The following is a 57671-nucleotide window of genomic DNA, read 5'->3' on the forward strand; positions in this document are numbered from 1 at the left end:
TGTACTAAAAAAGCAAAGTTCATTTGTAGATCTTACACAAAAGTTATTTCCAATCTTATTCGTATCGCTTTTACTACTAGCCATTTTACTCATTGGATTATTAAGTTACCTCGTTTCAAGAAGTGTAATAAAACCAATTTTTGTATTGAAAGGCGCAACGGAGAAAATTAAAGAAGGAAATTTAGATTTTCAAATACCAATTACATCACACGACGAAATAGGGCAATTAAATCAAGGGTTTGAGGAAATGAGGAAGAGATTAAAAGAATCGATAGAGATGCAAACACAGTATGAAGAAAATCGAAAAGAGCTTATTTCAAACATCTCTCATGACTTAAAAACACCGATTACATCAATTATAGGATATGTAGAAGGAATAAAGGACGGGGTAGCAAATACGCCAGAAAAAATGGATAAGTATTTAACAACTATCCATACGAAGGCAAAACATATGGACACACTCATTGATGAACTATTTTTATTTTCGAAGCTCGATTTGAATCGAGTTCCATTCCAGTTTGAAACAGTTGAATTAAATACGTTTATGCAAGAATTAATAGAAGAGATGCAAATGGATTTAAGTAAAGAAGGTATAGAAGTTAACTTACAATTACATGCATCAACACTATATGTAACGGCCGATTGTGAAAAGATAAATAGAGTGATATCAAATTTAATTCATAATAGTGTGAAATACATGGATAAAGAAGAGAAGAAAATTACTGTAACAGTATCGAGTGATAATAATAAAATTATTGTGAAAGTGATGGACAACGGATCAGGTATAGAAGCTGATACATTGCCGTATATCTTTGAACGTTTTTATCGTGCAGAGCAATCGCGGAATTCTAGCACAGGTGGAAGTGGACTTGGTTTAGCAATAGCGAAGCAAATTGTTGAAGAACATGGCGGGGAAATTTGGGCGGAAAGCGAGCTTGGTAAAGGCACAAGCATTTTCTTCTCATTGGAAAAAGTAGAGGAATGTGGTGAGTAAATTGAAAAGAATTTTATTAATAGAAGATGAAGTAAGTATTGCAGAATTACAGCGAGATTATTTAGAAATTAATGATTTCCAAGTTGATGTAGAGCATTCAGGAGAAATAGGTTTACAAACAGCTCTGCAAGAAGACTATGATTTAATTATTTTAGATATTATGCTTCCGAAAATGAACGGATTCGAAATTTGTAAACAAATACGTGCTGTAAAAGATATTCCGATTCTACTTGTTTCAGCAAAAAAAGAAGATATAGATAAAATTCGCGGACTCGGATTAGGAGCGGATGATTATATAACGAAACCGTTTAGTCCAAGCGAATTAGTCGCAAGAGTAAAAGCGCATATTGCTCGTTATGAAAGATTATTAGGAAATGTAAATAAGCAACGTGATACGCTATACATTCACGGAATTTCTATCGATCAACGAGCGAGGAAAGTTTTTATAAACAATGAAGAAGTGGCATTTACAACGAAGGAATTTGATTTATTAACATTCTTTGTCACACATCCAAACCAAGTATTAAATAAAGAACAGTTATTTGAACGCATTTGGGGATTAGATTCCGCTGGTGATTTAGCCACTGTTGTCGTTCATGTTAGAAAGTTACGTGAAAAAATCGAAAGAGACCCTGCCCACCCGCAATATATTGAAACAGTGTGGGGAGCTGGTTATCGTTTTAATGTGTAGGGAACCTGCCGAGTTATTGGTAGGTTTTTTATATGTTATTTGAACGAAAGGAGAGAATAGGAAATTTATGTTAAAATGTAAAGAGAGATAAAACATAGGAGAGTGTGAGAGGGCGTGCTACATTTTGGGGGATACATTAAAAGATAATAAATCAAACAAGGTTTTAAAGATTGGAACTAATATGGTACTTATCTTATTAATTATTGGTGCAATACAAATGTTTTATGATGAAGATTCTACGAATGATCATTTCGGTTGGTTATTTATGATGGTCTTTTTTGCAATTAAAATAATTTCTAGTTTTATGATAAGTTTAAAAGAAGGAGATAAAAAGTCAGTATTTATTGATTTAGGTTTAGTGATTTTTTCTGTTCTTCTTTTGGTTGTTACTAGTGTGAAATATTTCTTTTGAAAAAGCTCATAGTCTTATAGAGGCTGTGAGCTTTTTGTTGGAAAATTAGCTTGCGACCTTAACATACTATTTTAGAGTTCCTTGTTGCAATGATTTATAAAATGTTTGAGTAGTAGAAGTAAACAGAGTCGTTTCTTCTAAAAAAGGATAATGGTTGCTGTTTTCGAATGGAATGAAGATAGAATTACGTATCCCATCATGTATCTCGATAGAATATTGAATTGGACACTGTACATCATATCTTCCGCATATAATAAGTGTCTTTGTTTGGATGGAAGGTAAATACTCTCTTAAATCAAATGACGGATATTCATTGGCGAAAGCGTTCATCCGGCTAGCGGACATAGTTTTTTGGATTGGTTTACAAAAATAAGAGTTGTAGTTTTCTGGTTTATGCAGTGATAATTTTGTTCTCTCAGTAGATAGTTCTTTTCGTTCTTCACTTGTAAGGTGAGGGCTTTTTAAGTTTTCGATGAGTTTTTGCATATAATGAAACTGTGGATGTGCTGGGTGATAAATGCAGAATGGTATTTCGGTATAGTTACTTGCTGCAGCTCCAACGATGACTAATGATTGTAAGGAATTTGGATATGTAATCGCATATAAAAGTCCAAGCATACCACCTGTCGAATGACCAGCGAAATGCCATGTTGGGAGTTGTAAAGCTTCCCGTATTGCTTCTAAATCGTGAACCGTTTCAATCATACTTAATTCGTTTTCTGACTGGGCGGTTACAGAGCTACCAGCATCTCGTAAATTAATGAGAAATACACGCTGCGTAGCAGTGAAAACATCTGCAAAGTAATCACCAGTTTCATTAAATTGTGAATAGTGATGTGTAATACAAAGCGGTTCGCCATTTCCTTTTGTAAAGAGTTCAAATGTGCCGCGTTTTGTGGGGATCATTTGTTGTGTCCACATAATATCACGTCCTTTTTTCATAAAAGTTGGACCAGACTGTTATAAAATGAAAATATATCAGCGATTATTAGAATATATCGGCGCAACTCGGAATATATCAGCGATTATCAAAATATATCGGCGTAACTCGGAATATATCAGCGATTATTAAAATATATCGACTTGCCGACAGAAAACGACAATAATAGTAAGCTTTAAATAAAAGGAGGCTATTCAAAAACGAGCCTCCTTTTCCTTTAGTATAAAGATTTTGTCATATTATTCCGAATAATTTCAAGGGATTTCGCTACAGTTAATGCATTTTTTTCTTCAATTTCTGGTTTACGGGGGATAGGTTTATACATGTTGTCTGGATCTTCCCATGTGAGGGGAAGTTCTGTTTCTGCTTGTCCTTTCCAAGCTTCAATCCATTCTGGAGGGAGATAACCTGAGATGTTTTGGATGTTGTTCATTTCGAGCCAAATGAGTGCCCAAGCTCTTGGAACGACGCGCCAGTGATCATAGCCACCGCCGCCGACAGCGATCCAGCGACCGTCGCAATATTCATTAGCAATTTCACGAGCGAGCTTCGGTATTTCGCGGTAAATATTCATTGTCGCACAAAGATGTGTAAGTGGGTCATAATAATGTGCGTCAGCACCATTTTGCGTTAAAATAATATCCGGTTTAAAGTACGCTGCAACTTCTTTTACAACAGTTCGATATGCTTCTAAGAACGATTCATCTTCTGTAAAAGCATCGAGTGGAACGTTAAAAGAATAACTATAACCATTACCTTGTCCACGTTCGTTTACAGCGCCAGTTCCAGGGAATAAATAGCGACCAGTTTCATGCAGTGAAATGGTGCATACGTTAGGGTCATCATAAAACGACCACTGTACGCCATCACCGTGATGAGCATCTGTATCAATATATAAGACGCGTAAACCGTATTTCTTCTGAATATACTTCATTGCTATGGAGCTATCGTTATAAATACAAAAGCCAGATGCCTTGCCACGGAAGCCATGATGTAAGCCGCCTCCTAAGTTAAGCGCGTGTTTTACTTTTCCGGAAAGAACAGCATCGACAGCTGTTAACGTACCGCCAACGAGCAATGCGCTTGCTTCGTGCATATTTGGGAACATCGGTGTATCTTCTGTTCCTAGTCCATATGTCATCGCAATTGATTTTTCTAACTTTCCTTCTCCAGCACGTTTTACCGCATTTATGTACTCCTCTGTATGAACGTAGGCAATCTCTTCATCTGTAGCCATCCGTGGTGAGATGATTTGAGAGGGAGAGATGAAACCGCCCTTTTGTAATAAATCATACGTAAGTGTGACGCGCAGTTGGTTAAAAGGATGATCAGGGCTAAATGAATAGCCCCGAAAGTCATCCGAATAAATAAACGCGCTACTCATGATTGCATCCCCATGATGTTCGGCCATAATACGCGGTAGCCTTCTGCTTCAAGTGCATCAATCACTTTTAGAGGATTCATCGTTTGAATGCGGAAAACGAGTACTTTATCATTCTCATCTTTTGCTGGGTAGACGAGAACGCTCACGATATTTATTTGTAAGTCACTAAAAATAGCAACGACTTTTCCAAGAATACCAGGTTCGTTTTTTACTTGAATTTCAATTTGTGAACTTGGTTGATGTGCCCCTGTTAATTTCACTAACGTGTGCAGTACTGTAGATTCAGAAATGATTCCAACTAACTTTCCAGCCTTTGTAACAGGAAGACAGCCAATTTTATTTTCAAAAAATAAAGTAGCAATTTCCTCAACGAAATCGAGAGGATGGCAAGTCATAACAGGATGTTTCATAATAAGTTCAAGCGGTTGCTGTAGCATATCAAGTGAAACTTGTTCATCTAGAATAGACGGACTTGCATCTCTTACATCCCGATCAGAAATAATGCCTACGACGTGATTATTTTGATCGACAATTGGAATGTGCCGAATGCCTTTCGTGCGAATCGTTCGGATTGCTGTTTCGATTGTATCGTTTGGATGTAGTGTAACTACATTTTGATTCATAATTTCTTCTACAATCATTCCAGTTGCCCCCTTTATTAATACATAAAACGATTGTGAAAACGTAGACGATCAAAAGCTTGAATAGAATCCGTATCAACGCGTTTACCGATGCGGACCATTAAACAGTTGGCGGGATGTGAACAAATTTCAGGATCGTCTGTAGCCATCCATTGTAACCCGCCGGCATTCATCATCTTTTCCATTACTTTTCGGTATTCCCACACATTCAATCCTGTTTGTTTCAAATCCCAGTGCCAATAATATTCAGTCGTCAATATAATGTAATCTTCCATATAATCGTCCATCATAGAAACCTCTAGTAAGTTCTTTCCGACAGAACTCCCGCGGAAGGCTGGGACTACTTCAATTGCCCCAAGCTCAATTAAGTTTTCCATTTTTCCTTCTGACCATCGTTCAAGTGGATCAGGATACAAGTATGTAACATATCCAACAATTGTTTGGTCATGTCTAGCAATAATGAGACGAGCTTCTGGTAATTTAGAAATTTCGACAATTGCTTTATATTGCTGTTCTGCAGGACGAAATGCAACTAAATCTGGATGAAATTCATACATTTCAAGATTATGTGTAGAGACAGGACCTTCAATAATTAAAGTGCCTTTCGCTGTTTTTAAGTTTCTAGCATTGTATATTTTTTTATGAATCAATGTATTGCTCACCACCTTGAGGGTTTGTGAATCTATTAATATCGTACTTTATAATATATGCGATGTGAATCGAATTTTGTCATTAAAAATTTGTCTAAAAATCAACAAATATACTGAAAATTTTAAATAATATCATTATAATAGATAATAGAATACATAGGAGGGGGATGTAAAGTATGAAAGTAGAAACGCTTCCTGTCATTAAAGGAGAAAATAATTTGCCGAATTATGATGAGGCATACGCGAATTTTAACTGGGAAGAGGTTAATAAAAATTTTACTTGGAATGAAACAGGCCGAGTAAATATGGCGTATGAGGCAATTGATAAGCATGCGAAATCCGATCGAAAGAATAAAGTAGCCCTTTATTATCAAGATGGATCGCGAAAAGAGAAATATACATTTAAGGAAATGAAGGATTTTTCTAATAAAGCAGGAAATGTCCTGAAAAACTATGGCGATGTAGAAAAAGGCGATCGCGTTTTTATTTTTATGCCACGTTCTCCAGAGTTATATTTCGCACTTTTAGGTGCAGTGAAATTAGGAGCAATTGTTGGACCGCTATTTGAAGCATTTATGGAAGGCGCAGTTCGCGATCGTTTAGAAGATAGCGAAGCAAAGGTGTTAATTACAACGCCTGAATTGTTAGAGCGCGTACCATTAAATGATTTACCAGCTTTAAAAACAGTTTTCCTTGTTGGAGATAATGTAGAAGAAGGCGGTAAAACGGTAGCGTTCAATCCTTTATTTGAACAAGCTTCAAAAGAATTACATATTGAATGGTTAGGCCGTGAAGACGGTTTAATTCTTCACTATACGTCTGGTTCTACTGGTAAGCCAAAGGGTGTGCTTCATGCGCAAAATGCAATGGTTCAGCACTATCAAACGGCGAAATGGGTATTAGATTTAAAAGAAGATGACGTATATTGGTGCACAGCTGACCCGGGCTGGGTAACGGGAACTGCTTACGGCATTTTCGCACCGTGGTTAGTCGGAGCATCAAATGTTATTTTAGGTGGACGATTTAGTCCAGAAGCGTGGTATGAAGCACTGCAAGATTACGGTGTAACAGTTTGGTATAGTGCACCAACAGCGTTCCGTATGTTAATGGGAGCTGGACAAGACGCAATTAAAAAATATGACTTATCACAAGTTCGTCACGTACTAAGCGTTGGTGAGCCGTTAAATCCAGAAGTAATTCGCTGGGGTATGAATGCATTTGGACTCCGTATTCATGATACGTGGTGGATGACAGAAACAGGTGGACAAGTTATTTGTAACTATCCTTGTATGGAAATTCGTCCAGGTTCAATGGGTAAACCAATTCCAGGTGTGAAAGCAGCGATTGTTGATAATGAAGGAAATGAAGTGCCTCCATACACAATGGGCAACTTAGCAATTGGTAAAGGTTGGCCAGCTATGATGCGTGGAATCTGGAATAACCCGCAAAAATATGAATCTTATTTCATGCCGGGAGATTGGTACGTATCAGGTGACTCTGCCTATATGGATGAAGATGGATACTTCTGGTTCCAAGGACGTATTGACGATGTAATTATGACGTCAGGTGAGCGCGTTGGTCCGTTTGAAGTAGAAAGTAAATTAATCGAGCATGCTGCTGTTGCAGAAGCAGGTGTAATTGGTATTCCTGATCCAGTGCGCGGCGAAATTATTAAAGCATTTATCGCACTTCGAGCAGGATACGAACCATCTGATGAATTAAAAGAAGAAATTCGTCAATTTGTAAAGAAAGGCCTAGCAGCTCATGCAGCGCCACGACAAATTGAATTTAGAGATAAATTACCGAAAACGAGAAGTGGTAAAATTATGCGCCGCGTATTAAAAGCGTGGGAGTTAAACTTACCAACAGGTGACTTATCAACGATGGAAGATTAAGAGAGAAAGGTCTGAACGAAAAATGTTCAGGCCTTTCTTTTTTATGATATCATGAACTTGTATATATAAGTTAAAGGGGATAGTATGATGAAAACAGAAAAGGAAAAGATGATACTAGGAGAAATGTACATACCGGCTGATCCAGTTTTAGTACAAGAAAGAGAGCAAGCTCGTATATTAACGAGAAAATTAAATGAAACGCCAGAAGTACAATTAAAAGAGCGTAGCGAAATCGTAAAAGAACTATTCGGAACGACTGGAGATAACATTCATCTTGAATCTTCTTTTAGATGTGATTATGGCTATAACATTCACGTTGGCGAAAATTTTTACGCGAACTTTGACTGTACCATTTTAGACGTATGCCCGGTGACAATCGGAGTGAACTGTATGTTAGCTCCAGGAGTTCACATTTATACAGCAACGCACCCACTCAATCCAATTGAGCGTATAAGCGGATCAGAATACGGAAAACCAGTTACAATTGGCGATAACGTATGGATTGGCGGAAGAGCAATTATTAATCCAGGTGTAACAATTGGAGACAATGCGGTGATCGCATCTGGTGCTGTCGTAACGAAAGATGTGCCTAATAATGTAGTAGTTGGCGGGAATCCTGCAAAGATTATAAAAAAACTAAAATAATATGTGAACGAAGCGCCTTCCTCGTCTGTATACATTTATGAAAGAATAGATGAGGGAGGCTTTTTTATGTCTAATAAATTACTTCTTGCGACGTTGTAAAGGATTGACAAGAAGAGAAACCGGACCTCTATTTGACACGCCTATATAAATGATGGTATAAAGAAAAGTATATGAATAATTGAGCGTGGAAAGGGAGAAGTAGTGATCATTTCCCTGTTTTAGAGAGCTGATGGCCGGTGAAAATCAGCACATAGATGATCGCGAATTACGCCCCTAGAGCATCTTTTTTCGATTGAATTGTATTCAAAAGGGAAAAGACGGTGCTAAGCCGTTATGTAAATAAGGTGGTAGGCTTTTTTGCCTGCAACTAGGGTGGTAACGCGATAATCAAAATCGTCCCTTATTTGAAGGGGCGATTTTTTTATGTTTTCAACCTTCACGCCAGTAATGAACTTAAAGGAGAGTATGTAGGATATGGGTATTTTACAAGATCTTGAATTTCGCGGTCTAATTAATCAGCAAACAGATGCTGAGGGCCTTGAGCAATTATTAGAAAAAGAAAGCGTTAAATTATACTGTGGTTTCGATCCGACAGCAGATAGCTTACACATCGGTCATATGTTACCAGTATTAATGTTACGTCGTTTCCAATTAGCTGGTCACCAACCAATCGCACTTGTTGGCGGTGGTACTGGTATGATCGGTGACCCAAGTGGTAAAAAAGCAGAGCGTACATTAAATACGAAAGATACAGTTGCTTACTACACAGAAAGCATTAAAAACCAACTTTCAAACTTCTTAGAGTTCGAAAACGTGGACAACCCAGCAACGATGGCTAACAACTATGACTGGCTTGGTAACTTAGATGTAATTTCATTCTTACGCGATATCGGTAAAAACTTCGGTTTAAACTATATGTTAGCAAAAGATACAGTAGCATCTCGTTTAGAAACTGGTATTTCATTCACTGAGTTCAGTTACATGATTTTACAATCATACGACTTCTTAAACTTATACCAACACCATAATTGCCGTCTGCAAATCGGTGGTAGTGACCAATGGGGTAACATTACAGCTGGTCTTGAATTAATTCGTAAATCAGAGGAAGATGCGAAAGCATTCGGTTTAACAATTCCACTTGTTACAAAATCTGACGGTACGAAGTTTGGTAAAACAGAAGGCGGCGCAATTTGGTTAGACCCAGAGAAAACAACTCCTTACGAGTTCTACCAATTCTGGATTAACACAGATGACCGCGACGTTGTTAAATACTTAAAATACTTCACATTCTTATCTCATGAAGAAATTCTTGAGCTTGAAAAGCAAGTAGCTGAAGCACCAGAAAAACGTGCAGCACAAAAAGCATTAGGTTCTGAAATGACAAAACTTGTTCACGGCGAAGAAGCATTAGAGCAAGCGATTAAAATTTCAGCTGCACTATTCAGCGGTTCTGTAGCAGAACTAACTGCAAGTGAAATCGAGCAAGGATTCAAAGACGTACCATCTGTAGAACGTACTGCAGAAGATACAGTATTAATCGACTTACTTGTCGAAAGCAAAATCTCTCCATCAAAACGTCAAGCACGTGAAGATGTAACGAACGGCGCAATCTACGTGAACGGTGAGCGTACACAAGCATTAGACTACGTTGTAACAGAAAACGACCGCATCGAAGGTAAATTCACAATCATTCGCCGCGGTAAGAAGAAATATTTCTTAATTCGTTACTAATAAATAAAAAGCTTTGAGGAATTTCCTCAAAGCTTTTTTGTTTTAATCTCCTTTTCGAGTTCATACGGAAATCACATGTAAGCGGTATGATAAACGTATAACAATTAGAAAGGAGTGGTAAAACGAAATGTCACTAGAAGCGTTGATTATTTTTTCTTTGCTAAACGCGGGTCAACTTGCAGAGAATTCGAAGGTTGATATACATAAAGAGCAGAAAGATGCTTATGTATATGTTCAAAAAGAGGAAAATAAATAACTTTAATATATATATAAATAAAAGCTACTCGAAGTAACTGTTTTGGTTTCTTCGGTAGCTTTTTTGTATGCATAGGATTCAAATTTAGTAAGTGAGCTATTTAATAGAGGGTTTGTAGAAGAAAAAAATATAATTAATGTGAACTGATAAATTGATAAAAATAAACCGTTATAAACAGGAGGATTTGTATGGAACATAGTGAGGCATCTCAAAGATTGTTACTTTCAGATTGCATGGATTCTATAATTACTATCCAAAAGTTAGGGATAGATGAACAGTTTACCCCGATAGGTTATGATAATCTATTTAGTCATAAAACAAGTAGTGACTCCTAAAGGGAACGTTTAGATAATTTAGTGTATAAAATCAAAGAAAGGTTTATCATGATATTAATATTTTCCTTTATTAAAAACAGCCGTTTCAAGTATTGACTTGAGAAGGCTGTTTTTTTGATTTAATCTTTTAAGTCCCCCTGTCAAAAAATAAAATTTGTCCTCTGGGGAGGATAGGTAGCGTAGGGGCACATCAATAGTTGCACTATTTTTAAAAAAATGAAAGGGTGGTGAAATGTCTACGAAACTCTGTAAGTATTACATAATAAAAGCCACAACTCATGAAAAGACCTTCTAATATATTGTTAGTTTATTTGATTAATATTCTTTGTCCACTTTTCGTAACTCTGACTGTGTAAGTCCATATGTCTATGTTGTACAACCTGCTAACAACATAACAGGAATAGCTAAGGCTAATAGTTTACGTTTCATTGACACATATACCCCTTTGTGTTATTTCTTTTTACTTAGTTCTTTTGTTGCTTTGTCTACTAACTCAGAAGCTTCGTCTAAATCCTGTTTAGCGAATTCAATTGTATCTTTATCATCCTTTTCTAAACCTGCCTGTATGTTTTCTACCCCTGATTTCGAGAATAACATTGCTTTACTTATGTTTATCGGTGCTTTATTGTCTTCAGCTAACTTATAATCTAATTTATCAATCTTATCAATTAATTCGAAATAAGGTTTCGATAACTCTTTTAACTTTTCAGCCTTCTTCTTATTAGATTTTCTGCTATCTATAAGGTCTTTTATTTCTTCCGTTTGTTCAGTGTAATCTTTAAGTAAGTATGTTGCATTCTTACTATAGTCTTCTTTCTTGTTTTCTTTAACAGAAGCTTCCATTACTTCGTCTTTCTTTTTATCGTTTGACTCACAACCTACCCCTGTTATTAACAACATTGGAATCGCTAAAGTTAATAGTTTACGTTTCATTTTTTCATACCCCTTTAGTATTTATTATTCTGCTTCACTTACACTTTGTATTTCCGCAAGACCTTGTGCGATACTCGCAGCTAGTTAAAGTGCTGTACTATAGTTATCACTAGATGTTTGATTAAATTCATATAGGTGTTCTAACTTTTCTTTCAGTTTTACCTCTCATGACTGCAAAAAGATTTGCCATAGCGTCCAGACCTGAGATTGGCATAGCTTGATCGATTGTTTCCGTACTTGCTATCATTCGATCGATTTCTCGAATTTGTTCTAATATCTCCTGTTCGATAACATCTGTAGAAGCTACCTGTGATTGAAAGCCTCTTGGAAAAGCATCATTTTGAAGGATTAATTCTTCGCATAAGTAAATGCTTCTTTGTGCTAACGGACGAAAGGTTTGTAAGAAATATGCTTTTGCACTGCTATATGTTTGTCCTTGTAGAACAGTATCCAATGCAAAAGCGTCAATAGAATGAATAATTTGTTCCATACCTTGAATAGTAGCGATACATAAAGAGTTCATACTTTCTGTTTGAGCTTGTACTTCACCGAGATGCATATTTAAAGACACGAACTTTCCCTCCCCTTACAAGAAAATAATACCAATTTAAGGGAGGGGTTGTAAACGGAATATTCTAATGATTTAACGATTAAAGAGGTACTCGTTTATTAAGTTTTTTAATCTCATTCGGATGCTCGAGTGATGAAGAGGTTTTTAAGGTTTAATGTAAATAGAAAAGGGAAGATATAGATTATGTGCAAATAAATACGTTGTAAAAATAATGTTAACAAAAGGAGAGTACAGCAAAGAAAAATGAGTTATGGGATAGAATGTAGTGTTTTTAAGTGTTAGAAGAAGGGAGAGGTTTTTATTAATGTGGATAAAAAACGAATGAAATTCTAGAGAGAGGGTTAAGTTTTATTAACTATAGACTTGCAGTTCTTTTTTATTTTGTTACATTGGTCTGTTTCTATACATATAATCGGGTTATATTCAATAAAAAAAGCCCAGGCCCCTTGATAAACAAGGTTCCTAAGGCTTTTAATACTACTCTTTTCAGAGTACCGAGATTAACGAGAGTAGAACTCTTTAGTATTAAAAAGCCTTATTATATCAGTATTCATAGCATATTTATTATTAACTAGCCCCAAATTTAGCCCCGCTTTCTGCTAAACTCTGGCTAAATAACTCTACTGACATGGACTCCATTTCTTTTAATACATGTCCATAAATTTCATAAATCATTTGTGGAGTATTCCCTAAACGTTCGGCAATTACTTTCACATTTAAGCCTTGATTTAATAATATGGTGCAATGTGTATGGCGTAACCCATGTATTGTTATCGAAGGAAGGTTTGTTTTATTTAATACTCTTCTAAATGCATAGAGGATACTGCTATCTGTTATAGGTTTCCCAGTTTGATATGATGTAAATACAAAGGACTCATCCTGCAGTTTGTATCCAAAAGATAGCATTGTTTCCATGCACCATTTCCGGTATATACTTAATTGATTTACTAATACATCATCTATTAAAATTGTTCTATAGCTATTTTTTGTTTTTGGTGATCGTACACCTTTATTATCCCTGGTACGTTCAATAGTAATTGTTTTTTTATCAAGATCGATGTTTTTCCATTGCAAACCACAAGTTTCGCCTCTACGAATTCCTGTGTATGCAACGGTTAATAAAAATGTGTAGTTTGTAGTGTTTTCTTCTTGTTTCGCTACTTTTAAAAATTCAACTAATTGCTCAGGCGTGAAATAATTGTTTTTTTCTTCTTGAACAGTTTCCTGGTTTGAAAGTTTAATTTTTGTGAAGCGATTACGAGACAATATTTCATCTTCTACAGCTGCGTTAATAGCGATCTTGAATAGGGTGTGAAATAAATGAACTGTACTTGGCTTGTATTTCTTTTCAAGTACATTCAAAAATTCTCTTTTATATGTGGTTCTATCTAATGTTTGCAACTTGTAACGGCCAAGCAATGGTTTCATTTGTAAGCGAATGGCCATTTCACGTTGCGCCCTAGATGTTGGTTTCCAACTGTTTTTATGAGTGTTATACCAAATATCCAACCATTCTCCAATAGTCATTTGATCATGTTCGACTTGTTTAGACTCACCACGTATTGTAGCAGCTTTTACTTCTAAAAGAGATTTGAGAGCTGCTTTTTCTGATGTAAATCCACTTTTTTTCTTCTCTTTTCTTTTTCCTATATTGTCATAATACTTATGACGATACATCCACAGTTTTTCATTTTTTGAATTGAAATAATAGTATATTTCGGGCTCTTTTGCTGATTTGTGCAACTTCACTATTACCATTCCTTTCATTGCTTTGGCTGGCGTATGCATAGGAATGGGTAAGTGTTGAATTGGTGTTATTTATCTTTGTCACGATCAGATGAATCTTGGTTTGAAAATGTAAACTTAAAATTCTTCATATGGTCATATTCCTTTTCAATGTCCTCATCTGAAGGGCAATTTACTTCAAGTTTTTCAAATAAAACTTCTAATATTTTTGTAGCTGTTTCCCTCTGTTCATAATTTAGTGATTTGCCACCAAAAAATACATTGCCCCCATTTAAAAGTATTTTTAAATCAGGATAGTGTAGTCTGCGATATTCCCACAGGAGATCATCTTTACCTTGTTTTTCTATATATGCTTCTTCTTCTTCTGGTGTCATGGAATTATAAAATGCTTCTATTTCTCTTCTTTGTTGTATTTCAGCATCTGTGTATAATCCGGCTCTCCATGCTAATTCATAAAAGTCAATCTCGAGAGCTTCAGACAATTTTTTAATAATGTCGTATGAGGGCTTTCTTTGGCCCCTTTCAATTTGTGACAAGTATGGTTGAGAAACGTTAGATGTTTCGGAAAGTTTAGAGATAGTCATTTTCTTCTGCATTCTTAATTCTTTGATATACGTACCAATATTTTTTTCGTTCATATTACATCACTCCTTTAAAACAAATAATAATTGTTTATTATTGCAATTGCAATGGAATATAAAAAATATAATAAATTATTGCAAGTTATTGCAAAAGCAATAAAATGGTGTTATATTTATTGCAACAGCAATAACGGAGGGGAGACATGCAGAAAATAACATTGACTGTCAAAGAGGTTGCAGAATTATTAGATGTTTCTTTAACAACCGTGTATTCGATGACTCGTATGAATGAAATTCCTTATGCGAGAATCAGGGGAAAAATACTTTTTCACCGTCCAACAATTGAAACATGGTTAATGAATGGAGCTATGCAAAACTATGAAAAATTAGAAGTGTAGTTAATTAATAGAGTGAAAGAGGTGATAGTGGTGATTCCTACAAATGTGCAAGTTAATATTGATGAAAAAGCCATTAAGGAATACATACTGCAGCAAATAGATCAACAACTTCACGAAACCTTATTGATGGTTGATCTTGAAAAGTTAGTAGTAATTACATCAATGAGTAAGAGATTCCTAGAAGATGAGATTTTATCTGATCCAAGGATGCGCGTTATTGAGCGACGTCGTAATAGAAAGCGCTGGTGGTTTTATAAGCAAGCGCTTGTAGTAATAGAAGAAATTGTGAACGATTGGTAGACGATAACGCTTTGGCTGGCATATGCATGGGAAACTAGGTTCATAAAAGAATAGGTGGATAATGATTATTAATTCAAATTGATTGATATCTGGTAGCAATATCGATTTGGAAGCAATTGAGGTGAATAGGTTAATGACAACTGCTGAAATACGTGAAGACAAGTTACATATGATTTTAGAAAAAGCGGAAAACGGTGATCCAAAAGCGATCAAAGTTTTAAAAGAAATTAATCGAATATTAAAGCAAGTATGACATTTGATTTTAAAAACATTATGAAGAGAAAAGGAGGTGCTCATTTTTGAAAGTTACCATGCCGCACTATATAACAAGAATTGATGAAATGTTACCTGGAGCAAAAATTATCAAGCTTACTGGATATGCAAATGGAAATCAAGGGTATCAAAAAGCGAAAACGCCAGTTTGTAAGTGGAAAGATAGCCAGGGATTAGATGATTTAGAAATAAATAAATGGATAAACCAAGGCGGATGGATTGGAGCAGTTATTCCCCAGGAGCGGATTATCATAGATGTGGATGACCGGGTTCAAGGAGAACTTGTGAAAGATTTGCTTGAAGGAGAAAACAGGCATCACCATTCGATTAAAACACCAAACGGGTGGCAGTTTGTTTTTGCAGCTAAAGAGAAAAGGACACAAGACATTAAACAGATTACGAAATTTTTCTCTCAAATAGGTGTGGTTATTGATACCCGTACAGCTGGAGCAGGGTATATTGTTTTTCCTACAAACAATACAGAAGGACGCTACATAGCAACTAATAGCATAGATCAGCTGGACGAATTACCACACTATTTAATACCTGTTAGAAATACAGATAAATCTAAAGATTATATGTTTCCAGTACCTATAGAAAGCTCAGGGAGCAGAAATGACACAATGTATAAGTTTGCTACACATTTAAAAGCGTGGAATGTTCCTAACGAGGAAATAATGCAGGCAATGGAGCTTATATATGAGTATTTTCTTTTAGATAAAACTGATTTTCATTATAACGAATTAAAGACCCTTACGCAGTCAGCTATTCAATGGAAACCAGACCAGTCAAAAAGACAGCATATATCTGACAATAATTTTGAAACGCATGCCGAAGGTAAAGACGAAAATAAAATCATTCCTAAGCCTTTTAAAGTAGGAAATAAAGGTACACTTTTTGAGACGAGAGAGGATAAGGATGGAAATGAGATAACAAAACTCATATCTCGCAAAACACCATATATTACAAAGGAATTCCATAACATAGAACGTTCACAGGTTCTGTATGAAATTGAATGGAAGGAAAGCAATAGAACTGTAAGTGAAGTTGTACCAGCTTCTACTATTGCTGTTAGAAAAGAATTACTAGAACTAAGTGATAAAGGTTTTTCTGTTAATGATAATAATGTTAAGAAAATCATTGCTTATTTTGATCAATATCTATTGGCTAATAATATAGAACAACATTATGCGGTAGAACGTTTAGGACATATAAAGGATACTTTTATCCATCCTTTAGTTACTAAAGATGTTGAGATTATGGCGATAGATCATGGTGAGAAACAACTACTTGAAGCCTTTGAAGTGAGAGGAACAAGTGATACTTGGAAAACAGAAGTGTTTGAACGAATTAAACAGCATCCCAAGGCAGTATTTTTTGTTCTTTCTAGTTTTGCGAGTGTTATTATAAAGGATTTACGTTTACAACCTTTCATTGTTGATTTAAGTGGAACAACCTCACAGGGCAAGACTACTACATTAAAAGTGGCTGCAAGTGTTTGGGGTAATGAAAGCTTAATGAGTGAGTGGAATGCTACAAAAGTATCTATTGAGAGAAAATCAGCATATTTAAACAGTTTTCCTTTATTAATGGATGATACACGGAAAGCCGATGAACGTATTTTAAAAGATGTTATTTATTCTTTCAGTGGAGGACGTTCAAAAGGAAGAGGAAGTTTAAAAGGAAGTCAGAAGGAGTTTACTTGGCATAATATTTTACTAAGTACAGGTGAAGTAACTTTAAACGAATATGCAAAAAATCAAGGTGGAGCTGCTGCTAGAATTATTCCGCTAGTTGACCAGCCATTAAAGAAAGATCATAGCAATATTATGGCACTACATGTCGCATTAGAAAACAACTACGGAGCGATAGGAATAGATTTCTTAAAAGTTTGGTTAAAACATAAAAAGGAGCTTATTCCAGAGTATCACAAGTTTAGACAACACTATGTAGATAAATCCAAAGATAATGAAGTATTAAGCCGATTAGCTGGATATTATGCTGCAGTCCATTTTACAGGAAGTATACTAAAGAGCAAATTGGATTTCGATATTGATCTAAAAGCTATTTCCTCATTATTTGATGATATAGCAGAAGAAAATAAAGCAATAGACAAGCCTATGCAGTTTTTAGAAGAAATACTTTCTGATTTGGATAGTAGTAGACAGGATATATTTTATGATTATATGCCTAAAATTATTAAAGCGATTTATAAGGATAAACAAAGGCAATTGTTTTTGACACCAGCTTATGTAAAGGACTTTTTAGGATTAGAAGAAAAGCCAACACGTAGAGAATGGCTAAAACGAGGCATCACTTCTTCAATAGAAGATAAGGATAAAATTGTTGACTATAAACAAGTAAAACACAAGGGTAAGAATGTCAGAGTGATATTTTTAAATATGGATATTGTCAATGAATTAGGATTTAACTTTCATGAGGAAACAAATGTGCATTAAAAAATGCAGTAGCAAAAGTAACAAAAATGATGATGGATTCTATCTTTTTGTTACCTCATTAAACCCTAGAGCCACAAGGGATTGATAGTTAAAGGTAACAAAAGTAACAAAGGTAACAAGAAAATATAGGTTATGTCTTTTTACTAGAAAACTATAAAAAAACTAAAAAGCTAATATACAGTACATGTTCAAAAAAAGTGTTACTCTTGTTACCTTTTCAAAAAATAAGGTTAAAACCGTTGGGAGAGTAAGGTTTAATAGGGTAACGAAAACTTGGAGAAATACGTTACCATCGGTGTTACCTTGTTACCAAAACATAAATAAACAAGGATGTGTAGAAATGACTTCAAAAAAAACTCCAATCGTATTAGCAATTGAACGTGATGAAAAAGGAAATCTTAGTACATGGTGTCAGTACTGTAGAAAGTTTCATCATCATGGAACAGGTGAAGGACATAGGGATGCACATTGTTTTGAGGAAGATAGTCCTTATATTCGTACAGGTTATGTCCTTAAGAAGATGAAACTATCGGGTAGAGAGGTTGTTACAAAGAGTGAACCTAAGTAGGTGATACGTAATTGGTTTGCCTTAAAGATTATCAAATGTTAGAAACAGAGATCATTTATTTGGAATACAAGTTAAATAGAATACATGCTGAATTAAAACGTCAGAGCAAATGGGGTAAAGATATATTATCAATTAATACAGGCAATGAAGAAACGGAAAAGATACTGGATCAACTTAAGGATGAGCTCACATCTAAGAAAGAACAATTGCAACAGCTCGTTGAATTGGTGAGTAATTACAAAAACTTAGAACAACAGATACTTAAGCTGAAATATATTAATGGAATGACGTTAGAAGGCATAGGAGCCAAATTAAATTACAGTACGCATTATATTAAAGTGAAACATGCTGAGATTATGAGAAGAATCAAGTTTGCAGAGAGATTAAAGGCAGGAGGATAAAGAACTGTGGAAGGAAAATAAAATGTTTTAAAAGCTATTTAATTAATTAAACAAGAATTGAATTGTTCATTTGTAAACAAAAATTAAAAATAAATTTTTCTATAACACCCCCGGGTAAAATATAGAAACAATTTTGCTGGGGGACCGAGCAACGCGGGGGGGAGATTTGTCTTTTTATTTTTTGCTTTTCGCGCGCGGAACGGAGAAAAATGCATGTTATTTCGATATCTAAATTAATTAATGAAAGTGTGGTGATACCGTGACAATCAAGAAAAAAAACTATGAATTGGCTTTTGAAGACTATAAAAATGGCATGCCATACGCTGATATTGCTACAAAATATGGCGTTGCTGAAACTACTGTCCGAGATACCTGGCGTAAGCGACATTGGAAAGAAATATTAAAAGAACATACTAACTTACGAGATAAGATCCGTGACGATTTACTAGGTCAAATGAGGTCAAACGGTGTCATTCACGGACATTTTCTTGATTTAGTTGAAGATTACATGGCAATGTGGGATATTAAAAACAATTTGATTGCTGATATTGAAGAACGTGGCGTATCTGTATTAGTTGCTAACGGGATCAGTCAAAAAGAATGATTCTATTACGGAATTAATAAAAGTTATTACGTCAATGTCAAAGTTACTGGAGTTTTTAGGTATAGACATTGAAGAGACCGAAGAAGATGAAGAACTTTATATATATAAAATAATATAACAGGAGGTCATGAAAACATGGCACATTTAGAAAATAGTTTAAAATTGAAAGAATTATTTTATCAACGAATCGAAACAGAAGAAAGAAGCCTTCCGGTCCTAGAAAAGCTAAAATTAGCAGAAGAGTGTCAAAGAAACGTTACGTCACGTGATGAATATGACCATATTACAAAGATCGTTGAAGAACTAAAAAAGAGTATGCAGCCGAAAGTAAATTCGGTTACACGCCAACGGTTATTTTTAGCGAAGAAGACAAAGTCCAGGCGGCGAAAGTGATTAAGAAAGATATCAAAGAAATGGACAAACGGTATATCGAGTTACGCAAACGAAAAAATGACTTAGAAACGTCTATTGCTGATGAAGTTGCCGCTATTAATGTAGAACTAAATGAAATGCATGAAGCTCACAGAAAGTTAATGCATTGTAACGAGACTTACGGAGGGTATTACTGTGAACTATATGAAATGGTTACATCTACGAAATCGGAGGTATTACGATAATGATTACATTATATGAAAAGATTCTATCAGCACGCGAAAGAAAACATGCTTATCATACTTATGATATTGAACTAACGCCGCTAACAGATGCAGGGAAATTATTATTCGGTCGTATGGATTTATTAAAGGAAGAAAGGGACGAACAACTTAAAAACTGGTTAAAGAATGCTTTATCACGTAACAAAAGCAACTTCAGACCTAATGACAAATATATTTTTTACTATGATGATCCGAACGAATCAGAAGATCAGCGAGTAAATGAAGTGTTACGTTATGTAGAAAACAAGATTTATAGAAAATGGGAAATGAGTACAAAATGGGGTAATTTAAAATCTCCTATATTTGGAGTCGACTATTCAGTGAAGATTGAAAAGAGAGTTGATGTCCTGGACCCGTCGAAAAAGAGTGGTAAACAAAAAGGCCTTAAAAATCCAGCGATTGATGTAGAAGGAAAAGAAGTAAACGATACATTAGTTACTGAAGGTTAACGTTTGAAAAAAATTCAGATGGATTGGAAATTGAAATTATGAGGGAAATGTATACGAATGTTAATGAAGTAGGATTGAAATTATACAATCTTCTTGATGGGAAGTTAATCTATTCAGAGGTAGAACCCACTGTGTATCGTTTGGAGATTAAATAATTAATTATGAAAAGCAACTTGTCGTAAAAAATGGCATGTTGCTTTTTATTTATGTAGAAGTAAGAAGATTAAATGATTTATAAAAAAGTATTTGTGGATTGTTTGATGAAAGGACATTTGATTAGCTAAATATGATATTATAAATGTACTAGAAAATTTTAGGAGGAGTAAGATGCATCGTATTAGAGATATTATTGTATTAAGTGATATTATGAAGCTTCCTAAACCTGAATTAGTAGATATATGTACTGATCTTGGCTTAGATAATGGTGGAGCATCTTTTGATTTAGCTAAGCGAATTTGGGATGAAATAAGAGTTAGACAAGATAGTGAATCCTTGCAGCGAGTTGAGGATAAATTATTAGCAGGTAAAACTTCTGTAACATGGTTTGAACTTGAAAATAAGGAAGCTTTAAAAGGGATTAAGAATGTTATTATTGAACGATCTAATTTTAATCCTTTTGAAAATATTAGACAATATACGCCTGATGCTTTGACAAGTGATCCTATATTATTTTGTGCAGCTGGAGGAAGAACGGAGTCGGAATATTACTTAAGGTACGTTTATAATAGTGGAACAAGAAGAGATGTTGCATTAAATGATATACGTATAGTTCCAAAGCCTAGTGTTATTAATGTTTATATTAATGAAGATGAGGGAATTATTGAAGTAAGAGCTGATTCGAGAAGTGCATCTAAGGTAGCATCTAGTTTAGCACAGCTTATAAATAGACAGGTTACTTTAGAACCCATTAACATTTTAGCAGCGTTTGGAAATAATGTTGAAAGATTTGCGGATAGATTAGAAGGAGAATTAATTGATACTACATCTACACCAGCTTTAGAGGATCTACTGGATGATTTTACAGGAGATCACAACAGGTCAATTCTTACTATACTTAATTCTTTGAATGAATTTTTTGATCAGGATGATGAAGAAAAATTAATTAGGGACTTAAGAGAAGCAGGTGAAGTATTTGAGGATCATTTTTTAACGCTTCCTTTCACAGCTTTAATACTATGCGGAATGGAAAAGGTTGGGCTTAGAGTGAATCAAGGAGATTTAAGAAGTTTCCCGCTATATGATTATTTAAGACCACATCTTCTACATCAAGGTGGCTTTGTTAAATTTACACGTCCAATTGCTGGAGTGGAGAAATCATTTACAGTTCGTGTGGGTATTACAACTAATAGTGTATACTTTACAACCCCATCTAATGAGGAAGTTATTCAATATGTTAGAAATAAAATGCTGCGTTAATAAGAAGGAAGGCGTTTTAAAATAACGAATATTATATGGTAATGTTCCATATGATATAATATAATTATAAAAGTTTAAAATGACGATAAGGAGGTAGGGTAGAATGACAGTTGATTGGAGAACGAAGAGACAAGTTAATAAGTTTGTTGAGACGTTAGCGATTTCTCCTGTGAAGAGTTTCTACCCAACTTCAGTGGCTAAATATGATGATACTCTTTCTATGGAGTTGATTTTTGAACATTTATTATCGTTATGTGAATCTGGAGAATTAGAGTTATTATGGGAAGTTAAGTGTCCTGGTTATGAATCGCCTATGTGTTTCCGACGTATTAAGTTAGTTACGGATTACAGTGAAATAATTGACAAAGAATTGCTATGTGATATATGTGGCGAATACGTTAAAGTAGAGAAGTCTAATATATTTCCGGTATTCCAAATCAATAAAGAATATCGAGAAGCAATGAGAGAAGAATTCAAAAAAAAAAAGTCAGAAAAAAAGTCGTGTGTTAGTGAGTATAGGAAACAATCACAAGAAATAGTTGAGTTAGTTTCTTCTGATAAGCCGATACTGTCTCTTGGTGATTTACCACCACACATTGAGTTGAATATCCAACAATTAGTCATATGTAAGGATGTGGGGAATTTGAGTAATGAAGGTCGTTCAATAAATCGAAGTTTTAATGGGACAAGCTTTGGTGAGAAATCAAATATTAATATCCAAGCGGATAGTAATACAAATACAATAAATATCGGTGAATTATTACCTAAAGAGAAAGATATTTTTGCTGATTTAAGACAAGAAATTGAAGAAATGGTTAAAGATGAGATGGACAGAGAACAAGCAATGGAATTTGCTAATCAATTAGAAGACGCAGTTCAACAGAATGATGCAGACAAATCTAACAAATACATCAAATGGTTGGAACGTTTTTTACAAAATTCGTCCGCTTTAGTTACTATAGCTACTGCTATTCAACCGTTAATTTCATAAAATAAAAGACCATTAAGAGTAGCCTTTTATTTTAGTAGTTTAGAATATAAATTCAAAGAAAAATCACCTTTATATTGATGTTTTTCTTTATTATAAACAGCTTTTTCAAGTACGGACTTGAGAGGCTGTTTTTCTTTTTGAAAAAGAGTGCCCCCCTTATCAACTTTTTTGAAAAGGGGTCTGGGGAGGATAGGTAGCGTAGGGGGCATCTCTATCGTTAGACAATATTTTAAAAAAATAAAGGGGGGTGTGAAATGTCTACCAAAATCTATAAATTATTACATAATAAAAGCCACAACTCATAAGAGTGTGACTTAAATGTTTTTATTCAGCTTCGAAGCGTAAAGTGATTAAAACTCCTAGTGTGAGTTCAGTAATTATAACTACGTCTTTGTCTTTTTCATCATCATAATCAACTGATTTTGTTTTTCCGCCTACAAAATTAGCTGAAATACTTGTTATTGATTCTGAGTCTAGTAATTTACCAATCTCAACATTTTGCTTCTTAGGTACATGGCCTATGTGAAATTCTTTATTGTCTAAATTAACAATTACCTTAATAGCATTTTTATCGAATTCGTTATCAGGATCTTTTACAAATGAGATATAATCACCAAATTCAACATCTTCAAATTCAGATGCTTCTACCCACATTTCTAGTAATTCTTTATTAGTATATCCACCGTATGATTCAATATTATATTCTTTGGCAATTGCACGCGCAATTCGTTTTAGAAGTGACTGTATATCTTTACCTTTGTCATTATCAAAAGTAACCCCTGCGACATTAAAAGTAAGGGAGTTACTGGTATCTAATTCAATTGGTAAAGGGGCTGGAATTGGTTCCGATTCTTGTTCTAAAGTCTGTTGTTCGGGTATGATTTCTTCAGTTTCTGTTCTAGACTCTTCCACATATGTATTTATTACTTCCACCACTTCTTCCTTGATATTTTCTACTTTAGATTCATGATGAGTGTGGATGTTCGTGTTAACATGGTCTATTTCGACTGTATTAGTTTCTAAATCGGATATTCTTCTGATTTCTTTTTCCTTTGCTTTAAAATCCTTTTTATATTGCTTAAAATCCTGTTTATCAACTCTAAATTTCTCGCCAGTAGCTACATTCTTGACTACGTATGTTTTAACTATGTATGAATAATAGATAATAAATAAAATATAAGATATCACAAGAGTTGGGATAGCCAAGATAATTGCTGTAATAAACAATATAAAATCTAAGGGAGTAGGTATTCGTTGTAAGATTATTCTCTTTCCGGCAGCAGCTTCAGATTGCTGTAACTGTTGTATACGTTGTATCGATGCAATTGAATCATAACTCATAAAAAAACCTCCTTAAAATGATACCTAAATCATACCAATTTTATGCAACAACTGTAAATATTACGTTTTGAGGAATTGTTTAAAGGCATTAATCTACCTCAAAGCAAACTTATCTAAATTCAAAAAAGCTTACTGATTATGTGATTCAGTAAGCTTTTTATTGGTCAGAGCAGCTGGAGAATAGAGTGCTTAAATGTTCATTAACCTACATGCTGGCTGATTTTTAATTTTATCAAAGTTCTTCGTCTTCTTTAAATATAACTAACTGATTTTTATGATATAATGACGCGCGAATGTTGAAGTATTTATTTATAATTTTTCCGTTGTTGTCTTTCTGTTCACCTTCATTCGCTGTGCATAATGCGCATACAACGATATGTTGACCAGGTTCAAAAGTTTCAGAAGGGATATCATTTTGACTAATCAAGATAGAAGCTGCAGGAATTTGTTCTATGTTTTTATCTTTTTTACCAAAACGTAGATTTACAGCGTAACGATCACCTTGCTTAAAGGAGATGACTTTGTTTACTATCCCTTCGATACAGATAGGGTGTCTTTTGAATTCGGGAGATTTTAAATAGTTATAAGCATCTAGGTATTTTTCTTGATTATAATAAAAATTTGGCCATTTAATTTTCTTTCCGTACATTTGAATTTCTATAGATGATTCTAATTCATTTGAATCATCATCTTCTACGGCTTTACGTAGCTCAAGAATTTTTTGCATTGTTGCTAAATAGGAACTTAGCTTTCCTTTAGAAACATAGCTTTTATTTTTTGGGGGATTCGTATTTCCGCTCTTATTTGTGGAAGGGGTACTTTGTTTCCCTAAATCTTTCAGTGGTTCATGAATCATAGTTAACCTAAAGGTAAATTTATTTTTCTTAACACTTTCTAAAATGTTATCATCAGATTTTTTTGCTAGTACTGTAACTTGCCCTATTGTATTATATTTGCACCATTCTTCATGATTTACACCTGGTTTTCTCGTGAAGTGGGTAGGAATCCATGCTTCCGCTCTAAAATGCCCATTTTTATGAGATACATCCTTTCTACATTTGTGGCATTCTAATCCTTCTTTTAATTGTGGGTGTTCTTCTACATATTTAGCTGTTACATCTTGGTTTTTCATTTTTGAGTAAGCTGTTTTCATTTTTACCGCCATTTTTTCTCCTCCTACCAAATAAAATATATTTATATAGGATATTTTACCATTATTAACATTTAGGGTGGATAAGTTTGGGAACTGGTATTTTACATGGAAGAACAAAAAGTAATTAATATTTGAAGATACATTATTTAGAAGTGTACGGAGAATTTCCTTGGCTGTGAGTAGGTTCTTTTTTATTTGATTTAAAAAGGTATTGATGTAACAAAGGTAAGTATAGATGGTTATGATTTTCTAATCCCAGAAGGCCTTTCTGAGTTCTTACTTAGAGCTGGATATTGGAGGTATGGTGAAGGAGAAGAAGAATCGTCAAATGATGTCGAAATCCTAGTGTATTATGTTAGAAAAACTATTTTGAAAGATGGAGTTTTGTCTACTACATTCACTTATAAGGGAGATCAAAAGAAAAAATGAAAAAATCTTCAAGGTAAAACTTATCCGTATCGAAAATGAAAGAGCACCTCTAATGGATGCTCCTTTTGGTTGGTTACATTTTGGTTGAAGAGATTTTTCTTATTTTCATTTTTGAATACTTTAGATAAACCTTGGATGAAAAATCACATACGTAAAAAATATCATCTTCCTCTTTGTATCTTTCGTGGAAAACACTTCTTTTATCATCGATAATAAAATTATGTATCAGTTGCAACTTGGCTATTTCTTCTTCACTTATGATTTTCATAAGGTATTGTGGTTGAGAAGTTTTATTGAATCGTCTGCTTAAATATAGATAAAAGAAGCTCATAAATAAAGGAATAACGATAGCAATTAGTATAAAATTGTATTTATTACTTTGAGGAATATTTACATGGAAAAAGCACCAATAAGAAAACATAAAACTAAACATGTGGATCATAGCAATCAATCTTATAATTCGATTAAACCAACTGGCTTTATTTAGTTTAACTTGAGGTAGAAGTGCCATCGGTAAAAGTATAAAAAATAGCCAAAAAAATAATAAAAAGCTTAGATTATACAGTGGTTCTAATATAAAGGTGTAGTTGGGAATAAGATTGGGCATGAAAAATTTCACATAACATGCAGGAGTAATGAATATGGATATTGCAAAGGTAAGAATATCTTGGCAATATGTAAAAATATTTATTTGTTTTCGTGTACTTTTATCTTTAAATAATTGATCGAATTCTTTGGTAGTGGAAGATTCTATGTAGAATGAACCAATCCCTTTTAAAATCCCCCAAATTCCTATGACTGCAAGAATAATTTTAGATATATTTGTCATTTCGTTAAGTGACATAAGATTAAATAACCTCGCTTATTTTCATTTAAGTAACATGTATAATTATTATATCATAATGTTTATATGTTAATGATTTTGATATGTAAAATAAAAGGGAGAGTTTTTATTGTGGAATGGAAGAAGTACAAATTTAATATTTGAAAATCTGAATTTTGTTATAATTAATTATAAGATGTGGAGGTTAGGCTATGTGGTATAGTATATTTTTTGACAAAAGTGGTGTTTTTCAGTGGGCAGGTGTAGCTGCGATTGTGTCATTTTTAGCATTTGTTTCAACTGTGATTTCTCTTGTAGTTACATGGATACAAGGAAAGAAAACTAGAAAATCTACTACTCTAGTAAATTTAAGAATTCAAGAATTAAAAGAAATAAGAGAAGAAGGAGCTGCTTTAATATCGACGATAAGAGTTTTTTTGAATGAAAGAAATGTGAGGATAAATCCAGAGAATAAGGTTATTTTAGAAACGGATCCAATAGTTAATAAATTGGATGCGCATTTTAATAAATTGTATTCCAAATTATATAGACAGACATTGCATGGTGGTGATTTATCAATTCAAATAAGTGCAAATCAAATTCTATTATATATGTTAAAAGAAACCGATCAGTTAGTGGAAATACAGATAAATGTTTCTCTGGCTCTTGATACATATTCAAGAGTTGAATATATGGAGATAGAAAACTCGATTTAAGGAGGGTTAAAATAAACATGTTTTTTTATAACTTAGAATTGGCGTCTAAATAATTGAAAGTAGAAAAGACCTAAGTTATAAGATAATTCACCAGGTAAAAGGTGAACGACTACAAAAATATTCGTTCACTTTTTATCCTATTTTTTACGTTAAATGTAGTTCATAATCTCCGTTAATACTGTTTGGTTTTCCAAACATTTCTTCGTACAGACTAACATGTTTTGAAAATCCATTTTTTAATGCAAAGTGGTAACCTTCTTTAGTTACGACTTGCTGTAATACTAATCGTTCGAAGCCTTGTTCTTTAGCGAATGTCTTAAACCATTCAATAACAATACTCCCCTTACCTTGATTGCTTGGGGTAATACTTATAGCGGTGATCGCCAAGTATGAATTGGTGGAAAATTCACTTCTAAGGTTAATGGTGACCTTATGTTCTTTAGAAGAAATATTTAAAGCATACTTAGAAACCCCTTCTATGAACATTATTTCATCTTGTACCAATTCATCTAATAACATTTTTAATTTTTGAAAGTCTTGTACATGAAGAGGGATCTCGGTGAATTTTTCTTTCAAAACAATTAACTCCTTTTATCATTTGTTTTTGCACTTATCCATTTCTATACACACGCCAGCCTTTTATATTTTTGGTCCCAAACTAGCCCCACTTAGCCCCAGTTTTATTCTTTTTTATGCTTTATTTTGCATTATCAATAACAAATAAAAAAAGCCCTGGCTCCTTGATAAACAAGGTTCCTAAGGCTTTTAATACTACTCTTTGCAGAGTACCGAGATTAACGAGAGTAGAACTCTACGATTAATGCTTCGTTGATTTCAGCTGGTAACTCAGCACGCTCAGCGTGACGAGTGTAAGTAGCTTCTAATTTGTCAGCATCGAAAGTTAAGTATTCTGGTACGAAGTTGTTAACTTCGATCGCTTCTTTAACAACAACAAGGCTGTTAGATTTTTCGCGAACGCTGATAGTTTGGTTAGGTTTTACACGGTAAGATGGGATATCTACGCGAGCGCCATCAACCATGATGTGACCGTGGTTTACTAATTGGCGAGCTGCACGACGAGTGCGAGCTAAGCCCATACGGTAAACTAAGTTGTCAAGACGAGCTTCAAGAAGGATCATGAAGTTTTCGCCGTGCTTACCAGGCATTTTACCTGCTTGGTCAAATGTGCGACGGAATTGACGCTCAGTCATGCCGTACATGTGACGAAGTTTTTGTTTCTCTTGTAATTGTAAACCGTATTCTGAAAGTTTCTTACGTTGGTTAGGACCGTGAGGACCTGGTGCGTAAGGGCGTTTTTCTAATTCTTTTCCTGTGCCGCTTAGAGAGATTCCAAGACGACGAGACAGTTTCCAAGCTGGACCTGTATAACGAGCCATAGTTGACTCCTCCTTTAAAAATGTTTTTATTTACGTAAAATAAAAACAGACGTAATCGATATTTACGGGCATTTTGTTTTCATGTACCTTCGCTCCAGCAGCAGGGAGTTACGAGATACACCTCCGTAGAGGAACAAAATACAAACGATAAACTCACATTACAAGGCTGCCTTTTTATTTTACACAAACGCTATTATATCTTTTACCCAGAGTTTCGTCAAGCGAGTACGTTTTTGTTTTATGCATATAAATTTTGGAAATTAATATAAGAAGGAATTTAAAACAATATAAAAGAAGAGATAGAAACACAAATAAAACGCTTACATAAAATGTAGTAAAAACGTTCATCAGTTTTTTACTGGTGAATATGCGGTAATAAAAACATAAAGGGGATGTTTTTATGAAAAAGAAGCATATGGAGACAGCGTTAATTCATCACGGTTATACACCTGAGGAACATAAAGGAAGTTTAACACCACCTTTATTTCAAACCTCTACGTTTACATTTGAGACTGCGCAGCAAGGAGAGGCGAGTTTCGCAGGAGTGGATCCATCTTATATTTACTCACGGCTTGGAAATCCAACTGTGAAATTATTTGAAGAACGTATGGCGGTGTTAGAAGGAGGAGAAGAGGCACTTGCCTTCGGATCTGGTATGGCAGCTATTTCAGCGACTTTAATCGGTTTTTTAAAGGCTGGAGATCATATTATTTGTTCAAATGGATTATACGGATGCACGTACGGTTTTTTAGAAGTGTTAGAAGAAAAATTTATGATTACGCATTCGTTTTGTGATATGGAGACAGAGGCTGATATTGAAAATAAAATTCGCCCAAATACAAAGCTTATTTTCGTTGAAACACCAATTAATCCGACAATGAAATTAATTGATTTAAAACAAGTGATTCGGGTTGCGAAGCGAAAAGGCTTACTTGTTATTGTTGATAATACATTTTGTTCACCTTATTTACAAAGACCGCTTGAGCTTGGCTGTGACGCTGTTGTGCATAGTGCGACAAAATATATTGGAGGCCATGGTGACGTTGTAGCGGGCGTAACAATTTGTAAAACGAAAGCATTAGCTGAAAAGATTCGCCCGATGCGAAAGGATATCGGCGGTATTATGGCGCCGTTTGATGCGTGGTTATTATTACGTGGGTTAAAGACGTTAGCAGTAAGAATGGATCGTCATTGTGATAATGCAGAAAAAATTGTATCGTTCCTAAGAAAACATGATGCGGTAGAAGGGGTTTGGTATCCAGAAGGGGAGTTAGCATCTCGTCAAATGAAACGCGGGGGCGGTGTTATTTCTTTTTCAGTAAAAGGCGGAAAAGAAGAGACGCAAGCGTTTATTAATGATCTTCACTTTATTACAATTGCGGTGAGTTTAGGAGATACAGAAACGTTAATTCAGCATCCAGCAACGATGACGCACGCTGCGATTCCGGCTGAACTAAGAAAAGAAATGGGCATTTTCGATAATTTAATACGCTTATCGGTCGGTCTAGAATCGTGGGAGGATATCGTTTCTGATTTAGAGCAGGCATTAAAGAAAATATCTACTGTTAATCAATAAAAAAAGAGTGAGCTATCGGTTTTGTACAGGACGTACTAAGTCGATAACTCGCTCTTTTCTTTTTACATATGTTTTAGGAGTGTCTCCACAAACTTTTCTAAATAGCGCTGATCTACTTCATCAAAACGATTTTTTTCAGGACTATCAATGTCAAGTACACCAATGACAGCTCCTTCTTTCACAATCGGTACAACGATTTCCGAATTAGAAGCACTATCGCAAGCGATGTGACCTGGGAATTGGTGAACGTCCGCTACAAGCTGAGTTGTTTTCGTTTCAGCTGCTACGCCGCAAACGCCTCGTCCAAATGGAATGCGTACGCAAGCAGGCATTCCTTGGAACGGTCCAAGGACAAGCTGATCTCCTTCTGTTACATAAAAGCCAACCCAATTAACGCGATCTAAAAATTGGTTTAATAATGCGGACGCATTTGATAAGTTTGCGACTACGTTTGATTCGCCAGTTAATAACGCATCCAGTTGTTTAATTACTGTCTCATATTGCTGCACGCGAGATCCTGCATAACTTTCTTTAGTAAACATGGAAACAGCTCCTTTTTTATCGAGATGTGTAAAATATTAGCAAAATACGATGTATTTCACATGACTTTGTCGATAGAAAATTAAAGGAATTTGTCTTAAAAGTCAAGAAATTTAAACTATAGCTGTTCATTGAGAGGAAGTGAGCGCATGAAGCAGACGAAACAAAAAGTAATTGATGCGGCAATATCGTTGTTTAATACAAAAGGTTATGATGGAACGTCGGTGCGAGACATTGCAAAGCGAGCGGATGTGAATGTAGCGAATATTTCATATTATTTTGCTGGGAAGCAAGGTTTATTAGAACAGCTTATTACTGATTTTTTAGAAGGGTATATTCATGTGATTGAAATTTCGTTTGAACAGAGAGAGTATTTGTCGGCTAAAGATGTGATGGTGCAAATGGTGCGTGGGATGTTACGATATCAATTTGAAAATAGAGAACTAACACGTTTCTTCTACCGAGAGCTTTCGCTTGATACGACATTAATTCGTGAAGTGATGACCGTTTATTTTTCTAAAGAAAGATATTATATAGAGCAAATTATTAGGCAAGGACAAATAAAACAAGAATTTCAGAAAGTATCATTTACAATGTTTATGACGCAATTAAAAGGCATGATAAATATGCCGTTTTTATATCCACAATATATATCAGAAGTACTGCATTCTTTCCCGTCTGAGACATTTTTCATAGAAATGTACACGAAAGAGATTGAGCAATGGATGGAACAAGCATTATGTAAAGCGAATATGTACCATGAATGGCCAAGAGCTGTTCATATGTGAAGAATCCCCACCTAACGAACTGAGGTGGGGAGTTTTATGTTTATTTTTCTTTGCCATAAATTGTTACATAATAGCGCGATAATTGTTAACGTTGCTCCAGCGATTTCAATTTTATCGACTGTATAACCTCGAAAGATAGAACCGATCAGTGCAAGAATAGGAACTAAATTCATAAATAATATGCCGTTAATAGATGAAATATAGCGATTTCCCATATTCCAGCAAAATACAGCGATAACTCCTGCGATAATCGACATATAAAAGAGCTCAAAACGAACGCTCACAACTTTACGCAGTGACGGCATAGTAACTATATTTGTGTACGTTAAGAAAGTAACAATAACGATGAGTGAAATGGAGCCAAATAAACAAGTTAATGTCGTGTACCTAAGTGGTGACCAGGATTGAAAACGAGCACCTCCGTTTGTATAAATGACCCAGCAAGTAACGCCGCATAGCATTAATATATTTGTCGATAAGTTACTTGCAGCTCCAAATAATAAGTGAATGCTTCCTTTTGAAATGACAAGCATAACACCGAATAATGCAACGAACATACAAAGAAACGTGTAGTTTTGTGGGCGACGATTTTTCGTTACCCATTGCAGTGATAAGGCGATCAGTGGCATAAGAGACTGAATCATAGCTGCATGAATTGCTCCGGAAGGTCCAGCAAGTTGTTGTCCGTAGAAAACGAGAAAACCATATCCTGCGAAACCGACTGTCCCGTAAAAGAACAGAGAAAGTGTTCTTTTTTCTAAGCGGAGTGAAGTCTTCCCTTCAGTAATTAATAGCAAAATAAGAAAAATAATAGCTGCTGATCCATAGCGAATCGTTGTGAAGAAGAACGGATCGATAAATTGCAGGGCATTTGCCATTACAGGAAACATAAATCCCCAGGCAGTTACGGCGAGTAAGCATAGAAAGGATCCGAGTAGCATTTGTTTTTTGTTCAAGAGTATCTTTCCCCTTTACATTTCGTTATAGTAAGTTGATGAAATAAGTATAAAGAGTAATTGTTTATAGGAGGAAATATCGATTTCTTATAACGGTTATAACTTTTTGTTAGAGGTGTGTACGATGGATTTGGAGGCAGTACGATCGTTTATCGAAGTGAAGCATACGCGAAGTTTATCAAAGGCAAGTAAGATTTTACATATATCTCAACCAGCGCTTAGTAAGCAAATTCAAAAGTTAGAAGCGGATTTAGAGGTTACTTTACTTAAGCGTTCTGCGCAAGGAGTGGAGTTAACGGAGGCAGGAGAGTTATTTATAAAAAGAATGCTACCGATTTTGGAACAAATAAATGAAGTGAAAACAGAAATGAGGGGGTATCAAGAGAACCGAAAGTTTTCAATTGGTATACTACCGAGTTTAGCAGAGCATTACATATTAAAATGTAAAGATGTATTAGGTGATGAGTTCGAAGTAGAGTGGCAAATTGGACATACGGAAGTATTAAGAGATTTATTTAAAGCGCGGGAGATTGACGCGATGTTCATTGATTCAGTAGTAGAAGGTGCTACGTATATAAAAGAAGTGCAACAAGAGAAAATTGTTTGTGCCGTTTCAAATAATCATCCGTATAAAGAGAAGAAAGTCATTCAAATAGAAGAGCTGCAAAATGAAAAATTAATTGTATATCCAGAAATATGCGATGTAAGGAAAATGATTATGAACATGTTTCATGAGATAGGTGTAAAGCCAACTATAGCTGTGGAAACATCTTACGCAGAACCGATGCTTACAATGGTAAAAGCTGGACTTGGTATCACGTTACTTCCAGAAAGGGCAGTAGAGCAGTCTGTAAGGCAGGGAAATGTACATGTAATTTCTGTTGAACCACCACTCATGCGGAAAATTTATTTCGTATCTCATACGAAAGATTGTTTGTTATTACAATCATTTGAGGATAGGTATTGAGGTAGGCGGAATATTGAGAAAGATTACAATCGCATTGAAAGAAACATGAAATTTTAAAAAAAACTAGGTCAAAAACAAGCCATTACATGGTATGATTAGTACATTGTTAGTTGTTAAATATAGGGGAATTCCCTTTTTATACATAATGCCTTCCATTTCATAAACGGAACGGACAAAAAAAGAGATATAACTAGGAGGCTTTTTTGCATGGATTCTATCCTGACGATCGTTATCATTGTAGTAAGCTCTATTCTAGTGCTGCTCATGATAGAGCTTGTGATAAGAAATCGTTCATATAAAGATATTGAAGCACTGGAGCAGTGGAAACAAGAGATAAAAGATAAACCTGTGGCAGATGAACTAAAACGGGTAAAAGATTTAAACATGACGGGTCAAACAGAAGAACTGTTTGGTAAATGGCGTGAAGAATGGGATGAAATTGTATCAACAACCCTTCCGAAAGCGGACAAAGATTTAGCGCAAGCGCGAAAATTCGCCTCGCAATTCTCCTTCCGAAAAGCAAAGCATGCGATGAACGAATCCATAAGTGGTTTAGATGACGCTGATAATCGTATTACAGGTGTTTTAAATGAATTACAGCAATTGTTAGAAAGCCATGAGAAAAATAGCTCGGAAATTGAAGGGTTACGTGATACATATCGTAGTATGAAAAAGAGTGTTCTTGCTCATAGACATATGTATGGAGCAGCAGAGCAGAAAATCGAAGAGATGCTAGACGCTGAATCTAATAAATTTAAAAGCTTTGAAGAAGCAACAGATAATGGTGACTACTTAAAAGCGAGAGAAATTGTTATTAGTTTAGAAGAAGGTTTAGCAAGTTTAGAAATCATTATTCACCAAATTCCAGATTTATTAGTAGAGTGTCAAGCGACGCTACCAGTTCAACTGGAAGATTTATTACAGGGTCATAATGATATGGTAAGACAAGGTTATGTATTAGAGTATTTGGAAATCCCTAAAGAAGTTCGTGATATGACGACACAACTAAACACATGTTTAATGGATATACAGGAGCTTCATATAACAGAAGCGGCTGAAAAAGTGGAAGACTTAAAAACTCGTTTAGATGGTTTCTATGATCAACTTGAGCAAGAGGTGCATGCGAGACATTATGTGGAGCAAAAAACACTTTCTGTTTATGAAGACTTAGAAGAAATACGTATCGAAACGATTGAAACGAAAACAGAAACACAACTTGTGAAACAAAGCTATCAATTGCAAGATAAGGATATTGAATCTCAAAAAGTAATTGAAAAGCAAATGCACATTTTAACGAAACGTTTTGAAATGCTACAATTACGCGTTGCTGAACAAGATATTGCCTTCTCTATTATTCGTGAGGAACTAGAAGAGGTTTATGAGCAATGTGAAACGTTAAAAGTACTTCATGCAGAATATAAAGAAATGCTGCAAACGATGCGTAAAGAAGAATTTGAAGCGCGTGAGAAGTTACAAGAAATGCGAAATACTATTTTCGAAACGAAACGCTTTATGCAAAAGTCGAATTTGCCAGGTCTTCCAGAGAGTATTATGGAAGATTTAAAAAGAGGGCAAATGGCAATGCGAGCTGTATATGAACAATTAGAAGTGAAGCCGTTAAATATGAACGCTGTAAATAGCAGTTTAGAAGAAGCATACACAACTGTGAACGGTGTAGCTGAAATGACAGAAGAGTTAATTGGACAAGCGTATTTAGTTGAAAAATTAATTCAATACGGTAACCGTTACCGCAGTCATGATGAGAGCCTTGCAGAAAGCTTAAATTATGCGGAGAAATTATTCCGTGAATATCAATACGATGCAGCTTTAGAACAAGCCGCTTCTGTACTAGAGCAACTTGAACCTGGTGTTGTTCAAAAAATAGCTGAATATGTAGACAATGAACAAACCCTTTCATAAAGGGTTTGTTTTTTTGTGTAATTTTGCAGGCGATGTTGCTATAATGAATAGCGGAATACAGCAAGGTTATTCGTTTCAAAATAAAGTGAAACTGTAATCAGTGGGGGGATCTCACTAATTATTATTATTCACTAATCGGGATAAAACGGAACCTTTGCGTAGTCTTAGCGTAATGACACGTATTTATGATATGATTATATGATGTGATAGCGCTGAAAGGGGAAGAACCATGATCTATTTTGATAATAGTGCGACGACGAAGCCATATCCAGAAGCCCTTCAATCGTACGTGACGGTTGCTGGGAAATATTTTGGTAATCCTTCTTCTATTCATTCGCTTGGAGGAGAGGCAGAGCGTCTATTAACACAATCAAGAACGATTGCAGCGCAGCTTCTTCACGTTAAACCTTCTGAAATTATTTTCACATCAGGTGGAACGGAAGGAAACAACCTTGCGATTAAAGGGATAGCAATGAGGAATCGTTCGCGCGGCAAACATATCATTACAACAAATATTGAACACGCGTCTGTGTTTGAGGCATATAAGCAATTAGAAGAACTCGGATTTGATGTAACATATTTACCGGTTAACGAGCACGGTGTTGTATCGGTAGAGGATGTAAAACGAGCAATTCGTGAAGATACGATTCTTGTATCAATTATTCATGTGAACAACGAAACTGGAGCAATTCAGCCCGTTGCTGAAATTGGAACGTTATTATCGAATCATCCGAAAATAAGATTCCATGTAGATCATGTACAAGGGATAGGAAAAGTACCGCTTGATTTATATGCTTCTCATATTGATCTTTGCTCAATATCTGGACATAAATTCCACAGTGTAAAAGGAACGGGTCTTCTTTATATACGTGATGGCGTAAGATTAGATCCGATTTTATCAGGTGGTCAACAAGAGCTTAAGTATCGCTCTGGTACAGAGAATTTACCTGGCATTGTAGCGATGGTGAAAGCACTTCGCATGACAATGGAACAAGTGAAAGAGAAGGTAGCTCATTTGCAAGGTTTACAAGCGGAGCTTGTCAGCTTCTTTAAAGGGATGGAAGATGTGACGATTAATACATCGCTTGCATATGCAGCACCGCATATTTTAAATGTATCATTTGTTGGTTTAAAACCAGAAGTAGTCGTTCATGCTTTAGAAGAACACGGTGTATATGTGTCAACGAAATCAGCTTGTTCTTCAAAAGCAAATGAAGTAAGCAGAGTGTTAGTGTCGATGGGAGTGCCGCATGCAGCAGCTGCAAGCGCTATTCGTATTAGTTTGGCACCAGACAACACGATGGAAGAAGTAAAACAATTTGAAGGTATTGTAAAAGAGACAATGCCAAAATTATATGAAGTGATGAGGTAAAGAAATATGATGACATATGAATATATTTTAGTGCGTTACGGAGAAATGACGACAAAAGGTAAGAACCGTTCTAAATTTGTAAGCACATTAAAAGATAACGTGAAGTTCAAACTGAAAAAGTTCCCAAATATTAAAATTGATGCAACGCATGACCGTATGTACATCCAGTTAAACGGTGAAGATCATGAGGCAATCTCTGAAAGATTGAAAGACGTATTTGGTATTCATAAGTTTAACTTAGCGATGAAAGTACCATCAGAATTAGAAGACATTAAAAAAGGTGCATTAGCAGCTTTCTTACAAGTAAAAGATGATGTGAAAACATTTAAAATTACAGTGCACCGTTCTGATAAGCGCTTCCCAATGAAGACGATGGAGTTACTTCCAGAAATCGGTGGGCACATTTTAGAAAATACAGAGGATATCACAGTAGATGTTCATAATCCAGATGTGAATGTACGTATAGAAATTCGCAGTGGTTACAGTTATATTATGTGTGGTGAGCACATGGGAGCTGGCGGTTTACCAGTTGGCGTTGGTGGAAAAGTAATGGTACTTCTTTCTGGTGGTATTGATAGCCCGGTAGCAGCGTACTTAACGATGAAACGCGGCGTATCTGTGGAAGCAGTTCACTTCCATAGCCCACCTTTCACAAGTGAGCGTGCAAAACAAAAAGTAATTGATTTAGCACAAGGGTTAACGAAATACTGTAAACGTGTAACGCTGCACCTTGTTCCGTTTACAGAAGTGCAAAAAACGATTAATAAAGAAATCCCATCTAGCTATTCAATGACGGTTATGCGCCGTATGATGATGCGTATTACAGAGCAGATTGCTGAGGAGCGTAATGCACTTGCAATTACGACTGGTGAAAGTCTTGGACAAGTAGCAAGCCAAACATTAGATAGTATGCATACGATTAACGAAGTAACAAACTACCCAGTTATTCGTCCGCTTATTACGATGGATAAATTAGAAATTATTAAAATTGCTGAAGAAATCGGCACGTATGATATTTCAATTCGTCCATACGAAGATTGCTGTACAGTATTCACACCAGCTAGCCCGGCGACGAAGCCGAAGCGTGAAAAAGCAAATCGATTTGAAGCGAAATACGATTTCACACCGTTAATCGAAGAAGCTGTAGCGAACAAAGAAACAATGGTATTACAAACAGTTGAAGTAGTGGCGGAAGAAGAAAAATTCGAAGAACTTTTCTAAAACCATAAATTACCATATCTAAAATGTGTATGAAGTCATGTTATTTATCACACTCTATACTCACAAGGAGGTGATATAACATGGCACGTAGCACAAATAAATTAGCGGTTCCTGGTGCTGAATCAGCATTAGACCAAATGAAATACGAAATCGCTCAAGAGTTTGGTGTTCAACTTGGAGCGGATGCAACATCTCGCGCTAACGGTTCTGTTGGTGGCGAAATTACAAAACGTCTAGTTTCACTAGCTGAGCAACAATTAGGCGGTTACCAAAAATAATCCCATATACGATGGCTTAGAAAGAGCGGGTTTTCCCGCTCTTTCTTTTTGTTGTTCATATTAGTATAAATTTATTTCGACAAAAGCATAAAAAAATTGTCAAAAGAAGAGGGTTCAAAATTTACTGAAAATTCTTTATTATATAAGGGAGGCATAAAGAAAAAGGAGGATGTTTATGAAGAGAGAGGAATTGTTGGCACCACCATCTTATAATTTAGTTTCAGAAATAGAGAAATATACAGATGATAAAGAGAAGCTTGCTTTAATTTGGCAAGATGATAAAGGGAATAGACGAGAAGTTACATATTTTGAATTAATGCAAGGTGCGAACAAAATTGGAAACGCTTTTATAAAAAGTGGCTTACAAAAAGGGGACAAGCTCCTTATTATGATGCCACGTTTAATTGAAGCTTACATGACGTATATCGCTGCGATTAAAGCGGGATTTGTCGTAATTCCGAGTTCGGAAATGTTGCGTAAAAAAGATATCGAATACCGCATTGAACACGGAGAAGTAAAAGCCATAGTAAGCTATGAGCCGTACATTGGACAGTTTGATGATATAGAAGCAATGGAATCTCTTCAAAAATTCGTCCTGAGCGAGCAGTCAGTAGACGGATGGATCAATTTAAAAACAGCATTAGAAACAGAAAGTGACATGTTAGAAATGGCGAAAACAGATAAAGAAGATATGGTCTTTTTATCTTACACGTCAGGGACGACAGGAAACCCGAAAGGTGTCGTTCATACGCACGCGTGGGCATACGCTCATTTACGTACAAGCGCCCCAAATTGGCTCGGAATTGAAGAGAATGATGTTGTATGGGCAACGGCTAGTCCAGGGTGGCAAAAGTGGATTTGGAGCCCGTTTTTAGCAACTCTCGGTTCAGGGGCAACAGGATTTGTGTACAACGGTAAGTTTGAACCGAAAACGTATTTAAATTTATTAGACGATAATAAGGTGAATGTGCTTTGTTGTACACCGACTGAGTATAGATTAATGGCAAAGGTAGAAGATTTAAGCCAGTACAATTTAGAGGCATTACATAGCGCTGTATCCGCAGGTGAGCCGTTAAATAGAGAAGTCATTGGAACGTTCCAAAAGCACTTTCATATTACAGTAAGAGACGGCTATGGGCAAACGGAAAATACACTACTTGTTGGTGTAATGAAAGGGATGGATATTAGACCAGGATCAATGGGGAAACCAACGCCAGGTAACCACGTCGATATCGTAAATGAGGAAGGTATTCCAGTTAAAGTAGGCGAAGTTGGTGATATTGCAGTTCACATTGAAACGCCAGCACTCTTTAAACAATATTATAAAGACGATGAGCGTACAGCGATGCAATTCCGCGGTGATTATTATATTACAGGTGATAAAGCGAAGAAAGATGAAGACGGTTACTTCTGGTTTGAAGGGCGCGGTGATGATATCATTATTAGCTCTGGTTATACAATCGGGCCGTTTGAAGTAGAGGATGCGCTTGTAAAACATCCTTACGTAAGAGAATGTGCGGTTGTCGCAAGTCCTGATGAAATTCGCGGAAGTGTCGTGAAGGCATTTATCGTATTAAGAGAGAATATAGAAAAGAACGAAGAAACGTTAATTCCAACACTCCAACAACACGTCAAAGAACTCACTGCACCATATAAATACCCTCGCAAAATTGAATTTGTAGATGAACTACCAAAAACGATTTCTGGAAAAATTCGCCGTATTGAACTTAGAAAACAAGAGATGGAGATTCCGTCAAAATAATTTTGCAAACAGTGAAGTAAATAGTTGAATGAAATGCAAAACAATGATAATATGAAAACGAACACAAGTTCGATTTTAAAAACTTAAAAAAGAGGTGTCCGTATGATTTTAGGTATTAATCCGTACTTAGTTTTAGATGGTAGTGGGCAAGAAGCTGTACAGTTTTATAAAGAGGCTTTAGATGCAAAAGTAGAAGTCATGCAAACTTTTGGTGACATGCCTGAAAATCCAGAATACCCGATTCCAGCTGAAGCGAAAGAGCGCGTTTTACACGCTACTTTAAAAGTTGGTAATACGGATCTTATGATTTCTGATACATTCCCAGGTCAAGGGCATGCAATCGGATCTCAAGTAACAATCGCAATTCAAATTAGTAATGCAGAAAAAGCAAAAGAAGTATTCGATAAGTTACAAGAAGGTGGAGAAGTTATCATGCCACTTCAAGAAACATTCTGGAGCCCAGCATACGGACAAGTAAAAGATAAATTTAATATTGAATGGCAAGTTACAACGTCTACTACTGAACAAAAGTAATTTTTAGAAAAGCACCATGTTTTGAAATGGTGCTTTTTTTTATACAATAAAAAATAAAGGAGATGGGATATATGGGAGAAATTTGGTATGGCGGCACCATTTACACAATGAGAGAAGAAAATGAAAAAGTGGACGCTGTTTACGTTGAAAACGGTACGATCATTGATGTTGGAAGTAAAGAAGAGTTAGAAAACCAATATGCCGCGGTTACATTGCACGATTTAAAAGGCAAAACAATGATCCCAGGTCTCGTTGATAGTCATATGCATCTTATTGGGCATGGAGAGAGATTACTCCGTCTAGATTTATCAAATTGTACATCTTATGGTGAAGTGCTTACTCTTGTTCAGAAGCGAGTGGAAGAAGCTCCAAAGGGCTCTTGGATTATTGGAGAAGGATGGAATGAAAATAACTTTACAGATACGAAAGATGTTCTTGCGCGTGATTTAGATGAAATTTCGAAAGAACATCCCATTTTATTAAAGCGAGTTTGTCGTCACGTTACATGGGTGAATTCATACATACTGCAAGAAGCGAATATAACAGAAGCGACAGAAGATCCAAAAGGCGGGAAAATTGGTAGGGATTCATCAAATAAGTTAACAGGGCTTTTATATGAACAAGGGCAAGAATTAATTAAACATGTTCAGCCAGAAATTGATGAAGCTTATTTACAAAGAGCTCTGCAAACAGCGATTAAAGATTGCTGGAAATACGGACTTGTTGGCGGGCATACGGAAGATTTAAATTATTATGGTGGTTTTAGAAAAACATATAATGCGTTTTCTCACGTTATAAAAGAAATGCCATTTAAAGCCCATTTGCTCGTTCACCATGAAGTAGCACATGAACGAAAAGAATATGAAAATGAACATTATATTGAATTTGGGGCAATGAAAATTTTTTCTGACGGTTCTTTTGGCGGAAGAACAGCATTATTAAGTGAACCGTATGAAGATGCGAAGGAAACGAATGGGGTTGCAATTTTCTCAAGTGAAGAACTTGCAGAATTAGTGAAGAAAGCACGAGACTTACATATGCCAGTTGCGATTCATACTATCGGTGACTTATCGCTTGAATATGTCATTGATGCACTCGAATTATATCCACCAGCAGAAGGGTTACGTGACCGTATTATTCATTGTCAGCTTGCTCGTGAAGAGTTGATTGAAAGAATGAAAAACTTGTCGGCTATTATCGATATACAGCCAGTCTTTCTTTCCTCAGATTTCCCGTCAGTCATTGAAAAACTAGGCGAGCGTCGTCTTCGTTATGCGTACGCTTGGAAGACGTTACTGGAAGCAGGATTACGCTGCAACGGTGGGTCTGACGCACCAATTGAACAAGTGAATCCGTTTTTAGGCATATATAGCGCTGTTACACGCAGAAGTTTTATTGACGATGTATGCTATATGCCTGAGGAAAGATTAACGGTATATGAGGCTGTTTCTCTATTTACAACAGGAAGTGCCTATGCAATCGGAAAAGAAGCGAAGCGAGGGCAAATTACAAAAGGATATGAAGCAGACTTTACGATATTAGACCGTAATATTTTTGAAATTGAGGCAGAAGAAATGAAAGAAGTACAAGCAGAAATGACCGTAATAGATGGCCAAGTTGTCTATAGAAAAGGTATGTAAAAATATATGAGCGATTATTGAAATATATCGACTTACCGACAAAAATAGCAACTAATAGTTAGAGAAATAAATAACCGCAGAATTATGGGATGCCATAATTCTGCGGTTATTTTAATTCTATAAAAACGTTCTTTGTACTTTTTCCCAGAAAGAGTTGTTTTTTAATTTAACTGTTTTAATTTGTTTATAGCTTAAGCGTACAACAGCTTTTTCCACTTGTTTAATGCTAAGCGCTTCGTTATCCATGCCGATAACAGGATAATCGTTACCGTCTGGTCGTAGTTTTAAAGTTAATGTACGTTCGTGATTTAAAATGAACGGTGAACCGAGCGTACGGTAAGTGTTGTTATTTAATGATGCTAGTTCGCTTACTTGGAAACATGGGATAAGCGGGTCAACAACTGCACCATGCAATGATTTATTGTAAGCTGTACTTCCAGTTGGGGTAGAAACAACTAAACCATCCCCTCTAAATGTTTCGAAGTATAAATCATCAACGTAAACATCTACAACGAATGTTTTAATAATGCTAGAACGTAATGAGAACTCATTTAAACAATAGAAAGATGTACCATGATCTACATCTACCTGAATTGTTGGATATTTGCGCACTTCAATTTCATTTTTTGTAATTTCTTGAAGGGCTGTATCAATGTGATCAATGTGAAAATCGCAGTAGAACGAAGTTTCATCTTTCGTAGAAATCCCTGCGTATAAGCAATCTTCTCTAAAACCAGTTTTACGAACGGCTTGTAAGAAGGTTGCATCATCTCCAACACTGACGATAGCGTTTGCATTTTTTGAATGATCTAATATGGTAAATCCATTCTCTTCTAAAATACTATAGATTGGTTTCATTTTTTCAACGAACGTTGCCTTGTCATCACCATAAAAGAAAAATAAATTGCGACGATCTGCCATTATGTATCCCTCCACTGCAGTTGAATTTTCTGTTTTTCGTGCTACATATCATTAGAGTCCGTTCCCTGATGATATGTTCAAATAATATATTTCGATACAAATTGTCAAAATACCTTTTTATTTTTAGAAAAATTTTTATATTCAATCTTATAAAACTCTGTTTAACGATGAATAAACTTGTCGATAATGGGTACGGAGTGAAAGGATGATACGTATGAAGTGGCTCGTAATTGGAATAATAATTCTTCTCCTTTTTATTTTGCTTATACTATTGTCGAAAATATCGCTTAAGGTGACATTTTTATATTCAGAAATGGAAAAGCAATGTTTATTTCAAGTGAAAATATGGATGATTCGATATACATTTGATGTGTTGGAAAGAATTGAAAAACAGCAGAAAAAGACAGGACAGAAAATCGAAAAAGCTGAAGAGGACGGCGGACTAGATAATAAAATTATGGCGCAACTTGACAGTATTGGGGAACTGATAAAAAGGCTTCAAAAAGTTCATACTATCGTTAAAGATTTTCTCAAACGAGTGAAAATCAATGGTTGGAGATGGCATACGCAAATTGGAGCAGGCGACGCAGCTAGTACTGGAATTGTCACTGGATATGCATGGGGGACAAAAGGAATGGCTGCTGGAGTTGTCGGACAATATATGCATATTGTCGATGTACCAGAATTTGAAATTACTCCTGTTTTTCAAGGGAAGGGATTTGCATCGAGATGCGAGTTAACAGCATCTTTTCGTATATTTCGTGCTATAAAAACGGGTATCAAATTACTCACGTTTATGAGAAGACAAAGATCTGGTACGAATGAAAAATCAGTTCAAGCATAGGGGGGATATAAAGTGGACCATCCAATTCAAGGTTTAATGACAACCGCAATGCAGCATTTAAAACAAATGACTGATGTAAATACAATTGTTGGTGATCCGATTAAAGCGGCAGATGGAAGTGTAATTCTTACCGTTTCGAAAGTTAGTTTCGGATTCGCCGCTGGTGGAAGTGAATTTGGTAAAGTAGAACATTCAGGCCGTCATCCATTTGGCGGGGGAAGTGGTGGAGGAGTTTCTATTAATCCTGTTGCTTTTCTTGTAATAAATGGAGATGGTGTGAAAGTATTACATTTAGATAAGCAAACGCATGTCATCGATAAAATAATTGAATTAGCGCCACAAGCTGTTGATAAAGTGAAAGAAATGATGGATAAACGAAAAGAAGATGATCCTGAATTTCAAATTTAACGAATAAAGAAGCTAATCAATAGGTTAGCTTCTTTTATTTTTTTGTAAATAAAGCGATTTTATTTGCATTATCGATAGGGACAAACTATCATTTACATTGTACATATTTTGTTTAAATAAGGGAGGATTTTCAAGTGGCAAACGTAACTTTTAAAGGTAATCCAATGACTTTAGTTGGAACAGAAGTTAAAGTTGGCGATCAAGCGCCAAACTTCCAAGTATTAGCAAACGACTTATCTCCAGTAAGTTTAGAAACATACAAAGGCGAAGTAAAATTAATTAGTGTTGTACCTTCAATCGACACGGGTGTGTGTGATGCACAAACACGTCGTTTTAACCAAGATGCAGCAGGTATTGAAAACGCGAAAGTATTAACAATTAGCGCTGATTTACCATTCGCTCAAAAACGCTGGTGTGCAGCAAACGGTTTAGAAAATGTTGTTACACTTTCTGACCACCGTGACCTTTCATTCGGTGAAGCTTACGGCTTAGTAATGAAAGAACTTCGTTTACTTGCTCGTGCAGTATTCGTAGTAGATAGCAATGACAAAGTAGTTTACGTAGAATACGTAGGCGAAGGTACAAGCCATCCAAACTATGAAGCAGCATTAGAAGCAGCTAAATCTGCAAAGTAATGTGAAGGAAATGACCTCTTATAAAGAGGTCGTTTTTTCTCATATATCGCTGCGTAACGGTGCCGATATATGAGAAAAAACGTTATATCATATATAACTTGAGAGGGAGCTCTTTACAGGAGGTCGCTTTTTCTTTTTGGAAAAAATCACTTTGTGGTATGATATGAGTTATGTGTAAAAGAGAGAAGGAGGAATGTACGTGAGTCAGACAGTAGAAACATTATTTTCTATTTTTGATTCTTCTGCGGTAGTTTTACGTAAAGAATTAGATGTGACATATTTGGAGGCGCTTGTAGAAACAGGTGATAACTTGTTTGAGGGAGCGATTTTACAAGAGGAATTATCCGAATCAGCAATTGAAAGGCTGAATCGTGAATATAGTACGTTTAATGAAGAAACATATAAAGGTGAAGAAATTCGTAAAGCATTTCAGTTAGCCATCTTAAAAGGAATGAAAGAAGGCGTACAAGCCAATCATGAAATGACGCCTGATGCAGTTGGAATGTTCATGAGTTACTTATTCCATAAATTTATGCAAGGTCAAAACGAAATTACAGTTTTAGATCCTGCAATTGGAACAGGAAATTTAATGACTACAGTGTTTAATAGCGCCAAAGAAGGACTAACAATGAGTGGATTTGGTGTAGAAGTGGATGAAGTGCTAATTAAACTTGCTTTAGTAAATGCAAATTTACAAAAGCATGCAATCGAATTCTTCCATCAAGATGGACTAGCACCACTTTATATCGATCCAGTTGATGCAGTCGTTTCAGATTTACCGATTGGTTACTATCCAAACGAAATCGGTGCAAGTGAATATAAATTAAAAGCAGATGAAGGAATGTCGTATGCTCATCACTTATTTATTGAACAAAGTGTGAAACATACGAAAGAGGGCGGGTACTTATTCTTCTTAGTACCAAACTTCATTTTTGAAAGTGACCAAGCACCAAAATTACATGCATTTATTAAAGAAACATGCTTTATTCAAGGGTTATTACAGCTTCCTGTTTCCATGTTTAAAAACGAGAAAAATGCAAAAAGTATATTTGTTCTCCAAAAGAAAGGCTCTAATGTAACAATGCCAAAACAGGCGTTATTAGTGGAGTTGCCTAAATTCTCTAACATGAAGGCGATGGAGAACATTATGGATCAATTAAATACTTGGTTTGCAACACATAAATAAAGTTGGGTATATGTAACAGAGTTAGTGATTCATGTAGTACAGTTTTATATAATATGTCATATTTTTAAATATATACTAGATTTAACTGAATTTTTTTGAAATCTGTAATATATATTTTTTCTTGGTGTTACAATTTTTTCACTTGAAATATATGTCGGACGATGTTTAAATTAAAATCGTGAGTATAAAATTTGCTAATGATGAAACGTTTTCATATTTAGTAAATTTGATTAGATAAAATCGAGCGGTTTGTGGAAACATCCACACAACTACCAAGAGAAAAAGGGGCGAAAGACTAGATGTCAAAAATCATCGCGATTAACGCAGGAAGCTCTTCCTTAAAATTCCAATTATTTGAAATGCCAAGTGAAACAGTATTAACAAAAGGTTTAGTAGAACGTATCGGTTTAGAAGATAGTATCTTCACTATTACTGTAGATGGCGAAAAACAAAAAGAAATTACAAACATTCCAGATCACGCAGTAGCAGTTAATATGCTTCTAAAAAAATTAACTGAAAACGGAATCGTTAAGTCTCTAGATGAGATTGGCGGTATCGGTCACCGTGTTGTTCACGGCGGCGAAAAATTTGCTGACTCTGTTCTAATTACTGATGAAGTATTAGCTGATATCGAAGAATTAAGCGATTTAGCACCACTTCACAACCCAGCAAACATTGTTGGTATTAAAGCATTCCAAGAAGTATTACCAAACGTACCAGCAGTAGCAGTATTCGATACAGCATTCCACCAAACAATGCCGGAATCTGCATTCCTATACAGCTTGCCATATGAGTACTATGAGAAATTTGGCATCCGTAAATACGGTTTCCACGGAACTTCTCATAAATACGTAACTGAGCGTGCGGCTGAATTACTAGGTCGTCCACTTGAAAGCTTAAGCTTACTTTCTTGTCACTTAGGTAACGGTGCAAGTATCGCAGCAGTAGAAGGCGGTAAATCTATCGATACTTCTATGGGCTTCACTCCACTTGCTGGTGTAACAATGGGTACACGTTCTGGTAACCTTGACCCTGCGTTAATTCCATACATCATGGAAAAAACAGGCCAAACAGTAGAAGAAGTAGTTAACGTATTAAACAAGAAGAGTGGTATGTTAGGTCTTACTGGTTACTCTAGTGACCTACGTGACATCATTGCGAAAGAAGAAGAAGGCGACCACCGTGCGAAAGTAGCACTTGATGTATTCGTAAGCCGTATCCACAAATACATCGGTTCTTACACAGCTCGTATGAAAGGTGTCGACGCAATCATCTTTACAGCTGGTGTAGGTGAAAACAGTGCGATTATTCGTGAGCGCGTATTAGAAGGCCTTGAGTACATGGGCGTATACTTCGATGTAAAACGTAATAACGTATTCGGTGAAGAAGCATTCATCAGCTTCCCACACTCTCCAGTAAAAATTATCGTAATTCCAACTGACGAAGAAGTTATGATCGCTCGTGACGTACTACGTCTTGGAGATATTGGTTAATATATAAAAAGAAAGACGAGATCCTATAGGATTTCGTCTTTTTTCTTTTGGATGTATTTTAAAATTCCATCCGGATATAATATTTTTTCTTTCTGAATGAATGCCTTAATAGGAATCCATTTCGCATACGTTACTGCTTGCTCATCTTGTATATTTAATATTTCCATTTCATATAGTGAGGTGTCTAATAAACGCAAAGAATATAGTTGAATGATTTCATGACCAATGCCCCCATCTAGATGAAAGACATTTTCTAAGCAACCTAAATAATTGGTGATTTCTATCTCCGTATGAAGCTCTTCTTTAAACTCCCGAATAACAGTATGTGCTGATTTTTCACCAAGTTCAATGGAACCGCCAAGAGGACGATAATATGTTTCGCCTTCTGTATAATATTCTTGTACGAGAAGGCGATCTTGATGTACAGCAAGACCGAAAGCTTTTGCACGTGGATACATAATAGAATCACTCCTTATTTGTTTTGTATAAGGACGATTATAATATATGGTGTGATAAAAGTATCGTGTATTTAAGTGTGCGGTCTAACTGTAATTCCATCAAATAAGTCTTTCCAAAATGCTTCATTGTATTGGTATACATCCATAATAGGACATTTCATAACGCAAGTATGTTGTAATCCCCAATCTTCTTGAGTGATAGTTGGTATATCGGCAGGAATTAGTAACAGGACAGAGAATGTATGTGTAATTATTTGAGATAAAATTTGTTCTAGGGAACATGATTCTTCGTATGTTCCTCCAGTTCGAATAAATAATATGGATTCTGCCGTTTCAATTGTAGTTAGAAAACGATTAGTTCCATGTTCGTAGTTTAACTTAATTTCTGTATAAGAAGGCCAAGTAGTTGGTGTGTTTACATCTGTTTTAAAGTCATGACAGGAGTCAATTTCATAAAGGTTGTCCCTTCATCTTAATTTTGCATCATCATCCCAAAATGAGATGAAGGATAAATTTTCTTAATTTAAAAAGCGGTCAAATCGATTTTGGAATAATAAATTTACTTTCGCTAATGAAGGACTTAGCATAAAATCAATAACACCAAAAAATGGTGATAATTCTAATTGATATAATGCCCAAGTAGGCCAGCAGTTTTTTCCTAAGCTGAATTCTGCGTTATAATTTTGTTTTAGATTGGATAGATTCATGTGAAGCATCTCATCCTTTTTGCTATTATTTTATGTCACTCATAAAGGGTATATAAAAAGAGATATACAAGCATATTTGTAAAGAATAAGCAGAAATATGTTACAATAGAAAAAAATCGAACGAGGTGGTTGTTACGATGCGATCGAAGCGAGAACAAGCCATTTTAGACAATATAAAAGAATGGGAAGCGCAATTAGTTGAGCAAGAAGCGACCGATTTTCAAAAAGTGTTTGATAAATGGTTACATACTACAGTTGCGAAATTACCTGAGAAAAAGCGAAAAGAATTCTTCACGAAAGCAGATGGATGGCTCTTTCATTTGCATGCATTTATTCAAAGTTCACAAGCACAGTTAGATGCACGTAATCGGATTTTAGGAACATCGAGATTATTTGATGAATCGATTGAACAGCTTGAAGATTTGAAAGCATTATCTATTGATCAGTTAACATACATAGCAGAGCAGCAAACAGCACGTCATCGTCTATATTCGTTTGTGCAAGGCGGGGCGACAGGTGCTGGAGGTTTATTATTATTAACGGCAGATTTTCCGGTTATGATCGCGTTAAATGTGAAGGCAGTCCAACTTATTGCAACATCATTTGGGCATGATGTGAACAAGCCTTATGAAATGATGCTTGCGTTAAAGGTGTTTCATGCGTCATTACTACCAGGAAGACTTCAGCAATACGCATGGTACAATTTATTGCAAGAGCTGGAGCAAGAAGATTCGTTCTTTTATGAAGGAGACGAAGCAGTGCTACAAACAGCTTCTACTGAAGTTGTGTTAAAACAAATTTTGAAAACATTTTCGATTTATGCTCTTCGTCGTAAATTATTCCAAGGTATTCCGGTAATTGGAATGGCAATTGGATCTACAGTGAACTATCGTTTAACAAGAAACGTTACTGAATTTGCAAATAGATTTTATCAAGTGCGCCATATAGTCGAGAGAGAAAAAAGAGCATAAAAAAAGCGAGAGGCCGAAGCCTTTCGCTTTTTTAATTTGTTGCATGTTTTTTGGACATTGGAACAGATACTGGCTGCTTTTCTGCTGTTTTTTCTGTTTTTGGATAATAAATTAAATCCAATGTTTTTGCCTGTACGGCAATCGAAAGAATAGTAAAAGCAATTTCTGTCCAATTTAAATAATATAATGAAAGCGCAAGAACAATCGCGTCAAAGACGAAGAAAATTTGCCCAATTGTAAAACGAGTTCGTTTACTTAATACAATTGTTAAAATATCGTCTCCACCGGTTGCACCGCCAAATCGCAATATAAAACCGAGTCCAATACCAGCTAACGCACCGCCAACTATTGCAGCTATAAATAAATTATTTGATAAATCTACCGTAAATGGAGAATAATTTTCCATTAAGGAATAAAATAATCCGAATGAAATAGAACCTAAGAATGAATAGCCAACCATTTTTCTACCCAAAAATGAAGCACACAGTAAAATAATTGGGATATCCATTAATACAGTTGAAATAGATGGTGAAATATCATAAAAGTTTTGAATGAATAGTGCAATTCCTACAAAGCCACCTTCTGTTAAGTGGTTTTGGAAGTGAATGTGATATAGCGCTGCTGCTAAAATAAATGAACCGATTAAAACCATAAAAATTTCTTTAATAATTTGCCGACTTTGGATGTTCCTCATCGTTATTCCTTCTTTCCGTAGTTAGTAGTCCTTTTTGTGTTGTAAACTAACTACGCTATATGTCGCTGAAGAAATAACGAATAATCCTCTCGTCCATCAATTCTCCCTACCTTCGTTTTAGTTTAAGTCTTAAAACGACTAAACAAAACGTGGAGTAGGATTCGTCATTTAGCAATCCTGCTCTTCTTTGTTTTGTTTAGTTAGTAACAATTAAGTCCTAAACAAAACGCTATGTGTAAGAAGAGTCTTTTTTTTGCCAAATTATCCTTCGGGCAATCATAATTTCCCCACTCTCGTATTTTTTTCGCTAGACTAAAGTATCTGAGCTGAAAAATACGCTACGTGTATGATTCGTCAATACGATGCCACATGCTCCTTCGAGCGATCATGATATCAAAATCCCTTCCTTCAAGATTTATACTATTATATCATACTTTTAAAAAATGTATGCGGATGGAAACCGACAATAAACGGAGGGAATCTACAAAAAATGTTATGTTTAAATATTTTTGTAGCAAAGCCTAAGTTATTTCAGAGGATTGGACAGTTTGTAACGGTTTGTCCAATAAGTAAGAAAAAAAGGGTTTTATTCCGTTGTGTTCTTTTCATCACTTTTATCTTTAAAAAACGCATCCCAACTAATTACACTTAAAAAAGTTAAAGCGATAATAACGAAAGCACGCATAAGCTTTAGACCTCCTTTTGTACATAGTATATGAATCATTCGATTCGAAATGTGTCATTTTTTTACAAGTCTTAACTATTATGAGAGTATATTAATATAGATAGATGAAGGGGAGAGTAAAGATATGCTAAAAGACATGTTTAAAAGAAAAAAATTAATATGCGTTTCATGTCAGAAAAAAATTCAATATGAAGAAGAACTTGTTGCTTTTGTAAAGTTGCCGAAAGAAAGAAGTATATTAGTTGGTCCATTTGATGTGTGTTTGGCGAAAACAGCACAAGAGATATATTGTAAATCATGTTACGACAAAAAAGCATGACCCAAAGTAATTGAGGGGCATGCTTTTTTCATTGGTGTGCTTTCCCCTCAGATACATTTTGAGTGAGTCGATACCAAAGCCAAAGGTCATTAATGATGGAAGCAAGATCGGCAATTTCTGAATTTAGTTTACAAGAAACTTCGAAGTCTTCTTCGTTATTTAAATGATGTTGTTTTGTATTAATATAGTGCTCAAGTTCTTTTATACGATCAGGAATTTTCCCGCGAATTTGTTCCCATTTTAGTAAAATAGCATGCTGCATTTTTTCGGGGATATCTTCCCAATCTTCTTGTAAATGTGGAATTTCAATTCCTAGATGATTATCGTATAAGAAATACTTTTCCATAAGTTCACCCCCGTTTTCCTGCTTATATTGTACAGAAAAACAGAAAGAAGTTCGACGAAATTGTTTGAAAAAATTTGAAAATGACTCTTGATACATTTTGTAAAAGGTGTTAAAGTATGAATTATTATAAAAGAAAATGAATATTTATTCTTTAGGGGGATGCAAAATGGAGAAGAAAAAAGTTGTATTAGCATATTCCGGAGGTCTTGATACTTCCGTTGCAATTAAATGGTTACAAGAGAAGAATTATGATGTTATCGCACTTTGTTTAGATTTAGGGGAAGGAAAAGACTTAGGGTTTGTGAAAGAAAAGGCACTTTCAGTTGGTGCAATTAAATCATATATGGTGGATGTCCAAGAAGAATTTGCGAATGAATATGCATTGATGGCGATGCAAGCACACACATTATACGAAGGGAAATACCCTCTTGTCTCTGCATTATCTCGTCCGCTTATTGCGAAGAAATTAGTAGAAATCGCAGAACAAGAAGGTGCAACTGCAGTTGCACATGGATGTACAGGAAAGGGAAATGACCAAGTTCGTTTTGAAGTTTCTATCCAAGCATTAAATCCTTACTTAGAAGTAATTGCGCCTGTACGTGAATGGAAGTGGTCACGTGAAGAAGAAATTGCATATGCAAAAGAAAACGATGTACCAATTCCGATTCATTTAGATAGCCCGTTTTCAATCGATCAAAACTTATGGGGACGCAGCAACGAATGTGGAATTTTAGAAGATCCATGGGCAGCACCACCAGAAGAGGCATATGAAATGACATTAGCATTAGAAGATACACCGAATAAGCCAGAGTTTGTAGAAATCGGATTTGAAGCAGGTGTACCGACGACTTTGAATGGTACTGCATATTCACTTGCAGAATTAATTAAAACGTTAAATGCACTTGCTGGAAAACATGGCGTTGGACGTATCGATCACGTAGAAAATCGTCTTGTCGGTATTAAATCTCGTGAAGTATACGAATGCCCAGCAGCAATGACGTTAATCACTGCGCATAAAGAGTTGGAAGATTTAACACACGTAAAAGAAGTAGCGCATTTTAAACCAGTGATTGAACAGAAAATAACAGAACTTATTTATAACGGTTTATGGTTCTCTCCTTTAAAACAAGCGCTTCATGCATTTTTACAAGAAACGCAAAAGAATGTAACAGGTACAGTGCGTGTAAAATTATTTAAAGGTCATGCGATTGTAGAAGGACGTAAATCTGAATACTCTTTATACGATGAAAAATTAGCAACATATACTGCCCAGGACGAATTTAATCATGATGCAGCAGTTGGATTCATTTCATTATTTGGTTTACCGACGAAAGTATACAGCCAAGTGAATCAAAAGAAGGTGGAAGCGTGAGCAAACTTTGGGGCGGACGTTTTACGGAAGAAGCGGAAGCGTGGGTTGAAGAGTTTGGAGCATCCATCTCCTTCGATCAACAATTAGTAAATCAAGATATAAAAGGGAGTATTGCACACGTAACGATGCTAGCAAAGCAAGGCATCGTTACGAAAGAAGAGGCAGAGAAAATAAAGATAGGTCTTCAATATTTATTGAAAGAAGCAAAAGAGAATAAGCTACAATTTTCAGTAGAAGCAGAAGATATTCATTTAAATATCGAAAAGATGCTAATTGAACAAATTGGCGAAGTAGGAGGGAAACTTCATACAGGCCGAAGCCGTAATGATCAAGTAGCAACGGATATGCATTTGTATTTAAAAGAAAAGATAGAACATATTATAAAAGCTACAAAGCAATTGCAAACTGTTCTTGTTCATCAAGCAGAAAATAATATTGAAACGATTATGCCTGGCTATACGCATTTGCAACGTGCCCAGCCGATTTCATTTGCTCATCATATTCTCGCTTACTTTTGGATGTTAGAGCGTGATGTGAATCGTTATGAAGATTCATTAAAGCGTATTAATATCTCCCCATTAGGAGCAGGAGCGCTAGCTGGGACGACATTCCCGATTGACCGAGAATATAGTGCGGAGCTTCTTGGATTTAATGGAATATATGAAAATAGTTTAGATGCAGTAAGTGATCGTGATTTCATCCTGGAGTTTTTAAGTAACTCATCTATGCTTATGATGCACTTATCGCGCTTTTGTGAAGAACTTATTTTATGGAGTAGCCAAGAGTTTCAATTTATTGAAATGAGCGATCAATACGCAACTGGAAGCAGCATTATGCCGCAAAAGAAAAATCCGGATATGGCGGAACTAATCCGTGGTAAAACAGGCAGAGTATACGGTAATTTATTCAGTTTACTTACAGTAATGAAAGGATTACCGCTCGCTTACAATAAAGACTTGCAAGAAGATAAAGAAGGAATGTTTGATACAGTAAAAACAGTAGAAGGATGCCTTCATATTATGGCGGGCATGCTTGAAACGATGACTGTAAACAAAGAAAAAATGGGGCAAGCTGTGACGCAAGATTTCTCCAACGCAACAGAAATTGCCGACTATTTAGCAAACAAAGGACTACCATTCCGTCAAGCTCATGAAATTGTTGGGAAGTTAGTGCTATATTGCACACAAAAAGGAATTTATTTATTAGATGTCTCGCTTGAAACATATAAAGAAATGAGCTCTTTATTTGAAGAAGATTTGTATGAAGTTCTTTCACCATATGCGGCTGTAAAGCGCCGTAATAGTGCTGGTGGGACAGGGTTTGAACAAATCAAAAACGCTTTGGAAAAGGCGAAGGGGTTAACGAAAGAAGTTATTAAGAATTGAGTTGGGAAGTACGCCAGTCTATTAAAGTCTGGCGTACTTTATTTTTTACTAGCATTTAAGTTACAATGTAGTGAAAAATAACAATTTAGGGGAAGTCTATGAAGAAAATAGTGTTTATTATTGTACTGTTAATTAGCTTAATTGCAAATGCTAAAGTGTTTCTTTTGGACAAATATATGTATGTTGGTGAAAAAGAAAAGCGAGAAGAAGCGATTATCGCAACGATGTGGCATTTGCAAGATAAAGGATATAAAGAAAGTGATATTGCATACATAAAACCAGCCTTTTATAGCAAAATTGGTTCATACGGTATGAATGTGCAGTTTAAAGATGCACCAAATGAATCATATACATATAGAGTTTTAAAAGATGAGAAAACAAATAAACTAACTGTACACCAGGATAGCAATGAGCCAGGTGGTATGGGCGCTTAAATAAAAAAACGACTGATGGCATTCGCCTGCAGTCGTTTTTCTTTTAATCATACTTATGTCGATCTTCTGTAATTCGAATATACTCAATATCCATCAAATCACGAAGTAATGCACCGTTACTTAGTTCAACGCCATGTTTCTCTTTAAAATGAGTGCGAATCGTATCTAGCATTTCAATTTCTTTGCCGTTCACGTCTAAAATAATGCGTTCAGAATCATCCATATAGCATCCTCCTTTTTTACACATATATATTTTGTCCGTCTATTTCTAAAAAATGTATGTTAACGTAATGTTAGGAAATAAGAAAGGGATGAAAAATGAGACGTATTTATCCCGCATTAACGGGCAGTAAGACCCCCACCTCAAAATTTAGCGAAAGCAAAGAAGTTAGGTGGGGATCAACTGCCCGTAAAAGCCCGATTGGTTCAACTAATAATCAGTGGGGGATGAACAAAACCCCCCACTGATTAAAGTTTCACTTTATTTTATAGGGCTAATTTTGTACACGTTAATTGTATTACACGTTGCATTCCCAAATATCTTTTCATTTGAGGATTTAGAAACAGTACACGTTGCGATATTTATTTTTGCTCTATTTGTAGTAGATTGCTTTATTTCTATATGGCTTTCGAAAAGAAATGGAATGGAAAAAGAGAAAACGTTCATTTTGGATGATGACGTACTGTTTGTCTTTAGTGCTTGCTGCTGCTTTTTTTAGTGAACATATTAAATATTGGATTTGGAGCGTTCGTATTCGCATACTATTTTTTTATGCACTTTCTTCCTTATATGAAAGAAAAGCGAGGAGAAGAGGAAGACCAGCTTGTAGAAGAAGCGAGAGAACAAGAGAGTAAGAGAATTGAAGGAGATATAAAGAAACTTGGAGAACAAAAGTGGTATTTAAAATCAAAAATCATATACGCTCTTTGCTTTATTACGCCGCCAATTGGCTATTTGTACGTTTTCTTACTTCGTAAAAAAATGACAGAAGGTGCAAGGCAAACGTACTTAATGGTTGCGAGGATTATGATGGCATTATGGTCTTTGAAGTTTCTTCGGCCTTATGTGTTGGCAATTACCGTTGTTGTCGTAGCATGTCTTGTGTTTATAGTGAAGTTTATAAAATGAAAAACACCAAGCCTATGTGGACTTGGTGTTTTATCTATAAATTAAAGCTCACCTTGTTCCTCATCACCACGAACAACAAGGACATCGCATTTCGCATAGCGAATAATATGTTCAGAGACGCTACCGATTAGGAAACGCTCAACAGCATTTAAACCAGTCGCGCCACACATAATTAAATCTACTTTATGGTTTGGAGCGATTTCTTTTGAAATTTTAGATTTAGGGTTACCAAATTCTAATACAGTTTCAATTTTTTTAAGACCAGCTTCAAGCGCAGTTTTTTTGTAGTCTTCTAATAAGTCTTCTGCAAATAGATTTGCACGTTCAGCAATTGCACGGCTATAAGCCTCTACTGCTGAGTACGCTTTTACATCAACGATATGAGCAATTGTTAATGTTGCATTATTGCGCTTTGCGACTTGAATTGCTTTTTTAAAGGCTTTTTCTGCTTCTTTAGAACCATCCACCGCGATTAAAATATTTGTATATGTATTATTCATAGTAAATTCCTCCCAATCTGTTTTATAACTGTTTACAACTTAATTATAAAACAAATTTTGGTAACGTGCTTGCCAGAAACGTTACAGAATTTTGAAAACTCTGTTTCAATTCATTTTAGTTGTAATTGGAGCGAGAACTTGTTACATATGAAGTATAGCAATTTAAAAGGGGGCAGTTTTGTGAGACATGCGCTCATTACAGCCGGTACGAAAGGTTTAGGAAAGCAAGTAACAGAAAAGTTATTGGCTAAAGGCTATTCAGTAACAGTAACGTACCATAGCGATATCATGGCTATGGAAACGATGAAAGAAACATATAAAGATGTGGAAGAGCGTCTACAATTCGTGCAAGCGGATGTCACGAAAAAGGAAGATTTACATAAAATAGTAGAAGAAGCGATGAGCCGTTTTGGCAAAATTGACTTTTTAATTAATAATGCTGGTCCATATGTATTTGAACGAAAAAAGTTAGTTGATTATGAAGAAGATGAATGGAATGAAATGATTCAGGGAAATTTAACAGCGGTATTTCATTTATTAAAACTTGTCGTTCCGGTCATGAGAAAACAGAACTTTGGCCGTATTATTAATTACGGATTTCAAGGGGCGGATAGTGCACCGGGATGGATTTATCGTTCAGCTTTTGCCGCAGCGAAAGTAGGACTTGTTTCATTAACGAAAACAGTTGCTTATGAAGAAGCGGAGTATGGTATTACTGCGAACATGGTATGTCCTGGTGATATTATAGGCGAGATGAAAGAGGCAACTATTCAAGAAGCACGTCAGCTGAAAGAGCATAACACACCGATTGGTAGATCTGGAACAGGTGAAGATATTGCAAGAACCATTTC

General features: G+C 35.5%; 59 protein-coding genes, 5 pseudogenes and 1 other annotated feature (2 of these 65 only partly in view). Of the genes and pseudogenes, 42 read left to right on the forward strand and 22 right to left on the reverse strand.

Features of this window, described 5'->3' with window-relative positions:
- From C4S65_RS01275 to C4S65_RS01285, 3 genes are all read left to right on the forward strand, one after another.
- A protein-coding gene (locus C4S65_RS01275; RefSeq protein ID WP_098838543.1) for a HAMP domain-containing sensor histidine kinase crosses the window boundary here: on the forward strand, window positions 1-994 show its 3' portion. Its footprint begins 461 nt before the window's first position; 994 of the gene's 1455 nt are visible here — the last part of the coding sequence; the start codon falls outside the window, past its left edge; the stop codon is at window positions 992-994.
- Between the two features lies 1 nt (window position 995).
- Window positions 996-1685 carry a response regulator transcription factor gene (locus C4S65_RS01280; protein ID WP_061666073.1) on the forward strand — a complete coding sequence of 230 codons (690 nt, stop codon included), beginning with the start codon at window positions 996-998 and terminating at the stop codon, window positions 1683-1685.
- Between the two features lie 124 nt (window positions 1686-1809).
- Entirely contained in the window at window positions 1810-2097 is a 288-nt protein-coding gene (locus C4S65_RS01285; RefSeq protein ID WP_061666047.1) for a hypothetical protein, read from the forward strand.
- Between the two features lie 66 nt (window positions 2098-2163).
- On the opposite strand, the gene C4S65_RS01290 is transcribed toward C4S65_RS01285, so the two are convergent.
- The 4 genes from C4S65_RS01290 to acuA form a co-directional block, all read right to left on the reverse strand.
- Entirely contained in the window at window positions 2164-3039 is an 876-nt protein-coding gene (locus tag C4S65_RS01290; RefSeq protein WP_141526906.1) for an alpha/beta hydrolase, read from the reverse strand.
- A gap of 215 nt (window positions 3040-3254) precedes the next feature.
- On the reverse strand, window positions 3255-4421 hold the full coding sequence (acuC, locus tag C4S65_RS01295; RefSeq protein WP_098317808.1) for an acetoin utilization protein AcuC: 1167 nt from the start codon (window positions 4419-4421) through the stop codon (window positions 3255-3257).
- A complete protein-coding gene (locus C4S65_RS01300) occupies window positions 4418-5062 on the reverse strand; it encodes an acetoin utilization AcuB family protein (protein ID WP_016080058.1) in 645 nt (214 codons plus the stop codon). Before C4S65_RS01300 ends, acuC begins: the two co-directional genes overlap by 4 nt.
- 17 nt (window positions 5063-5079) lie before the next feature.
- Entirely contained in the window at window positions 5080-5712 is a 633-nt protein-coding gene (gene acuA, locus C4S65_RS01305; RefSeq protein WP_000581400.1) for an acetoin utilization protein acetyltransferase AcuA, read from the reverse strand.
- 176 nt (window positions 5713-5888) lie between these two features.
- On the opposite strand from acuA, the gene acsA reads away from it, so the two are divergent.
- The 5 genes from acsA to C4S65_RS34200 all read left to right on the forward strand — a co-directional run bounded on the left by acsA (window position 5889) and on the right by C4S65_RS34200 (window position 10574).
- Window positions 5889-7607: an acetate--CoA ligase gene (acsA, locus tag C4S65_RS01310; RefSeq protein ID WP_086405829.1), complete on the forward strand. Its 1719-nt coding sequence runs from the start codon at window positions 5889-5891 to the stop codon at window positions 7605-7607.
- 84 nt (window positions 7608-7691) lie between these two features.
- Window positions 7692-8252: a maltose acetyltransferase domain-containing protein gene (locus C4S65_RS01315; RefSeq protein ID WP_086405830.1), complete on the forward strand. Its 561-nt coding sequence runs from the start codon at window positions 7692-7694 to the stop codon at window positions 8250-8252.
- 176 nt (window positions 8253-8428) lie between these two features.
- Window positions 8429-8656: a binding site (T-box leader), on the forward strand.
- 70 nt (window positions 8657-8726) lie between these two features.
- The gene (gene tyrS, locus C4S65_RS01320; RefSeq protein WP_000512081.1) at window positions 8727-9983 is read left to right on the forward strand and encodes a tyrosine--tRNA ligase; all 1257 of its coding nucleotides are present in this window, start codon (window positions 8727-8729) and stop codon (window positions 9981-9983) included.
- Window positions 9984-10110: 127 nt separating this feature from the next.
- Entirely contained in the window at window positions 10111-10239 is a 129-nt protein-coding gene (locus C4S65_RS01325) for a hypothetical protein (RefSeq protein WP_000050940.1), read from the forward strand.
- 188 nt (window positions 10240-10427) lie between these two features.
- Window positions 10428-10574, forward strand: a complete 147-nt coding sequence (locus tag C4S65_RS34200) for a hypothetical protein (protein WP_017763656.1) — start codon at window positions 10428-10430, stop codon at window positions 10572-10574.
- Between the two features lie 450 nt (window positions 10575-11024).
- Here C4S65_RS34200 and C4S65_RS01330 read toward each other — a convergent pair whose 3' ends face one another.
- From C4S65_RS01330 to C4S65_RS01345, 4 genes and pseudogenes are all read right to left on the reverse strand, one after another.
- Window positions 11025-11507 carry a hypothetical protein gene (locus C4S65_RS01330; RefSeq protein WP_017763655.1) on the reverse strand — a complete coding sequence of 161 codons (483 nt, stop codon included), beginning with the start codon at window positions 11505-11507 and terminating at the stop codon, window positions 11025-11027.
- 87 nt (window positions 11508-11594) lie between these two features.
- A pseudogene (locus C4S65_RS01335) lies at window positions 11595-12078 on the reverse strand (T7SS effector LXG polymorphic toxin); the annotation flags it as partial.
- A gap of 567 nt (window positions 12079-12645) precedes the next feature.
- The gene (locus C4S65_RS01340; RefSeq protein WP_103945097.1) at window positions 12646-13866 is read right to left on the reverse strand and encodes a tyrosine-type recombinase/integrase; all 1221 of its coding nucleotides are present in this window, start codon (window positions 13864-13866) and stop codon (window positions 12646-12648) included.
- Window positions 13867-13892: 26 nt separating this feature from the next.
- The gene (locus tag C4S65_RS01345) at window positions 13893-14462 is read right to left on the reverse strand and encodes a helix-turn-helix transcriptional regulator (protein WP_103945098.1); all 570 of its coding nucleotides are present in this window, start codon (window positions 14460-14462) and stop codon (window positions 13893-13895) included.
- 146 nt (window positions 14463-14608) lie between these two features.
- Here C4S65_RS01345 and C4S65_RS01350 point away from each other — a divergent pair, with 146 nt between their 5' ends.
- From C4S65_RS01350 to C4S65_RS01400, 10 genes and pseudogenes are all read left to right on the forward strand, one after another.
- The gene (locus tag C4S65_RS01350; protein ID WP_002165827.1) at window positions 14609-14803 is read left to right on the forward strand and encodes a helix-turn-helix domain-containing protein; all 195 of its coding nucleotides are present in this window, start codon (window positions 14609-14611) and stop codon (window positions 14801-14803) included.
- Window positions 14804-14833: 30 nt separating this feature from the next.
- The gene (locus tag C4S65_RS01355) at window positions 14834-15103 is read left to right on the forward strand and encodes a hypothetical protein (RefSeq protein ID WP_103945099.1); all 270 of its coding nucleotides are present in this window, start codon (window positions 14834-14836) and stop codon (window positions 15101-15103) included.
- A 299-nt stretch (window positions 15104-15402) separates the two neighbouring features.
- Window positions 15403-17835: a DUF927 domain-containing protein gene (locus C4S65_RS01360; protein WP_103945100.1), complete on the forward strand. Its 2433-nt coding sequence runs from the start codon at window positions 15403-15405 to the stop codon at window positions 17833-17835.
- A gap of 340 nt (window positions 17836-18175) precedes the next feature.
- Window positions 18176-18403 carry a hypothetical protein gene (locus C4S65_RS01365; RefSeq protein WP_103945101.1) on the forward strand — a complete coding sequence of 76 codons (228 nt, stop codon included), beginning with the start codon at window positions 18176-18178 and terminating at the stop codon, window positions 18401-18403.
- Between the two features lie 11 nt (window positions 18404-18414).
- A complete protein-coding gene (locus tag C4S65_RS01370) occupies window positions 18415-18804 on the forward strand; it encodes a sigma factor-like helix-turn-helix DNA-binding protein (protein WP_103945102.1) in 390 nt (129 codons plus the stop codon).
- 313 nt (window positions 18805-19117) lie between these two features.
- Window positions 19118-19526, forward strand: a pseudogene (locus tag C4S65_RS01375) (hypothetical protein).
- A gap of 17 nt (window positions 19527-19543) precedes the next feature.
- Window positions 19544-20025, forward strand: a pseudogene (locus tag C4S65_RS35645) (DNA repair protein Rad50).
- Window positions 20025-20513, forward strand: a complete 489-nt coding sequence (locus C4S65_RS01385) for a hypothetical protein (protein WP_103945103.1) — start codon at window positions 20025-20027, stop codon at window positions 20511-20513. The pseudogene C4S65_RS35645 and the gene C4S65_RS01385 overlap by 1 nt, the downstream one beginning before the upstream one ends.
- A gap of 327 nt (window positions 20514-20840) precedes the next feature.
- Complete coding sequence (locus tag C4S65_RS01395) at window positions 20841-21929, forward strand: hypothetical protein (RefSeq protein WP_103945104.1); 1089 nt, start codon at window positions 20841-20843, stop codon at window positions 21927-21929.
- A gap of 103 nt (window positions 21930-22032) precedes the next feature.
- Window positions 22033-22920: a hypothetical protein gene (locus C4S65_RS01400; RefSeq protein ID WP_103945105.1), complete on the forward strand. Its 888-nt coding sequence runs from the start codon at window positions 22033-22035 to the stop codon at window positions 22918-22920.
- Between the two features lie 324 nt (window positions 22921-23244).
- Here the strand turns inward: C4S65_RS01400 and C4S65_RS34210 are convergent, their stop codons facing one another.
- Both C4S65_RS34210 and C4S65_RS01420 read right to left on the reverse strand, forming a co-directional pair.
- Complete coding sequence (locus tag C4S65_RS34210) at window positions 23245-24261, reverse strand: HIRAN domain-containing protein (RefSeq protein WP_181032122.1); 1017 nt, start codon at window positions 24259-24261, stop codon at window positions 23245-23247.
- A 232-nt stretch (window positions 24262-24493) separates the two neighbouring features.
- Window positions 24494-25426: a hypothetical protein gene (locus C4S65_RS01420; protein WP_103945107.1), complete on the reverse strand. Its 933-nt coding sequence runs from the start codon at window positions 25424-25426 to the stop codon at window positions 24494-24496.
- A 198-nt stretch (window positions 25427-25624) separates the two neighbouring features.
- Between C4S65_RS01420 and C4S65_RS35045 the strand changes: the two genes are divergently transcribed.
- The gene (locus C4S65_RS35045) at window positions 25625-25843 is read left to right on the forward strand and encodes a hypothetical protein (RefSeq protein ID WP_080546884.1); all 219 of its coding nucleotides are present in this window, start codon (window positions 25625-25627) and stop codon (window positions 25841-25843) included.
- Window positions 25844-25916: 73 nt separating this feature from the next.
- On the opposite strand, the gene C4S65_RS01430 is transcribed toward C4S65_RS35045, so the two are convergent.
- On the reverse strand, window positions 25917-26687 hold the full coding sequence (locus C4S65_RS01430) for a hypothetical protein (protein ID WP_103945108.1): 771 nt from the start codon (window positions 26685-26687) through the stop codon (window positions 25917-25919).
- 191 nt (window positions 26688-26878) lie between these two features.
- On the opposite strand from C4S65_RS01430, the gene C4S65_RS01435 reads away from it, so the two are divergent.
- Window positions 26879-27382 (forward strand): hypothetical protein, encoded by a 504-nt coding sequence (locus C4S65_RS01435; protein WP_000270403.1) that lies wholly within the window; start codon window positions 26879-26881, stop codon window positions 27380-27382.
- 144 nt (window positions 27383-27526) lie between these two features.
- Here C4S65_RS01435 and C4S65_RS01440 read toward each other — a convergent pair whose 3' ends face one another.
- Complete coding sequence (locus C4S65_RS01440; protein ID WP_103945109.1) at window positions 27527-27958, reverse strand: N-acetyltransferase; 432 nt, start codon at window positions 27956-27958, stop codon at window positions 27527-27529.
- Between the two features lie 218 nt (window positions 27959-28176).
- Complete coding sequence (gene rpsD / locus C4S65_RS01445; protein WP_000135320.1) at window positions 28177-28779, reverse strand: 30S ribosomal protein S4; 603 nt, start codon at window positions 28777-28779, stop codon at window positions 28177-28179.
- Window positions 28780-29179: 400 nt separating this feature from the next.
- Between rpsD and megL the strand changes: the two genes are divergently transcribed.
- Window positions 29180-30355, forward strand: coding sequence for a methionine gamma-lyase (megL, locus tag C4S65_RS01455; protein ID WP_000726565.1), 1176 nt, complete (start codon window positions 29180-29182; stop codon window positions 30353-30355).
- Between the two features lie 62 nt (window positions 30356-30417).
- On the opposite strand, the gene C4S65_RS01460 is transcribed toward megL, so the two are convergent.
- Window positions 30418-30897: a GAF domain-containing protein gene (locus tag C4S65_RS01460; protein ID WP_103945110.1), complete on the reverse strand. Its 480-nt coding sequence runs from the start codon at window positions 30895-30897 to the stop codon at window positions 30418-30420.
- A gap of 147 nt (window positions 30898-31044) precedes the next feature.
- Here C4S65_RS01460 and refZ point away from each other — a divergent pair, with 147 nt between their 5' ends.
- On the forward strand, window positions 31045-31683 hold the full coding sequence (refZ, locus tag C4S65_RS01465; RefSeq protein ID WP_000814913.1) for a forespore capture DNA-binding protein RefZ: 639 nt from the start codon (window positions 31045-31047) through the stop codon (window positions 31681-31683).
- 11 nt (window positions 31684-31694) lie between these two features.
- Here the strand turns inward: refZ and C4S65_RS01470 are convergent, their stop codons facing one another.
- Window positions 31695-32639: a DMT family transporter gene (locus tag C4S65_RS01470; protein ID WP_086405831.1), complete on the reverse strand. Its 945-nt coding sequence runs from the start codon at window positions 32637-32639 to the stop codon at window positions 31695-31697.
- A 124-nt stretch (window positions 32640-32763) separates the two neighbouring features.
- On the opposite strand from C4S65_RS01470, the gene C4S65_RS01475 reads away from it, so the two are divergent.
- From C4S65_RS01475 to C4S65_RS01510, 8 genes are all read left to right on the forward strand, one after another.
- The gene (locus C4S65_RS01475) at window positions 32764-33606 is read left to right on the forward strand and encodes a LysR family transcriptional regulator (protein ID WP_142391519.1); all 843 of its coding nucleotides are present in this window, start codon (window positions 32764-32766) and stop codon (window positions 33604-33606) included.
- 207 nt (window positions 33607-33813) lie between these two features.
- Window positions 33814-35526 (forward strand): septation ring formation regulator EzrA, encoded by a 1713-nt coding sequence (gene ezrA / locus C4S65_RS01480; RefSeq protein ID WP_061666054.1) that lies wholly within the window; start codon window positions 33814-33816, stop codon window positions 35524-35526.
- A gap of 229 nt (window positions 35527-35755) precedes the next feature.
- Window positions 35756-36898 (forward strand): cysteine desulfurase family protein, encoded by a 1143-nt coding sequence (locus tag C4S65_RS01485; protein WP_086405832.1) that lies wholly within the window; start codon window positions 35756-35758, stop codon window positions 36896-36898.
- A 6-nt stretch (window positions 36899-36904) separates the two neighbouring features.
- Window positions 36905-38119, forward strand: a complete 1215-nt coding sequence (gene thiI / locus C4S65_RS01490) for a tRNA uracil 4-sulfurtransferase ThiI (protein WP_000989272.1) — start codon at window positions 36905-36907, stop codon at window positions 38117-38119.
- Between the two features lie 80 nt (window positions 38120-38199).
- Complete coding sequence (locus C4S65_RS01495) at window positions 38200-38397, forward strand: alpha/beta-type small acid-soluble spore protein (RefSeq protein ID WP_000124491.1); 198 nt, start codon at window positions 38200-38202, stop codon at window positions 38395-38397.
- 175 nt (window positions 38398-38572) lie between these two features.
- The gene (locus C4S65_RS01500; protein WP_086405833.1) at window positions 38573-40159 is read left to right on the forward strand and encodes an acyl--CoA ligase; all 1587 of its coding nucleotides are present in this window, start codon (window positions 38573-38575) and stop codon (window positions 40157-40159) included.
- A 102-nt stretch (window positions 40160-40261) separates the two neighbouring features.
- Complete coding sequence (locus C4S65_RS01505) at window positions 40262-40693, forward strand: VOC family protein (protein ID WP_000600350.1); 432 nt, start codon at window positions 40262-40264, stop codon at window positions 40691-40693.
- 71 nt (window positions 40694-40764) lie between these two features.
- The gene (locus tag C4S65_RS01510) at window positions 40765-42333 is read left to right on the forward strand and encodes an amidohydrolase (protein WP_086405834.1); all 1569 of its coding nucleotides are present in this window, start codon (window positions 40765-40767) and stop codon (window positions 42331-42333) included.
- A 117-nt stretch (window positions 42334-42450) separates the two neighbouring features.
- Here C4S65_RS01510 and C4S65_RS01515 read toward each other — a convergent pair whose 3' ends face one another.
- Entirely contained in the window at window positions 42451-43254 is an 804-nt protein-coding gene (locus C4S65_RS01515; RefSeq protein WP_103945112.1) for an NAD kinase, read from the reverse strand.
- 205 nt (window positions 43255-43459) lie between these two features.
- Here C4S65_RS01515 and C4S65_RS01520 point away from each other — a divergent pair, with 205 nt between their 5' ends.
- The 5 genes from C4S65_RS01520 (at window position 43460) to ackA (ending at window position 47820) form a co-directional block, all read left to right on the forward strand.
- Window positions 43460-44098, forward strand: a complete 639-nt coding sequence (locus tag C4S65_RS01520) for a DUF2953 domain-containing protein (RefSeq protein WP_042972715.1) — start codon at window positions 43460-43462, stop codon at window positions 44096-44098.
- 12 nt (window positions 44099-44110) lie between these two features.
- Window positions 44111-44506, forward strand: coding sequence for a GerW family sporulation protein (gene ytfJ / locus C4S65_RS01525; RefSeq protein WP_000350003.1), 396 nt, complete (start codon window positions 44111-44113; stop codon window positions 44504-44506).
- 134 nt (window positions 44507-44640) lie between these two features.
- Complete coding sequence (gene tpx, locus C4S65_RS01530) at window positions 44641-45141, forward strand: thiol peroxidase (protein ID WP_000024527.1); 501 nt, start codon at window positions 44641-44643, stop codon at window positions 45139-45141.
- A gap of 199 nt (window positions 45142-45340) precedes the next feature.
- Window positions 45341-46327 (forward strand): class I SAM-dependent methyltransferase, encoded by a 987-nt coding sequence (locus tag C4S65_RS01535; RefSeq protein WP_000084365.1) that lies wholly within the window; start codon window positions 45341-45343, stop codon window positions 46325-46327.
- Window positions 46328-46626: 299 nt separating this feature from the next.
- A complete protein-coding gene (ackA, locus tag C4S65_RS01540) occupies window positions 46627-47820 on the forward strand; it encodes an acetate kinase (RefSeq protein ID WP_000034570.1) in 1194 nt (397 codons plus the stop codon).
- Between the two features lie 23 nt (window positions 47821-47843).
- On the opposite strand, the gene C4S65_RS01545 is transcribed toward ackA, so the two are convergent.
- Together C4S65_RS01545 and C4S65_RS34885 are read right to left on the reverse strand one after the other, a co-directional pair.
- Window positions 47844-48278 carry an NUDIX hydrolase gene (locus C4S65_RS01545; RefSeq protein WP_000283505.1) on the reverse strand — a complete coding sequence of 145 codons (435 nt, stop codon included), beginning with the start codon at window positions 48276-48278 and terminating at the stop codon, window positions 47844-47846.
- Between the two features lie 71 nt (window positions 48279-48349).
- Window positions 48350-48985 (reverse strand): annotated as a pseudogene (locus C4S65_RS34885) (DUF1796 family putative cysteine peptidase).
- A 137-nt stretch (window positions 48986-49122) separates the two neighbouring features.
- On the opposite strand from C4S65_RS34885, the gene C4S65_RS01555 reads away from it, so the two are divergent.
- Window positions 49123-49956 (forward strand): EcsC family protein, encoded by an 834-nt coding sequence (locus tag C4S65_RS01555; RefSeq protein ID WP_061666056.1) that lies wholly within the window; start codon window positions 49123-49125, stop codon window positions 49954-49956.
- A 31-nt stretch (window positions 49957-49987) separates the two neighbouring features.
- Here the strand turns inward: C4S65_RS01555 and C4S65_RS01560 are convergent, their stop codons facing one another.
- Window positions 49988-50650, reverse strand: coding sequence for a YitT family protein (locus tag C4S65_RS01560; RefSeq protein ID WP_001244514.1), 663 nt, complete (start codon window positions 50648-50650; stop codon window positions 49988-49990).
- Between the two features lie 809 nt (window positions 50651-51459).
- Here C4S65_RS01560 and C4S65_RS01575 point away from each other — a divergent pair.
- Window positions 51460-51654, forward strand: a complete 195-nt coding sequence (locus tag C4S65_RS01575; RefSeq protein WP_000910294.1) for a hypothetical protein — start codon at window positions 51460-51462, stop codon at window positions 51652-51654.
- Between the two features lie 28 nt (window positions 51655-51682).
- On the opposite strand, the gene C4S65_RS01580 is transcribed toward C4S65_RS01575, so the two are convergent.
- Window positions 51683-52000 (reverse strand): hypothetical protein, encoded by a 318-nt coding sequence (locus C4S65_RS01580; protein ID WP_000417222.1) that lies wholly within the window; start codon window positions 51998-52000, stop codon window positions 51683-51685.
- Between the two features lie 166 nt (window positions 52001-52166).
- Between C4S65_RS01580 and C4S65_RS01585 the strand changes: the two genes are divergently transcribed.
- The 3 genes from C4S65_RS01585 to C4S65_RS01595 all read left to right on the forward strand — a co-directional run bounded on the left by C4S65_RS01585 (window position 52167) and on the right by C4S65_RS01595 (window position 55191).
- A complete protein-coding gene (locus tag C4S65_RS01585) occupies window positions 52167-53372 on the forward strand; it encodes an argininosuccinate synthase (RefSeq protein ID WP_000412339.1) in 1206 nt (401 codons plus the stop codon).
- The gene (gene argH / locus C4S65_RS01590) at window positions 53369-54757 is read left to right on the forward strand and encodes an argininosuccinate lyase (protein ID WP_061666057.1); all 1389 of its coding nucleotides are present in this window, start codon (window positions 53369-53371) and stop codon (window positions 54755-54757) included. The genes C4S65_RS01585 and argH overlap by 4 nt, the downstream gene beginning before the upstream one ends.
- 98 nt (window positions 54758-54855) lie before the next feature.
- Window positions 54856-55191 (forward strand): DUF3139 domain-containing protein, encoded by a 336-nt coding sequence (locus tag C4S65_RS01595; RefSeq protein ID WP_086405836.1) that lies wholly within the window; start codon window positions 54856-54858, stop codon window positions 55189-55191.
- Between the two features lie 43 nt (window positions 55192-55234).
- Here C4S65_RS01595 and C4S65_RS01600 read toward each other — a convergent pair whose 3' ends face one another.
- The gene (locus tag C4S65_RS01600; RefSeq protein WP_000342760.1) at window positions 55235-55414 is read right to left on the reverse strand and encodes a hypothetical protein; all 180 of its coding nucleotides are present in this window, start codon (window positions 55412-55414) and stop codon (window positions 55235-55237) included.
- Between the two features lie 244 nt (window positions 55415-55658).
- Here C4S65_RS01600 and C4S65_RS01605 point away from each other — a divergent pair.
- Window positions 55659-56320, forward strand: a pseudogene (locus C4S65_RS01605) (hypothetical protein).
- Window positions 56321-56361: 41 nt separating this feature from the next.
- Here the strand turns inward: C4S65_RS01605 and C4S65_RS01610 are convergent.
- On the reverse strand, window positions 56362-56820 hold the full coding sequence (locus C4S65_RS01610) for a universal stress protein (RefSeq protein WP_098838545.1): 459 nt from the start codon (window positions 56818-56820) through the stop codon (window positions 56362-56364).
- Between the two features lie 147 nt (window positions 56821-56967).
- Here C4S65_RS01610 and C4S65_RS01615 point away from each other — a divergent pair, with 147 nt between their 5' ends.
- Window positions 56968-57671, forward strand: partial view of an SDR family oxidoreductase gene (locus C4S65_RS01615; RefSeq protein WP_003307942.1) — the 5' portion only. 88 nt of this gene lie beyond the right edge of the window; only the first 704 of its 792 coding nucleotides appear in the window; the start codon lies at window positions 56968-56970; its stop codon lies off the right edge, out of view.

This window comes from Bacillus sp. ok061 (genome assembly GCF_900108285.1).
Classification (GTDB): domain Bacteria; phylum Bacillota; class Bacilli; order Bacillales; family Bacillaceae_G; genus Bacillus_A; species Bacillus_A thuringiensis_S.

Coding starts and splice junctions, on each gene's coding strand:
- C4S65_RS01290 (WP_141526906.1), bottom strand. CDS start 3,039: ATGAAAAAAGGACGTGATATTATGTGGACACAACAAATGATCCCCACA.
- acuC (WP_098317808.1), bottom strand. CDS start 4,421: ATGAGTAGCGCGTTTATTTATTCGGATGACTTTCGGGGCTATTCATTT.
- C4S65_RS01300 (WP_016080058.1), bottom strand. CDS start 5,062: ATGATTGTAGAAGAAATTATGAATCAAAATGTAGTTACACTACATCCA.
- acsA (WP_086405829.1), top strand. CDS start 5,889: ATGAAAGTAGAAACGCTTCCTGTCATTAAAGGAGAAAATAATTTGCCG.
- C4S65_RS01315 (WP_086405830.1), top strand. CDS start 7,692: ATGATGAAAACAGAAAAGGAAAAGATGATACTAGGAGAAATGTACATA.
- tyrS (WP_000512081.1), top strand. CDS start 8,727: ATGGGTATTTTACAAGATCTTGAATTTCGCGGTCTAATTAATCAGCAA.
- C4S65_RS01325 (WP_000050940.1), top strand. CDS start 10,111: ATGTCACTAGAAGCGTTGATTATTTTTTCTTTGCTAAACGCGGGTCAA.
- C4S65_RS34200 (WP_017763656.1), top strand. CDS start 10,428: ATGGAACATAGTGAGGCATCTCAAAGATTGTTACTTTCAGATTGCATG.
- C4S65_RS01330 (WP_017763655.1), bottom strand. CDS start 11,507: ATGAAACGTAAACTATTAACTTTAGCGATTCCAATGTTGTTAATAACA.
- C4S65_RS01340 (WP_103945097.1), bottom strand. CDS start 13,866: ATGCATACGCCAGCCAAAGCAATGAAAGGAATGGTAATAGTGAAGTTG.
- C4S65_RS01345 (WP_103945098.1), bottom strand. CDS start 14,462: ATGAACGAAAAAAATATTGGTACGTATATCAAAGAATTAAGAATGCAG.
- C4S65_RS01350 (WP_002165827.1), top strand. CDS start 14,609: ATGCAGAAAATAACATTGACTGTCAAAGAGGTTGCAGAATTATTAGAT.
- C4S65_RS01365 (WP_103945101.1), top strand. CDS start 18,176: ATGACTTCAAAAAAAACTCCAATCGTATTAGCAATTGAACGTGATGAA.
- C4S65_RS01385 (WP_103945103.1), top strand. CDS start 20,025: ATGATTACATTATATGAAAAGATTCTATCAGCACGCGAAAGAAAACAT.
- C4S65_RS01395 (WP_103945104.1), top strand. CDS start 20,841: ATGCATCGTATTAGAGATATTATTGTATTAAGTGATATTATGAAGCTT.
- C4S65_RS01400 (WP_103945105.1), top strand. CDS start 22,033: ATGACAGTTGATTGGAGAACGAAGAGACAAGTTAATAAGTTTGTTGAG.
- C4S65_RS34210 (WP_181032122.1), bottom strand. CDS start 24,261: ATGAGTTATGATTCAATTGCATCGATACAACGTATACAACAGTTACAG.
- C4S65_RS01420 (WP_103945107.1), bottom strand. CDS start 25,426: ATGGCGGTAAAAATGAAAACAGCTTACTCAAAAATGAAAAACCAAGAT.
- C4S65_RS01430 (WP_103945108.1), bottom strand. CDS start 26,687: ATGTCACTTAACGAAATGACAAATATATCTAAAATTATTCTTGCAGTC.
- C4S65_RS01435 (WP_000270403.1), top strand. CDS start 26,879: ATGTGGTATAGTATATTTTTTGACAAAAGTGGTGTTTTTCAGTGGGCA.
- rpsD (WP_000135320.1), bottom strand. CDS start 28,779: ATGGCTCGTTATACAGGTCCAGCTTGGAAACTGTCTCGTCGTCTTGGA.
- megL (WP_000726565.1), top strand. CDS start 29,180: ATGAAAAAGAAGCATATGGAGACAGCGTTAATTCATCACGGTTATACA.
- C4S65_RS01460 (WP_103945110.1), bottom strand. CDS start 30,897: ATGTTTACTAAAGAAAGTTATGCAGGATCTCGCGTGCAGCAATATGAG.
- refZ (WP_000814913.1), top strand. CDS start 31,045: ATGAAGCAGACGAAACAAAAAGTAATTGATGCGGCAATATCGTTGTTT.
- C4S65_RS01475 (WP_142391519.1), top strand. CDS start 32,764: ATGGATTTGGAGGCAGTACGATCGTTTATCGAAGTGAAGCATACGCGA.
- ezrA (WP_061666054.1), top strand. CDS start 33,814: ATGGATTCTATCCTGACGATCGTTATCATTGTAGTAAGCTCTATTCTA.
- C4S65_RS01485 (WP_086405832.1), top strand. CDS start 35,756: ATGATCTATTTTGATAATAGTGCGACGACGAAGCCATATCCAGAAGCC.
- thiI (WP_000989272.1), top strand. CDS start 36,905: ATGATGACATATGAATATATTTTAGTGCGTTACGGAGAAATGACGACA.
- C4S65_RS01495 (WP_000124491.1), top strand. CDS start 38,200: ATGGCACGTAGCACAAATAAATTAGCGGTTCCTGGTGCTGAATCAGCA.
- C4S65_RS01500 (WP_086405833.1), top strand. CDS start 38,573: ATGAAGAGAGAGGAATTGTTGGCACCACCATCTTATAATTTAGTTTCA.
- C4S65_RS01505 (WP_000600350.1), top strand. CDS start 40,262: ATGATTTTAGGTATTAATCCGTACTTAGTTTTAGATGGTAGTGGGCAA.
- C4S65_RS01510 (WP_086405834.1), top strand. CDS start 40,765: ATGGGAGAAATTTGGTATGGCGGCACCATTTACACAATGAGAGAAGAA.
- C4S65_RS01515 (WP_103945112.1), bottom strand. CDS start 43,254: ATGGCAGATCGTCGCAATTTATTTTTCTTTTATGGTGATGACAAGGCA.
- C4S65_RS01520 (WP_042972715.1), top strand. CDS start 43,460: ATGATACGTATGAAGTGGCTCGTAATTGGAATAATAATTCTTCTCCTT.
- ackA (WP_000034570.1), top strand. CDS start 46,627: ATGTCAAAAATCATCGCGATTAACGCAGGAAGCTCTTCCTTAAAATTC.
- C4S65_RS01545 (WP_000283505.1), bottom strand. CDS start 48,278: ATGTATCCACGTGCAAAAGCTTTCGGTCTTGCTGTACATCAAGATCGC.
- C4S65_RS01555 (WP_061666056.1), top strand. CDS start 49,123: ATGCGATCGAAGCGAGAACAAGCCATTTTAGACAATATAAAAGAATGG.
- C4S65_RS01560 (WP_001244514.1), bottom strand. CDS start 50,650: ATGAGGAACATCCAAAGTCGGCAAATTATTAAAGAAATTTTTATGGTT.
- C4S65_RS01575 (WP_000910294.1), top strand. CDS start 51,460: ATGCTAAAAGACATGTTTAAAAGAAAAAAATTAATATGCGTTTCATGT.
- C4S65_RS01580 (WP_000417222.1), bottom strand. CDS start 52,000: ATGGAAAAGTATTTCTTATACGATAATCATCTAGGAATTGAAATTCCA.
- C4S65_RS01585 (WP_000412339.1), top strand. CDS start 52,167: ATGGAGAAGAAAAAAGTTGTATTAGCATATTCCGGAGGTCTTGATACT.
- C4S65_RS01595 (WP_086405836.1), top strand. CDS start 54,856: ATGAAGAAAATAGTGTTTATTATTGTACTGTTAATTAGCTTAATTGCA.
- C4S65_RS01600 (WP_000342760.1), bottom strand. CDS start 55,414: ATGGATGATTCTGAACGCATTATTTTAGACGTGAACGGCAAAGAAATT.
- C4S65_RS01610 (WP_098838545.1), bottom strand. CDS start 56,820: ATGAATAATACATATACAAATATTTTAATCGCGGTGGATGGTTCTAAA.